This window comes from Campylobacter sp. LMG 17559 (assembly GCF_024723605.1).
Lineage (GTDB): Bacteria > Campylobacterota > Campylobacteria > Campylobacterales > Campylobacteraceae > Campylobacter_D.
In genome coordinates this window covers 57672-113751 of record NZ_JANQCZ010000005.1, presented here as the reverse complement: position 1 = coordinate 113751, position 56080 = coordinate 57672, and the positions used below count along the sequence as shown (strand labels likewise).

Here is a 56080-nt window from a genome sequence, read left to right as displayed (position 1 = left end):
AGATGGTGAAGAGTATAAAAATTTACAAACTATAGAATATATCTTAGATCAAATGTGTGCTTATAAGCTAGATAGAAAAAGCTTGCTTATAAGCTTTGGTGGTGGGGTTATCTCTGATATGGGTGGTTTTGTAGCAAGTATATATCAAAGAGGGATAGAATTTATTAATATTCCCACAACCTTACTAGCTTGTGTGGATGCAAGTGTGGGTGGTAAAACTGGAGTGAATAATAAATTTGGCAAAAACTTAATAGGTACTTTTTATCAGCCAAAAGCGGTGTATTGTGAAAGTAAGTTTTTAAAAACGTTGCCTTCAAGAGAACTAGCTACGGGCATGGCTGAATTTATCAAAATGGCTGTGGTTTTTGATAAGGAAATTTTATCTTTTTTAGAAAATTTGAATGAGGATAAATTTTTAAATGCTAAATTAGATGATATTGCCTTGGCTCAAATCATCCAAAAAAGCATAGAGCTTAAAGCTAGTGTGGTTTCACAAGATGAAAAAGAAAGCGGTTTAAGAATGCTTTTAAACTATGGGCATACTTTTGCTCATGTTATAGAAAATCAAACAGGGTATAAAAAATACTTACATGGTGAAGCTGTGGCTATAGGTATGAATATGGCAAATGTTTTAGCGTTAAATTTAGGATTATTAAGTGAGAAAGAATGCCAAAGAGTGCAAAATTTACTTGTGAAATTTAAATTACCTATATCTTATAAAATTTCAAATACACAAGAGTTTTACAATGCCTTTTTCTTGGATAAAAAGACACATTTTCAAAAGATTAATTTCATTTTAGCTTGTGGTTTGGGAAAAGCTTGTATAAAAAATGATATAAACAAAGAAGATATTTTACGCACTTTAGAGGTGTTTGCATGAAAAAGATTTTTTTACTTTTATTTTTACCTTTTTTGATGCTTTTAGCGCAAGATGATATAGAGCATTTAGAGCAAAAACTCAATGAATTGCATAATAATTTAACATATAATACTTGGGTGATTAAATATAATAATTTTAATATTTACAGAAAAACTCAAAATGAAATTTTAGCTTTAGAAAAAGAAAGCTTAAAGGCTAATGAGCGCAATAAAAGCATTATAGAAAGGCAAATTTTAATCTTAAAAGAAAGATTAGAGCTTTTAAGTGAGTATAAAAGTGCAAATTTTTCCAAGATGGTTTTAGCGCCTGAAGAAGTTGATAAAATAGATAAACTAACTAATCCTTTAGCCATCATTTCAGCATACTCACACATAAAAAAACTAAGACGTGATAAAGAAGAATATGTTAATCTCTTAAATAGTTTTAAGCAAACTTTAGATGAGCTTATAAAAGAAAATGTTTTAGTGGCTGAGATAGCTAAATTGGCCCCTAGTAAAGAACATGATGAGTATTTAAAAATATCCAATCAAATGGTAAGAGATTTTTCGCAAACCTTGCGTTTTGGAGAAATTTCTTATTCTGTTTATGAGAAAAAAATACAAGAAGAAATTGAAAAAACAACAGCTTCTATTAAAATTCAAGGTGTAAGAGCTTTTAATATAGTTTTGGCTATTATTATCGTTATAGCCATAGCATTTTTACTCAAATTTATAGCTAGAAAATACATAGGCGATAATGATCGCTTTTATACAGCAAATAAAATCATTAATTTTATTAATATCAATGTGATTATTTTGATTTTGCTTTTTGGATATATTGAAAATATTAGTTACTTAGTGACTGTGCTTGGTTTTGCTTCTGCTGGTTTAGCTATTGCTATGAAAGATATGTTTATGTCTATGCTTGGTTGGTGTGTGATAGTTTTTGGTGGAAGTTTTAGAGTGGGTGATAGAGTTAGAGTTTTTCAAAACAATACGCATTATATTGGTGATATAATTGATATTTCGTTTTTAAGAATAACCTTATATGAAGATATTTCTTTGCTAACTTATACAGATAATCGAAGAAGTGGTAGGATAATTTTTATACCAAATAATTTTATATTTACTAATCTCATATCAAATTATACCCATCATGGTATGAAGACAGTTTGGGATGGACTTGATATTACTTTGACTTTTGATTCAAATCATCAAAAGGCTTTAGAAATAGTGGAAGAAATCGTTATAAAAGCTTCTAAAGGTTATACAAAAATTGCAAAAGAATCTATGAGTAAATTAAGAAATGAATACAGCATTAGAAATCCTAAAGTAGAGCCTAGGTTTTTTACATTTTTAGAAGGTTATGGCATGAGAATTTCTGCTTGGTATATGACAAATTCTTATGCAGCTTTGATTTTAAGAAGTAATATAAGCAAAGAAATCATTAATGAATTTAATAAGCATGATGATATAAAAATAGCTTATCCATCGCAAAATTTATATATGGCAAAACATGAATTTATAGAAAATAAGGAAGATATTTGAAAAAAAAGGTATATTTTAAAACTTTTGGTTGTAGAACTAATATTTATGATACGCAATTATTAAAAACTTATATTAAAGATCATATTGTTACACAAAATGAGCAAGAAGCTGATGTGATAGTGATAAATTCTTGTACTGTTACAAATGGTGCTGATAGCGGGCTTAGAAGCTATATTAATGGTGTAAAGAAAAATGGAGTTAAGGTTATACTTACAGGCTGTGGCGCTGTGAGCAAGGGAAAGGATTTTTTTGATAAAAAAGAAATTTTTGGAGTTTTAGGGGCTTCTAATAAAGATAAAATCAATGAGCTAATCTCGCAAGATAAAGCCTTTTATGAGCTTGGAAATTTACGCTTTATTGATACAAAAATCGTAAGTAATTATGAAAATCATACTAAAGCTTTTGTAAAAATTCAAGAAGGATGTGACTTTGCTTGTAGCTATTGTATAATCCCAAGTGTTAGGGGTAAATCAAGAAGTATGCCAAGTGAGGAAATAATAAAACAAATCAAACTTCTTGCACAAAATGGTTATAGTGAAGTAGTTTTAACGGGTACGAATATAGGAAGTTATGGTTTAAAAGATAAAACTACACTTGGAAAATTATTGCAAGAAATAGGTAAGGTTAATGGTATAAAAAGAGTAAGACTTGGGAGTTTGGAGCCTGCTCAAATTGATGAGAGTTTTAAAGAAATTTTAGATGAGTCTTGGCTTGAAAAGCATTTACATATTGCCCTGCAACACACTCATGAGAAAATGCTACGTATTATGCGCAGAAGATCACACACGCAAAATGATTTAGCGCTGTTTAATGAGTTAAGTCAAAAAGGTTTTGCTTTAGGAACAGACTTTATTGTAGCGCACCCTGGAGAAAGTGAATTAATATGGCAAGAAGCTTTAGAAAATTTCAAGCAATTTAAACTTACGCATATTCATGCTTTTATTTTCTCACCGCGTGATGGAACGCATTCTGCTTCTATAAGTGAACGAATTAATGGTGAAATAGCCAAAGAAAGATTAAATATTTTAAAAGATATAGTCGCGCAAAATAATTATGAGTTTAGAAAAAATCAAAAAGATACTTTAGAAATTTTAGTTGAGAGTAAAAAAGATGGTTTTTATGAAGGCTATGATCAATTTTTTAATAAAATCAAAATTACAAGCAAAGAAGATATTGCTAAACAATGGATAAATATTGAAAAATATGAATGCAAAGAAGATTGTAACTATGTAAGGCTAGAGGATGAAAAATAAAAAGATTATCTTAGCTTCATTTTTATTGCTTTGTGTTTTTGTAATAGTTGCGTTTATAAAAAATCAACCTGATTATATTAGCAAGGCTGCTTATGAAGAGCTTTTAGAGCAAAATTTGATTCAAAAAGCCATAGTAGAAAATAATGAAATATTATTAAAAAGCAAAGAAGGAAATTTTTTAATTGCTAAAGATGTAGTGGATTTAAATGCTTTGTGGCAAAAAATTCCTTTAGAATATGCTAAGGATTATAATTTAAGTGAGTTTTTTTTGATCTTTATTTTGCTTGCTTTTCTCATAAGTTTTTTACTCTTTCTTAATAAAAAAAATAAAGATAGACAAAATTTACTTTCTTTAGAAAAAAATATTTTAGAAAAAAATGAACAAAATAACACTATACAAGATGTAGTAAGTGAAGTTAAATTTAAAGATGTAGCAGGGGTTGATGAGGCTAAGGTAGAGCTTTTAGAAATCGTTGATTTTTTAAAAAATCCTCAAAAATATAAAGATTTTGGCGTGAAAATACCAAAAGGGGTTTTGCTAGTAGGTCCTCCTGGGGTAGGTAAAACATTGATAGCAAAAGCAGTAGCGGGTGAGGCTGGGGTGCCATTTTTTTATCAAAGTGGGGCTAGTTTTGTAGAAATTTATGTAGGTATGGGCGCAAAAAGAGTTAGAGAGCTTTTTTTAAAAGCTAAATCAAAGGCTCCAAGTATTATTTTTATAGATGAAATTGACGCAGTTGGTAAAAGTAGGGGAGATTTTTCTAATGTAGAAAGAGATAATACTCTAAATCAACTTTTAACTCAAATGGATGGATTTGAAGATAATAGTGGGGTTATAGTAATGGCCGCTACAAATAAAATCGATCTTATGGATAATGCGTTATTAAGATCAGGGCGTTTTGATAGAAGAATTTTTATATCTTTGCCTGATTTTAAAGATAGAATGCATATTTTACAAAATTATATGAAAGAGAAAAAATCTAGTGTAGATTTAGAAAAAATTGCAAAAGCTAGTGTGGGTTTTAGCGGAGCAGCTTTAGAGACTTTAGTTAATGAAGCGGCTATTAATGCTATAAGAAGAAAATCAGATTTAATAGAAGAAAATGATTTTTTTGCAGTGCTTAATAAGGTTTTAATGGGTAAAAAAAAGATTTTCTCTCTAAGTGATAAAGAAAGAAAAATTCAAGCCACATACCAAGCAGCTAAAGCTCTGTGTGCTTTTTATTTTGATGTTAAATTTGAAAAAATTACTTTGATAGAAGATAGATTTAAAGAGTATGAAAATACCATCAAATCAAAATCAGAATTGCTAAATAAAATAAAAGTTTTTCTAGCAGGCTCAGTTGCCATGGAGCTTATTTTTAATGAAAGCTATACTAATTCACAAAGTGATCTTTTGAAGGTTAAAGAATTGCTTACTTTCATGGAAACTTTTGCTATGGCAAATGAGGGTTTATTGCAAGAGCAAAAGCAAGAAGTGAAAGAATTTTTAGAATTAATGAAAGAAAAAGTAGTGAGATTAGCTAACATTCTTTTAGAAAATGAAAAAATAGAAAAACAAGATGTAGAAAAAATCATAATGGAGTAAAAATGGTAAAAATAGGAATTTTAGTACTTTCAGATAGAGCAAGTAGCGGAGTTTATGAAGATAAATCCGGAGTAGAGATAGAAAAAATTTTAGATTCTTATATAAAAAATGAAAAAAGTTTTTATTATGAGCTAATTCCTGATGAGTATGATTTAATCATAGAAAAATTAGCTTATTTGGCTGATGAAGTAAAATGTGATTTGATTTTTACTACAGGGGGTACAGGGCCTGCTTTGCGTGATGTGACACCAGAAGCAACACAAGCAGTGTGTGATAAAATGCTTCCAGGTTTTGGGGAGTTAATGCGTGCAAAAAGCTTAGAATATGTACCAACAGCTATACTTTCAAGACAAAGCGCGGGTATAAAAGGAAAATCATTGATTGTTAACTTACCGGGTAATCCAAAAGCTATAAGAGAATGCATTGAGCCTATATTTCCTGCTATACCTTATTGTGTGGATTTAATAGGTGGAGCTTATATTGAAAATAATGAAGAAGTAATTTCTGTATTTAGACCAAAGAAAAAGTAAGTCTAGCTAGACTTACTTTGAGGTTTTATAACCTTGTGATAAAAGTGCGTTCATACCGCCTTTTAAATTAGTAACTTCTATACCGTTTTGATCTAGTAAAGCAGAAGCTTTAGCGCTTCTTGAACCACTTCTACAAACTATAGCGATAGGTTTACTACTTGAAATCTTTTTAATTTCCTCGATGAAATTTTCATTTAAGCTACCATCTTCATTGTAAAAGCTAATTTTAATGGCATTTTTTATAGTACCAGTTTGCGCCCATTCGCTAGGTTTTCTAACATCAATTACTTGATAATTTTCTAAAATTCCTGCGTTAATATCGATATTTTTAACTTCTGCTAAAACAAAACTAGCACAAAGTGCCAAAGATAAAAATATTTTTTTCATAATCAACCTTCTTTTGTTGCTTCATAACCTTGTGATAAAAGTGCTACCATGCCACCATCTAAATTAGTGCATTCTATACCTAGAGTATCTTCTATCATCATAGCAGTGTGTTTGCTTCTTGAGCCTGTAGCACATACAAAAGCTATGTTTTTATTTTGATAATCTACTTTTTCTTTAAACTCTTGGATGAAATTTTCATTCATAAAGCCATTATCATCGCAAAGTGCGATGAGTACAGCTTCTTTTATAACCCCGCTTTTCCATTCGCTAGGAGTTCTTACATCTATAATGCAAAATTCGTGTAAAATATCTTTAGAAATAACTATGTTTTTCATTTTTCTAAAGCCTTAGAAACGATTTTGCTTAAAGCATTGTTAAATTCACTAGGGTTGTCTATACCCATACCTTCGCTAAGTTTAGCCATATTTAAAAGAATATGTGCCATTTCATTAGCTAAGGTATCATTTTCTTTTAAGGCTTTTAAAATTTCATGATTAGGATTAATTTCAAGTATAGGTTTAACTTGCTGTTCTTGCCCCATTTGTTTAAGAATTTGTTGCATAGCAAAATCAGGTTTATTTTGATCATAAACAATACAACTTGGACTATTTGAAAGTCTTTGGCTAAGTTTTACCTCTTCAACTTCATCTTTTAAAACTTCTTTTATTTTGATGAGTAAGCTTGCAAATTCAGCCTTTTGTTCTTCGCTAGTTTCTTCACTAGCTAGATGGTTAATAGCACTAAATTTTAAGCCTTCAAATTCATTCATCATAGGCATAACTATGGTATCAATTTCCTCATCAAGCAATAAAACATTGATATTTTTTTGTTTATAGCTTTCAAGTAATGGAGAATTTCTTAAAAGTTTTTCATTTTTTCCGCTAATATAAAAAATTTCATTTTGTCCTTCAGCTAAGTTTTGTTTATACTCTTCAAGATCAATTAATTCTTCTTTATTTGAGTTTTTAAAGTATAAAAGCTTAGCTATAGCGTCTTTATTTTCGCCAAAACCATATAAACCTTCTTTTAAAACTTTTCCAAAATTCTCATGGAATTTAAGATAGTTTTCTTTATCTTTTTCTTTGAATTTTTTAAGTTCAGCTAAGATTTTTTTAACACTTGCTTCTTGAACGCTTTTTAAAATTTTATTTTCCTGTAAAATTTCACGACTTACATTAAGCGGTAAATCTTCTACATCAATAATCCCGCGTACAAATCTTAAATAAGTTGGTAATAATTCTTTATCATCATCGCTGATAAAAACTCTTTTAACATAAAGTTTTAAACCACTTTTATAATCTACTCTATATAAATCAAATGGAGCTTGTGCAGGTATAAAGAATAAAGAATTATATTCTATAGAACCTTCAGCTTTTGTGTGGATATAAAGCATAGGTTTGTTTGAGTCATGAAAGTTTTGCTCATAAAATCTTTCATAATCTTCAGCTTTTAAGCTTGCTTTATTTTGTCTCCATAAAGCACTTGCTGTGTTAATTTGAGTGTTTTTTAATTCTTTTTTAGGTTCTTTTTCATCTTCTTCTAATGGCAAATATTCTTCTTTTTCCATAAAAATAGGAAATTGTATGTGGTTTGAGTATTTTTCTACTATACTTTCAATGCGGTATGAGTTTAAAAATTCTTCATCTTTTAAATGTAAGGTTATGCAAGTGCCTTGCTCATCTTTATTTGCATCTTCTATTTCATAACCACTAGCATCAGAAGTCCAAAGATAAGCTTTATCATCTAATGCTTTTTTGCTTAAAACTTCTATTTTAAAAGCCACCATAAAAGCAGAGTAAAAGCCTACACCAAATTGTCCTATAAGTTGAGAGTCTTTTTTGGCATCACCACTTAAGTTTTCTAAAAAGCTTTTTGTACCACTTTTAGCAATGGTTCCAAGATGATTGATCAAATCTTCTTTATTCATACCTATACCATTATCACTTATGGTTAGGGTTTTTGCTTCTTGATTGAAGTTGATTTGAATTTTTGGTTCAAATTTTAAATTTTTATAAGCATCATCACTCACGCTTAGATAACTAAGTTTATCAAGTGCATCGCTTGCGTTAGAAATAAGCTCTCTTAAAAAAATTTCTTTGTTTGAATACAAAGAATGAATCATAAGTTGTAAAAGTTGATTAACTTCAGTTTGAAATTGCATTTATATCTCCTTTATTTAAAAATTAAAAAACCAATCCATACTGCCAAAAGACAAAGGATAACATTTAAAATAATATTTAGAAAAAAGTAAAAATAATCACCACTTTGCAAAAATAGCAAATTTTCATAAGAAAAAGTTGAAAAAGTCGTAAAAGCACTTAAAAAACCTGTGCTAATTAAACTTTTAGTAAAAATATGCACACCTTTAGAGTTTGCATAAGAAAAAAACAAGCCCATTAAAAAAGATCCTATGATATTAACAAGTAAAGTACCATAGGGAAAATCATGTGGAATGATTTTATTAAAAAAGCTACTAGTAAGCATTCTAGATACAGCCCCTAAAAAGCCACCAAAACCTACAGCCAAAACTGTACTAATCAAGTTTTTGACCTTTCATTATCTAAGATTGTTTGCATTTTTTCTCTAGTTTGCTCAAGCCAATCATCTTTACTTATATCAACAAGATCAAGAAATACTACTTTTAAAACGCCACTATTTGCACTAAAGTTTTGTGTGTCTAAAATTTTAGCTGAATCAACAATTACAACAGGTTGGACTTTTAGATTAAGTTTTTCACTTAAAATTTTAGCTCCAACTTTAAATTTTAAAAGTTTTTGTGTTTTAGATCTTGTACCTTCTGGAAAAATAGCCAAAATTCTATCTTCTTTTAGTCTTTCTTTGGCTTCTTTTAAAAGTTTTACTAGACCTTTTGGACTTCTATCTATACAAATAATTTTAGGTTTTTTAATCAAAGTTTTAAAAACAGGGAGTTCACCAAGTTCTTTTTTTGCTATCCAAGATATATTTTTTGGACATAAATCTTCCAAAACAACTATATCTAACAAGCTTTGATGATTGATTAAAAGTAAATTAGCTTGAGGGTGTATAGAACCTTGAGTTTGGATTTTATAATTTATTACATATTTTTGCAATTTTGACCATGCTTTTCTGATTTTCCAAATTTTTTCTTGTGATTGCAATAATAAAAAGGTAATGCATAAAAATATAATAGAAAAAATAAATTCAATCCAAAATACTAAAGCTTTAAATCTTTGATAAATCTTCACTTTTTATCCAGCCTATTTTTCCATTATTAAATAAAATTTTTTTATATTCATCTCTTGAATCTAACACTTCTACTTCTTGGTTATATTTTCCAGAATAAAAATGAGTTGAGTTAAGAGTTGGTAAAATTTGCACTTTACTTTCAGCCTTTAATATGGCTTTGTATATGTTATTTTGGGCTAAAAAACTTGCTATTAGAGCCAAAATTGCTAAGCCTAAAGCTACATAGCTTTTCTTAAATACAAACCATAAAGCAAAAATACCACACAAGCTCCACAAAAATACTTGTTTGTAAAAATTAAAGTCATTAGTTTTTGGATTTAAATCACTTTGCGTGCTTATGCTATCTTCTTTAAGTTCTATTTTTAAAGAAAAATCTTTTAATTCTTTAGAATTTAAATTAAAATAAGAAAAATCAAAACGTGTTTTGCTTTTATCTAAAATAGCATAATAAAACCCACTTTGTTTTTCAAAATCACCTTTAATAGCCTCTACGCCTTGTTTTTGAATATCTTTTATATTAAAACTTGCTAGGTTTGTGTTTTCTCCTGCAAGTTCTATAAATAAAATCATATTATCATTATCAAAATGGCTTGCTTTTACTTGTTTTACTTCTAAATTACTTGCAACTATGTGTGAGTATTTGTTAGAAGGAGCGTCGATTTTTTTAAGTTTAATAGGTTTTATAATTAGTGATGAGCTTTGAAAAATATGATCATTTCTGCTTAAAGAAACGATGATTTTATTTAAATTGGCATTTAAACTTTTTGCTTCAAACCATAATTTTGTATGATATGAATTAGCTTTTTGCTCCCAAATAGGATTAGGATTAATCCAAAGCATATCGTCATTTTTTTCAAAGCTCACATTTAAATCAAAACTTACATTAGTTGTGGTGATAACCTCAAGATCTATAGCAAAAGCTTCATCTATGTAAGCTTCATCAGTGTATTCTTTTGCGTTTAATACTAAAGAACCTTGAGGAATAAAATTTTCATCATTGATTTTACTTTCATAATTACTCTCATCACTTGGAGCGATAGTTTGATAAATTTGCTTAGCTTGATCGTCTAATTGATTGTAATTTTTTTCTAGGGTGTTATAATCTTCAAAAACGCTATTTTCTTGAGCATATAAATTAAACGCTAGTAAAAAAACACAAAAAACTTTGAAGGTTTTTAGCAATTTAAAAATCCTTCAAACATTTTAAGTCCTACTTTTGAGCCAAGTATATCATCACACATTCTTTCAGGGTGTGGCATAAGTCCAAAAACTTTTTTATTCTCATCACAAATTCCAGCTATATCGTTTAAGGAGCCATTTGGATTATTGATATATCTTAATAAAATCATATCTTTATCTTCTAGCATTTTAATACCATCTTCGCTATTAAAATAATTTCCTTCTCCGTGAGCAATAGGCAATTCTATAATGTCATTTTTTTGGAAATTTTTCAAAAAAGCATTATTGTTTGATACTACTTGCAATGCTTGCATTTTAGAAATAAAACTTAAGCTATTATTATGTTTCATAGCTCCCTTTAAAAGACCAAGTTCTAATAAAATTTGAAAACCATTGCAAATACCTAGGACATATCCACCTTTTTGTACATGTTCTTTAAGTGTTTTCATAGCAGGAGCAAGTTTTGCAATGGCTGCACATCTTAAATAATCTCCATAAGAAAATCCACCTGGTAAAACAATTAAATCTGCGCTAAAATCTTGTCTTTCATGCCAAATGATTTCAGTTTTTACACCTAGTTTTTCAAAAGCATAAGCTGTATCAAACTCGCAATTAGTTCCGGGAAAACGAATAATAGCTACTTTCATAATATTATCTCATAATCTTCTATCACAGTATTTGCAAGCAATTCTTTACACATTAAATCAACATGTTTTAAAGCTTCTTCTTTATCCTCACAAGCTATATCAAAACTAATTTGTTTTGAGGTTTTAACATTTGATATGTTATTAAAATCTAAAGAATGCAAAGCCTTTTCTATGGCTTTGCCTTGAGGATCTAAAACCCCGTTTTTTAGTGTGATATTTACAGTTACTTTCATTATTTTTCCTAACTTAAAATTCTTTTTAATACTTCTTCATAGGCCATTTTTACATTACCTAGATCTTGTCTGAAGCGGTCTTTGTCTAATTTTTCATTAGTTTTGCTATCCCAAAATCTACAACTATCAGGGCTAATTTCATCAGCTAGTATCATATTTCCTTCACTATCAATACCAAATTCTAATTTAAAATCAATCAATCTTAAACCTTTAGATTCAAAGAATTTAACCAAGATAGAATTGATTTGTCTTGCAATGTTTTTTATTAATTCTAAATCTTTTTCACTTTTTACTAAATTTAAAATCAAACAATGCTCATCATTGATAATAGGATCGCCTAAATCATCATTTTTATAACAAAACTCAACTACAGCAAAAGGTAAAATCGTACCTTCTTTAATGCCCAATCTTTTTGTTAAAGATCCTGTGGCTACATTTCTAGTAATAACTTCAATAGGTATAATATTGCATTTTTTTACAATTTGTTCTTTATCGCTGATAGTTTCTACTAGGTGTGTTTTAATACCTTCTTTTTCTAAAAGATGAAAAATTTCAGTACTAATTTTACAATTTAACGCACCTTTTCCCGCTTCATTACCTCTTTTTTCTGCATTAAAAGCAGTTAAATCATCTTTAAATTCCGTGATGAGTAAATTCTCATCATCAGTTTTAAACATTTTTTTACCTTTTCCCTCGTATAAAAGATCTAGTTTTTTTGCCATTTTACTCTCCTTTTGTGATGTTTAAAATTTTGATTGTATCTATTGCAGTTTTTAATTGTATATCATTATCAATTTGTTCTTTGGTGATGATATTTTTATCTTCTTTATTATCTTTTTTCTTTTCTTGATGTCCGATTTTATCAAGTTCAGCTTGTAAGTGTTTTTTTAGATCGCTTTCTTTGATTTCAAAGCCATGATTTTCTTCTTTACTTACTTTTCCTGGGAATACTTCTATATCAGGACTAACCCCGACAGCTTGTATGGTTCTACCACTTGGTAAATAATATTTTGCTATAGTAAGTCTTAAGCCTTCTTTGCCTTTTTCATCCATAGGTAATATAAGTTGCACACTACCTTTTCCAAATGTTTTTTCGCCTATGATAATAGCACGTTTGAAATCTTGTAAAGCTCCGCTTACAATCTCACTTGCACTCGCACTACCACCATTTACAAGCACTACCAAAGGTGCGTTGGTGATTTTTTTACTAGGATTTGCTTTAAATTCTACATTCTCATTTTCTATTTTTCCTTTTTGTGAGACAATGACTCCTTTATCTACAAAAAGATTTACTAAGCCTACAGCTTGATTTAAAATACCACCTGGGTTGGTTCTAAGATCTAGTATAATTCCTTTTACATTAGAATGTTTTTTGATAGCTTTACTAGCTTCATCTACGACATTTTTATCAAAATTAGTCACTCTTAAATAAAGCAAGTTTTCATTTTCGATTAATTTTGTATAAACGCTATCTACTTTTATAATATCTCTTTTTAAATTGACATCAAATGGTTTTGCATCGCCTTTTCTATAGATAGTTAGAGTGACCTTTGTCTTAGGTTCTCCGCGCATTTTAGAAACAGCTTCATTTAAAGTCATACCTAAGGTTGATTCGTTATTAATTCTTAAGATAATATCATCAGTTTTAATGCTTGCTTTATCTGCTGGACTTCCTTCTATAGGAGCTACAACGCTAATTGCTCCATCTTTTTGCGTAATAGTAAAGCCAAGTCCACCAAATTCTCCATTAGTTTGCTCTTTAAGTTCTTTATAACCTTTTTCATCTAAGAAAGAAGAATGAGCATCTAAATTTGTTAGTAAGCCTGCTATGGATTTATCAACCAAATCTGTATAATTAACATCATCAACATAGTATTGTTCTATGATGGACATGGTTCTTGTGAGTTTAGATAAAGCTTCTATTTTCTTTTCTGCTTCACTAGGAGCGGGGTTTTTAGCTTGTAAATTAGTAAAAATAAAAGAAGCGGTTACTAAACTACAAATGCTAGCTGCGATAATAAGATTTCTTTTTGTCTTCAAAGGAAAAACTCCAAAATAAATATGAATTCATAAAATAATTATCTAATTTTAGTTATTTTTGCTTAAAAAATCGTAAATAAAGTAAATATTTTTATTATATTAGTGTGTTTATATAAAAAATTATTTATAAATATAACTAAATAAACTTGACAATAATAGACTAAAGTTATATAATACATCTCATATAAAAGTAAAAAAGGAGTAAAAATGGCAAATATACAAGATTTTTTAACAGATTCTATGCTTTCAAATATAGAAAGTGCGATTTCTTTGGCCATTCATTCTAAGAATAGTGAAATAAAACCTTTGCATTTATTATGGGCTTTAAGTGTTGATAGTTCAAGTTTGCTAAATCAAGTTTTTAATAAATTAAATGTTTCTAAAGAGGCATTTGAGTTAGAAGTAAAAAGTAAAATTTCATCTTTTCCTACTAGCTCAAATGTAAATAAAGATAATATTAAATTTTCAAATGAATTTATTAATTCTCTAGAAAAAGCAAAAGGCTTGGCTCTAGAAAACAAAGATAGCTATTTGGCTGTGGATATGTGGCTTGTCTCAGAAAGTACGAGTGGGGTTATTAAAGAACTTTTATCTAAATTTGTAGATTTAAATGAGTTTAAAAAAGAATTAGAATTCATTAGAGCTGGAGCTAAAATAGAAACCAAAACAAGCGATGAAACGCTTGATTCTTTGTCTAAATTTGGTATTGATTTGACTATGAAAGCTAAAAACAATGAACTTGATCCTGTCATAGGCAGGGAAGAAGAAATTCAAAGATTAATGCAAATTTTAATTAGAAAAACTAAAAATAATCCTATTTTATTAGGTGAGCCAGGGGTAGGAAAAACTGCTGTAGTAGAAGCTTTAGCACAAAGAATAGTAAAAAAAGATGTTCCTACTTCATTGCAAAATAAAAAAGTCATAGCCTTGGATATGAGTGCTTTAATAGCAGGAGCAAAATACAGAGGTGAATTTGAAGATAGATTAAAAGCTGTTGTAAATGAAGTAATAAAACACAAAAATATAATTTTATTTATAGATGAAATTCACACCATTGTAGGTGCAGGTGCAAATGAAGGAAGTATGGATGCGGCAAATATTTTAAAACCTGCTTTAGCAAGAGGTGAGCTTCATACTATAGGCGCTACAACCTTAAAAGAATATAGAAAATATTTTGAAAAAGATGCGGCTTTGCAAAGAAGATTTCAACCTGTAAATGTAGCTGAACCTAGCATGAATGAAGCTTTAGCAATGTTAAGAGGTATAAAAGAGAAATTAGAAATTCATCATAATGTAACTATTAATGATAGTGCATTGGTAGCAGCTGCAAAACTATCTAAGCGTTATATAGCTAATAGATTTTTACCTGATAAGGCGATTGATTTAATTGATGAGGCCGCAGCAGAATTAAAAATGCAAATAGAAAGTGAGCCAAATTCTTTAAGAAAGGTTAGAAAACAAATTGAAAGCTTAGAAGTAGAAAATGAAGCTTTAAAAATGGAAGAAAATGAAGCTAATGAAAAAAGATTAGAAGAGATTAAAAAAGAATTAGCAAATTTAAAAGAAGAGCAAATCAAACTTAATGCCAAATTTGAAAATGAAAAAGCAGTATTTAATGGTATAAGTGCAAAGAAAAAAGAAATCGATACTTTAAAAAATGAAGCTATTTTAGCTAAAAATAAAGGAGATTTCCAAAAGGCTGCTGAAATAGAATATGGCAAAATTTTAGAGTGCGAAAAAGAGGTATTAAATTTAGAGGAAAAATGGAAACAAATGACCCAAGAAGGAGTTTTGCTTAAAAACCAAGTAGATGAGGATTTAGTAGCTGGTATTTTAAGTAAATGGACAGGTATTAGCGTGCAAAAAATGCTTACTTCTGAAAAGCAAAAATATTTACACATTCAAGAGTATTTACAAGAAAGCGTCGTAGGACAAGATGAGGCTTTGAGTGCCTTGGCTAGAGCTATTAAACGTAATAAAGCAGGGCTAAATCAAGCAACTAAGCCTATAGGAAGCTTTTTATTTTTAGGGCCAACTGGAGTAGGTAAAACAGAAAGTGCTAAAGCTTTGGCTAAATTTTTATTTGATGATGAAAAAGCTATGGTGCGTTTTGATATGAGTGAATTTATGGAAAAACACAGCATATCAAGACTTTTAGGTGCACCTCCAGGATATATAGGGCATGAAGAAGGAGGGGAACTAACTGAAGCTGTTAGAAGAAAGCCTTATAGTGTGATTTTATTTGATGAAGTAGAAAAAGCCCATAAGGATGTATTTAATATACTTTTGGGAATTTTAGATGATGGTAGAGCTACAGATAGTAAAGGTGTAACGGTTGATTTTACTAATACTATCATTATCTTAACTTCTAATATAGGTGCAAATTTTATCATGGAGCTAAAGGGCGAAGAAAGAGAAAAAGCTATTAAAGAAGCTCTTAGAAGCTTTTTTAGACCTGAGTTTTTAAATCGTTTGGATGATATTATTACTTTTAATCCTTTGGGAGAAAGTGAAGCTGAAAAAATAGTTAAATTGCTTTTTAATACCTTGCAAAAAAGTCTTGAAAATAGAGGTATTAAAGCAAGCTTGAGCGATAATGCTGCTAGGTTAATAGCAAAGGTTGGTTTTGATGTTGATTTTGGTGCAAGACCATTAAAAAGAGCTTTATATGACATGGTAGAAGATAAATTAAGTGATATGATATTATCTGATGAATTAAATGAAAATGATGAGATTATTATAGATTCTAAAGATGATGAGATTGTCATCATTAAACAATAAGCAAGTGCAATACTTGCTTATTTTAGAGTAAAATTATCCTATTAACATTAAATTGTAAATACTTCGTATATTTGTTTAAAAAAATATTATTTTTTATCTATTCTTAACAATAAATGTTTTAAAATCTTTAATGATATTTCTATATTTAAGGAACAACAAATGAGTGATTTAGATATTTTTAATCGCCGTTTAGACGCATTAGAAAAACTTCCTCTTTTGAAAAATGAGATTTCTATCTCTAAAGCCTTAGAACAATCAGGTTTTTCAAGAAGAGATTTTATGAAATGGGCTAGTGCAATGACTGCATTTTTAGCACTACCTGCTAGCTTTACTCCAGTAGTTGCAAGAGCTGCTGAGCTTAGTGATAGACTTCCAGTGATTTGGCTTCATATGGCTGAATGTACAGGATGTTCTGAGAGTTTATTAAGAAGTGATGCTCCTACTATTGATAGTTTAATTTTTGATCATATTTCTTTAGAATATCATGAAACTATAATGGGTGCAGCAGGTTGGCAGGCTGAGCATAATCTTGAAGCTGCTATGGAAAAATATAAAGGTAGATATATTTTAATGGTAGAAGGTGGCATACCAACAGGTGCTACAGAAAACTTTTTAACTATAGGACCGCACGGTAAGACAGGTAAGCAAATAGCACAACAAGCTTGTGATAATGCTTTGGCCATTTTTGCTATAGGTACCTGTTCAGCTTTTGGTGGTATTCAAGCTGCTAGACCTAATCCAAGTAATGCTGTGAGTTTAAGTAAAGTTACAAATAAAACAGTTATTAATGTTCCAGGTTGTCCTCCAAGCGAGAAAAACATTATAGGTAATGTGATTCATTATATATTGTATCAAACATTACCAGCGCTTGATGCTTACAATAGACCAAAATGGGCTTATGCTTTAAGAATTCATGATCTTTGCGAAAGAAGAGGACGCTTTGATGCGGGTGAATTTGTGCAACAATTTGGTGATGAAGGGGCAAAAAAGGGATATTGTCTTTATAAGGTAGGTTGTAAAGGACCTTATACTTTTAATAATTGCTCAAGAGAAAGATTTAATCAACATACTTCATGGCCAATCCAAGCTGGACATGGTTGTATAGGTTGTTCTGAACCAGATTTTTGGGATACTATGGGGCCTTTTGAAGAAGTGATGGCAGGAAGATTATTTGATACTGTTTATGGTTTGGGTGCTGATAGTATTTCAGATAAAATTGGTATAGGTGTGCTTTGTGTAACAGGTGTTGCTGTTGCTGCGCACGCTGTAATTGCTTCATTAGAAAAGAATAAGGATTAAGAATGTCAAAAAGAATTATTATAGATCCACTTACTAGAATAGAAGGACACTTAAGAGTTGAAGTGGTGGTTGATGAAAATAATGTCATTAAAGAAGCATATTCAGGATCAACTCTATGGAGAGGTTTGGAAACTATTGTAAAAGGTCGTGATCCAAGAGATGCAGGCTTTTTAACTCAAAGAATTTGTGGTGTTTGTACTTTTTCACACTATAGAGCAGGGATTATTGCGGTAGAAAATGCTTTAGGTATTACCCCGCCATTAAATGCTGTTTTAACCAGAACTTTAATGAATGCAGCTTTATACATGCATGATCATGTGGTGCATTTTTATCAACTTCATGGGCTTGATTTTGTTGATGTTGTAAGTGCTTTAAGTGCTGATGTAAAAAAAGCAAGTGATGAAGCGTTTAAATACACCGATATGCCTTATGCAACAGGTGCAGATAAACTTTTAGAAGTACAGCAAAGGCTAAAAACCTTTGTAGATAAAGGAAATCTTGGACCATTTGCAAATGCTTATTATGGACACGCAACTTATCGCTTTACTCCTGAGCAAAACCTTATTGCGCTTTCACATTATTTAGAATGTTTAAGAATTCAAAGAACAATAGCTCAAGCTATGGCGATTTTTGGTGCTAAAAATCCTCATCCACAAAGCTTAACAGTAGGTGGTGTGACTTGTGTTATGGATCTTTTAAACCCATCAAGAATGGCTGAATATATGACTAAATTCCAAGAAGTAGCTGATTTTATTAATCGTGCTTATTATCCAGATATCATAATGGCTGCAAAAGCTTATTCTAAAGAAGCAAGTGTATTAAATGATGTAGGAGTAAATAATTTCTACACTGAAAAAGAATTCCAAGTTTCTAGCGATGAGTGGCTGTTTGAAGGTGGTATTATTAGAAATGGTGATTTGAGTAAGGTTGAAGAAGTAGATGAAGCTAAAATCACTGAAGAAGCTACAAGATCATGGTATGCAGACAATGAAGCTTTACATCCTTATGATGGCAAAACTAATCCAAACTATACAGGCTTAATTGATGGTGAAAGCATTGATGATAAAGGCAATATGGTTCATAGTAAGGTATTTGATACTAAAGGTAAATACAGCTGGATTAAAGCTCCAAGATATGAAAATTTACCTATGCAAGTTGGACCATTAGCAAATATTTTAGTAAATTATGCTAAGGGTAATAAAATCGTAGTAGAAGCAGTTGATTCATTCTTAAAAACCACAAATTTACCACTTAAAGCACTTATGAGTACTTTAGGAAGAACAGGTGCTAGAGCGATTGAAGCTAAAATCATTGCTGATCATGGTTTAAAAGCATTTAATTCTTTAGTCGAAAATTTAAAAACAGATGAAAGCACTTGTGCTACTTATGTAATCGATAAAAATAAAGAATACAAAGGTAGATTTATGGGAAGTGCGCCTCGTGGTGCGTTGAGTCATTGGTGTAGAATTAAAAATGGTGTAATTGAAAATTGGCAAGCAGTAGTACCTTCTACTTGGAATGCAAGTCCAAAAGATGCAAATGGAGTAGGCGGTAGCTATGAGCAATGTCTTATCGGTATGAAACTAGCTGATGTTAAACAACCTTTAGAAGTAATAAGAGCTATTCACTCTTATGATCCTTGTATAGCATGTGCTGTACATGTAATGGATACTAAAGGCAATAATCTTAGCGAGTATAAAGTTAATGTAAATTTATAAGGAAAGGACTTTAGTATGGATTCTAAACATTCCTTAAAATCAAATAGAAAGGCTGAATACGAATTTAGTATTGGCCTTCGTTTTACACATTGGTTAAGAGCAGTTGCGATCGTGATTTTAGTAGGGACTGGATATTATATTTCTTATGTATTTCAATCTCCATCTATTTCATCTGAACCAACTTTATTTATGCAGGCAAAATACCGTATGGTACACCAAATTTTTGGATTTATCTTAATAGCTTGTGTGATTTTTAAAACATATTTGTTCTTTTTTGATTCAAAAAGTGATGGTGAGAGAAAAAGCATAAAAGATATTTTTAATGTAAAATTATGGATAGAGCAGATTAAATTTTACATTTTCTTAGGAAAGCACCCGCATTTGCAAGGTGTATATAATCCTTTGCAATTTGTAACTTATTTTTTCTTTTATCTTGTTATGTTTGGACTTATCTTAACAGGATTAATCCTTTATATGCATGTATATCATGAAGGCTTGGGTGGATTTTTATATAACATCTTAAGACCTATTGAAGTAATGTTAGGTGGATTAGCCGATGTTAGAACTTACCATAGAATTTTAATGTGGATTGTGTTGATTTTTGTTCCAGTGCATATTTATATGGCTGTGTTTAACTCAGTTAAAGGCAAAGATGGTGCTTTAGATGCTATCTTTAGTGGTTATAAATTTGTAAGAGAAAATCATTGAAACTTCTAATCTTAGGCATTGGTAATATTATGTTTGCAGATGAGGGCTTAGGCGTTCATCTTTGCAAACTTTTAGAAAAAAATTATAAGTTTTATCACGAAAAAGACTCAGTGAGCTTTGTAGATGGTGGAACTTTGGCTTTACAACTTAGTTATATTATAGCTGAATATGATGAAATGGTTGTGATTGATTGTATTGCAGCAGATGATGCTAAGATCGGAGATATTTTTTTCTTTCCTTATGATGCAATGCCCAAAAAAGTTAATTGGAGTGGTAGTGCACATGAGGTTGAAATGCTTCAAACTTTACAATACATGGAGCTTATGGGAGATTTGCCTAAAACTCAAATTTTAGCCTGTGTGCCAAAGCGCATAGAACCATTGAGTTTTAAACTTTCAAAAGAAGTCTTGAGTGCTTTAGAAAAAATGGAGAAAATTTTACTTGATTTTTTAGAGAAAAAAGGCTTTACTTATGAGAGAGTTGCTAATTATAATATACAAGAGCTTGCTCTAAATTCTTATAAAAGCTAAGCAAAAGCTTAGCTTAATTTTTAATCATCAAATTTTTGTCCTAAGAAATTTCCATTTACATCAGTATAAATTTCCATCATATTATTTAGTTTAAATTTATAACCTTGAATTTCTTTTTCAACTTTAATTATACTTGCATTTGGGTGCATTTTCTTAATCGTTGTTAAAACATTTGGACTTAAAAAAGAAGTATCAATCGGTCTGTATTTTGCATCAATTTCTTTCCAATCTCCATTGATGAAAAACTCAAGTTCAGTTCCATTGTCTAAATAAACATCAAAACTATCAATATCTTGTTTAACTAAAGCTATGTTTGAGCCTGTAAAATGTTTTTGTATAAAATTTTTAGAATTTGCCGGTAAAGCATTTACACCTACAACCATATCTCTTGCAAAAACACAACTTGCTAGAGTTAATGCCACTAAAGCTATTTTTAATTTCATTTTTTATCCTTTAAATTGAATTATTTGTGAAATCATATAAATATTGAGTGAATTTTGTGTGAACTTTGTTTTTTTAAAATAAATAGCAAGTATTTAATTGTATAATGATAAAAAAGTTTTAAAAGGATAAATAATGTATAGGTTTGCACCATCGCCTACTGGAGATATGCATATTGGAAATTTAAGAGCAGCTTTGTTTAATTATATTAAAGCAAGACAAGAAAATACAGATTTTATTTTGCGTATTGAAGATACGGATAATGCTAGAAATATTGCTGGAAAAGAAGAGGAAATAAAAGCTATTTTAAAAGAATTTGGTATAACTTGGCAGCATTATTATATACAAAGTGAGAATTTGAAATTTCACCGTCAAATGGCTTTAAAGCTAGTAAGTGAAAAAAAAGCTTTTGCTTGTTTTTGTACTGAGGATGAGTTAGCTCATAAAAAAGAATTAGCTAAAAGCAAAAATCAAGCATATAGATATGATGGCACTTGTGAAAAATTAGCAGATATTGATGTGTTAAATTGTGAAAAACCTTTCGTAATTCGTCTTAAAAAACCTCAATCTCAAATGAAATTTACTGATTATATTAAAGGCGAGATTAGTTTTAATCCTGAGGATATTGATAGTTTTGTGATTATGAGAGCAGATAAAACCCCAACTTATAATTTTGCTTGTGCGGTTGATGATATGCTAGAAGGCGTTACTTGTATTATAAGGGGGGAAGATCATGTTTCAAATACTCCTAAGCAAGAGCATATTAGAGCTAGTTTAGGTTATGATAAAAGCATGACTTATGCACATTTGCCTATCATTTTAAATGAAGAAGGTGTTAAAATGAGTAAAAGAGAGGCTCATTCTAGTGTAAAATGGATGCTTGATAATGGATATTTAGCAAGTGCTATTGCAAATTATTTAATCCTTTTAGGCAATAAAACTCCAAAAGAGATTTTTACTTTAGAAGAAGCTATAGAATGGTTTGATTTGAAAAAAGTTTCAAAATCTCCTGCTAGATTTGACACTAAGCGCTTGATGCAAATCAACCGTGAGCATATAAAAATGCTTGATAATGATAAATTAAATTCTTTGTTAAATTTAGGCAAAGATGTAGCAGAGTTTGCAAAATTTTATACTCAAGAAGCTAGCACGCTAAATGAAATCAAAGAAAAAATACAAGCCATTTTTGCAGTTAAAAATTATAATGAATTTGAAAGTGAATGTAGGTTAATTAAAGAGGTTTTAAAAGATTTAGATTTGCCTCAAGAATACGATGAGTTTAAAAAGATTTTGATGGAAAAAACAAATTTAAAAGGTAAAAATTTCTTTATGCCTTTGCGTTTAGTATTAACAGGGGTTACTCACGGACCTGAAATGAGTGAAATTTATACTTTAATCAAGCCTTTTATTAAAGAAATTATAAAGGAGTAAAATGGGAGTTGGAACAAGTTTGATTGTGTCTTTGGTGCAAATTTTTTCTTTAGTGATTGAAATTTATGTATGGATTATAATTATTGCTGCTTTAATTTCTTGGGTAAGGCCTGATCCATATAATCCTATAGTACAAATTTTATATCGTTTAACTAATCCTGCTTATGCTTTTGTAAGAAGATTTATCCCTACTACTATAGGAAGTATTGATTTAGCACCTTTGATTATTATTTTAGGATTAAAATTTATCCAAATATTTTTATCAAATTTAATTTTAGGAAGTTTATAAGTGTTGAAAAAAAGTGTGGTATTACTCTTAGTTGGAGTAGTTTTTGCAAATAGTGCGATGTATTCTTACAAAGAATTAGAGCAAAAATCAAATTCTTTGGCTAAGGATTATTATTTATATCGTTTATTAGAAAAAAATGAATTTAAAAAAGAAGAAGTTGAAGGTTTAAAAGAGCATATTTATCGTTATGCAGGGCGTATTAAAAATGCTATTGAAACGATTATTCCACCTTTGGGATATAATAAAGAATATGAAGCTTGTTATAAATTTAATACGCAAAATATCTTAGATGCTAATGCTACTTGTCAGCTTATAAGATTAAACAGTTTAACTTTTATACAAGATCTTAATACTACAACGCGTAATGAAATGAAAAAAAATATCTCACAAGATAATCCAAATTTAGTAAAACTCTTAGAAGCTTTTAATGCTAAAGATCCTCTAAGTTATGCGGTTTTAAATTATGATAGTGCAAATTTTTATAAAATTTATGGCTTTTTAAAAGATAAAAAGGATTTTTTCTTAGAAAAAGATTTTGTAAATGAATTAGCAAAAGAAAAAGAATTTACAAATTTTGTAAAAGAAATTATCATTAAGAAAAAAAGTCCATTGATAAGAAAATCTTTGGTTAATGTAGATGCAAATTTAACTTTTCAAGATAATGCATTTTACTTAGGTGTGAATGCTATTTTAGAAAATGATGATAAAAAAGCACTGGAATTTTTCCAAGTAGCAAAAGATACTTTTAAAAGTAAGCCTTTAGTAGATAATGCAAATTTTTGGATTTATTTAATCACTCAAGATAAAAAGTATCTTGATGAGCTTGCTCAAAGTGATTCTTTAAATATTTATAGTCTTTATGCAAGGGAGTTAAAGGGCTTGCCTTTGCCTAAAATAGAAGAATTAAGTCCAAAAAAACAAAAAAATGATTTTGATATGAAAGATCCTTTTGCTTGGCAAAAACTTGCAAAAGAAATTGCAAAAGGTACTCCTAATGAGTTAGAAAAGCTTGCAAAAGATTTTTATACTAAAGAAAATATCGCTATTTATGCTTATATTAAAGAAAGAGCTGAGGGTTTTAAAAAACATTATTTCATTATGCCTTATTTTGAGTATTTAAAAGATTATTCTACACAAAGAAAGGCTATGATTTTAGCTTTAGCTAGACAAGAAAGCCGTTTTATCCCAACAGCCATTTCAACCTCTTATGCTTTAGGTATTATGCAATTTATTCCATTTTTAGCTAATCATATAGGCAATAAAGAATTGCAAATTCCAAATTTTGACCAAGATATGCTTTTTGACCCAAAAACAGCTTATACTTTTGCAAATCATCATTTAGATTATTTAGAATCTAAACTTAATTCTCCGGTATTTGTGGCATATGCTTATAATGGAGGTATAGGATTTACTACTAGAATGCTCAAGAGAGAAGATATGTTTAGAGCGGGAAAGTACGAGCCATTTTTATCTATGGAACTAGTTCCTTATGCAGAAAGTAGGGTGTATGCTAAAAAAGTTTTAGCTAATTATATTGTGTATTTGCATCTTCTGAACGATAATACACCGATTTCGAAATTTTTTGAAACTTTAACTCAAAACACTGATTCTCAAAACACAAATCAAGTTTTAAAATAGGTTTTTGTACCAACTCATCAAGGGTGATTTTGTAATAACTTGCATAATCACTTTTGATGATATACTTAAACAATTCATCATTTTTATCTAAGGCTTTTAAGTTAGTTTTTTCTCCATCTATGAGTATTGAAATTTGTTCTTGTTTGATATTGATATTTGGTAAAAAACTAAGTACAAAAACTTCTTTTTGACTTTTTTCATCTAATACAGGATTTAGATAACTTAACAAAGCTACTACTCTATTATCTTTATAATTAAAATTGATTTTTTGTGCATACATAAGAGTTTGACTTTTTAAATCGATTTCACTTTGCTCTTGGGTTTTATTTGAACATGCAGTAAAAATAAGTGTTAAAAAAATAATCATATAAATTTTTTTCATATTTTATTCCTAATTTTTTTATAATTATAAGCTTTTAACTTTTAAAAAGATATAATTTTGTTTATTTTCTTTGATTTAAGGAAGTTATGAAAAGATTAGCAATGGCTTTTAGTGGGCCTTCCAATTCAGGTAAAACAACTTTAATAACTCAAGTTGCTAAATATTTTATGGAACAAAATTATAAAGTATGTATTATAAAACATGATCCAAAAGATAAAGCAAGTTTTGATATAGCAAAAAAAGATAGTTTTAAATTTTTTCAAAGTGGTGCTGATGTAATGGTTTTAAGCCCTACAAGGACAACTTTATTTACACATTCTCCAAGTACTTTAGATGAAGCTATTTCCAAACTAGGGGAATTTGATTTTTTATTTATAGAGGGCTTAAAAACCTTAGATATGCCAAGAATTAGTGTTTTTTGCAAAGAAGTAGATGAGAGCTATTTTGCTTATTCTAAGGCTATTGCAAGCTATGAAAAAATCGAAAATAAAAATTTAACTTGGCTTTATTTGGATGATTTAGAAAGTATTTGTGATTTTATATTAAAAAATTCAAAAAAAGTATAGGGGTAAAATATGCAAGAATTAATTAGCGATATACAAAAAGCAGTGATTGAAATTTCAAAAGAACTTAGATATTTAAAAGATTTTGATTATACTACTTCTCAAAATGCCACTGGAGATAATCAATTAAAACTTGATGTAAAAAGCGATGAGATCATTACTAGAATTTTAAAGCAAAGCAAAGGTATAAAAAGCTTAATTAGTGAGGAAAAACAAGAGCAATTATTAATTAATAAAAATGAAAAATATGTTGTTGCTTATGATCCTTTAGATGGCTCATCTTTGGTAGATGTGAATTTTGCTATAGGTTCTATTTTTGCTATTTATGAGCAAAAGGCTAGTGCAAAAAATCTAAAAGCGGCAGTTTATGCTATTTATGGTGTGCGTTTAGAGCTTATAGTATGCATAGATACTCCTAAGCTTTATAGGTTAAATGAAAATGATAAATTTATTTTTGTTAAGGATTTAAAATTAAACGAAAAAGGCAAATTAAATGCAAGTGGTGGGACACAAAAAAATTGGTCAAATACTCATAGAGTTTTTATAAAAGCTTTATTTGATGAAGGATATCGCTTAAGATATTCAGGTGCTATGGTGAGTGATTTACACCAAATTTTACTCAAAGGTGGAGGATTATTTTCATATCCTGCAACAAGTGATGCACCAAATGGAAAATTAAGAGCATATTTTGAGGTATTTCCTTTTGCTTTTATTTTTGAAAAAGCAGGAGGGCTTTCTACTAATGGAGAAAATGATTCTTTGCTTGATTTAGAATTTGAAAAAATCCATGCAAGTACGCCATGCTTTTTGGGTTCAAAATATGAAATTGAAAAACTAAAACAAGCTTATAAAGGGCTTTAATGGCTGAAGTTAAAGATGAATTTGAACTAGCTTTAGAAGCTAAAAAAAATGAACTTCAAGCTTGTCAAAATGATAAAAACTTAAAATCTTGTTTACCTTGCTCTATGATTTTTGAGTGCTCTTTAAGAAAAGAGTATATTGATGCAGTTTATAAGAGTATGTCTAAAGGTAAAGAAGGTGGATTTGATTTTTAATTAAAGGTTGAAAATGCGTTATATTACTACTCCGATATATTATGTAAATGATGTAGCTCACATTGGTCATGCTTACACTACGATTATAGCAGATACTTTGGCTAGATTTTATCGCTTGCAAGGAGAAAAAACATTCTTTTTAACAGGTACAGATGAACATGGTCAAAAGATAGAGCAAGCTGCTAGCGCTAGAAATTTTACCCCTAAAGAATATGCAGACGAAATTAGTGCTAAATTTAAAAAACTTTGGGATGAGTTTGAGATTTCTTATGATTATTTCATTAGAACTACAGATGAAAATCACAAATTAAGTGTGCAAAAAGCATTTAAAAAAATGTTTGATAAAGGTGATATTTATAAAGGAACTTATGAAGGCTTTTATTGTGTTTCTTGTGAGAGTTATTTTACCCAAACTCAGCTTGTAAATGAGTGTCATTGTCCAGATTGTGGTAAAAAAACACAGCTTTTAAAAGAAGAAAGTTATTTTTTCAAGCTTTCTAAATATCAAGATCAAATTCTTAAATGGTATAAAGAAAAAGAGCCGATTTTACCTAAAAATAAGGCTAATGAATTAATCCACTTTGTAGAAAGTGGTTTAAAAGATCTTTCTATTACAAGAACGAGTTTTGAATGGGGTATAAAGCTTCCAAAAGAACTAAATGATGAAAAACATGTGGTATATGTTTGGCTTGATGCTTTGATGAATTATGTGAGTGCTTTGGGTTATGGACTTGATGATAAAAATATGGATCTATGGCCTGCTCATATTCATTTTGTAGGTAAGGATATCTTGCGTTTTCATGCAGTGTATTGGCCTGCGTTTTTGATGAGTTTAGAACTCCCTTTGCCTAAATTTGTAGCAGCGCATGGCTGGTGGACCAAAGATGGTGAAAAAATGAGCAAATCTAAAGGCAATGTAGTAGCACCTAAAGAAGTAGCAGATACTTTTGGTTTAGAAGCTTTTAGATATTTTTTACTCAGAGAAGTTCCTTTTGGCAATGATGGGGATTTTTCACAAAAAGCATTAATTACGAGAATAAATGCAGAATTAAGCAATGAGCTTGGAAATTTATTAAATAGAATTATCGGTATGAGTGCTAAGTATTCTCAAAATATTATTGATTGCAAAGATGTGAATTTGTATTTTAATCAAGAATTAAATGAATGTAAAGAGTATTTAGATAATGCAATCAATGCTTTAGAAAATATCCAGCCAAATCGCTATTTAGAAGAGCTTTTTAAGGCTTTATCTTTAGCAAATTTAAGTATTAGTAAGTATGAGCCTTGGAATTTAATTAAAAATGATCAAATGCAAAAAGCTAATGCCTTAGTGGCTTTATGTGCTAATATTTTAACAAAAGTTACTATTTTACTTTCAGCTGCTATGCCAAAAACAGCTTTAAAAATTGCCAAAGCTTTAAATTTTGAAATTTCAAACGAAAACTATCAAAAACTAATTTTAAATAATCAATTATGCAATTTAAAATCAAGTGCATGTGAAGCTTTATTTCCAAAAGTTGAATTAACACAAGAAAACAAAAAAGAAGAAAAAGTAGAAGAGAAGCCAAGTTTAGCTCAAATTAAAATTGATGATTTTAAAAAAATTGAAATTAAAGTAGCATTAGTAAAAGATTGTCAAAATATAGAGGGCAGTGAAAAGCTTTTAAAATTTCAACTTGAACTTGAAAATGGCGAACTAAGACAAGTGCTTTCGGGTATTGCTAAATTTTATAAAGCTAGTGAGTTAATAGGTAAGCAAGTTTGTGTCATTACCAATCTAAAAAAAGCTAAAATTTTTGGCCATGAAAGCCAAGGTATGATTTTAAGTGCAGAAAAAAATGGTAAATTAGTTTTAATTAGCCCACAAAGTTTTATAGAAAATGGAGCTTTAATAGGCTAGATGAATATTTCTAATTTTATTGAGCTTGTTAATGCCCAAGTTTTAAACTATGGAGCAACTTCTAGTGTTTATGATTTTAGTATAGATTTAAACAAAGTCAAACAAGCAAGTGTATTTTTTGCTAAGAATAATGAACAAGCTAGTTTTGCTATAAAACTTGGAGCTTATGTTATAGTAAGCGAGGAGAAATTAAATCTTGAAGATAAAGATGTGTTTTATCTTCAAGTTGATGATCTTGAAGAAGCTATTTTCAGGCTTTTTAGATTTTTATGCGAAGAAAAATCTTATGAATTTATATGTTGTAATCATATAGAATTAAAATTTGCAAAAGCCTTTAATTTTAAAGCCTTAAATTCAAATATTTTATTAGATTTTGATCTTTTAAAAAATTCTAAAGAAAAAACTTTCTTTTGCTCTGATGATGAAAAATTTATTTTAAAATTAAAATCAAATTTTCATACCTTAAAAGCTTGTAAATATGAAATTTTAGGCTCAAAATCTTTATTTCAAACGAGTTTGCTTTGTAAAAATTTATATTTTAAGGATTTAAAATTTGCATTTTTTTATGCAGATATTTTTGCTAGTTTTATTGAATTTATAGAAAGTCAAAAATTACCCTTTAGTTTTAATGATAAAAAATTAGAACTTTTTAAAGCCTATTTTTTAAACTCAAAAAATGAAATTTGTGCTTTTGGAGGTAGCTCTAGGGTGATTTTACTCGTGGAAAATGATGAGGATTTTGACTTTATAGCACAAAAACTTCAAGACACTAAGGGTTTTAAAACCGCATTAAAAAATTCTTTATTTTGTGATTTTTCTTATACAAATTTAAAAGAATTAAAAAATTTTCTTGACTTTAGATATTGCTTGATAAAAGAAAACATAGAAGACTTTTTAGAATGTTTTTTTGTCTATGAAAAAAATATTAATTTATTTGATTAAAAAAATATATACTCTAAAAAGCTATATTTCTAATTTTATTTTATTAATTTAAAGGAAAAAATATGAAAAAATTTTTATTTTTAAGTTTATTTGCTGCAGCTGCATTGAATGCTGAAATTTTAGTTTATGGCCCAGGCGGTCCAGCTCCTGTTTTAAAAGAACTTGCTAAACAATTTGAAGCAAAAAGCGGAGAAAAAGTTATCGTTAATGCAGGGCCAACACCTAAATGGATCAAACAAGCTAAAATGGATGCTGATATCATTTATTCTGGTAACACATCTATGATGGATGGATTTGTTAAAGCTATGTCAAAACAAATCAAAATACAAGATGTTCAAGTTTTAAATGCTAGAGGTTCAGGTATGATAGTAAGAGCTAATAACCCTAAAAAAATTAAAAAATTTGAAGACCTTTTAAAAGATGGTGTTAATGTTATGGTAGTTGATGGAGCAGGGCAGGTTGGCTTGTATGAAGATATGGCTTTAAAAACAGGAAAAATCGAAAACCTAGAAAAACTTAGAAAAAACATCAAAGTGTATGCTAAGAATTCAAAAGCAGCAGTAGATGAGTGGAAAAACAATCCAAATATCGATGCTTTAATCATTTGGACACATTGGATTAAAGCAGTTGGTGAGAAAGAAAATAAATTTATAAAAGCAGATAAAAACTCAATTATTTATAGAGCTGCTGAAATAGCACCAACACAAAAAGGTTTAAAAAATCCAAAAGTAACTGAATTTATAGAATTTACACAAAGCAAAGAAGCGCAAAAAGTATGGGAAAAAGAAGGTTGGTTAGCTAAATAAATTAAGTTAAAGCATTTTACTTTATTGTAAAATGCTTTTTAAATTATTTTTCGTTAATTTCTGCTTCTATATTAATTTGCACTTCATCACTAAGTGTCAAACTAGAAGTATCTGGAGCAAATTTAAAATCACTTCTTTTAATTTGTCCTTGTAAAGTAAATCCCGCCTTTTCTTTACCACTATCTGTTTTAATAACCCCACCAATTTCAGTATCTAAAACAATATCTTTACTTACACCAGCAATATTTAAAGAGCCATACATCTTACCTTTTTCATTAGAAATTTTTTCATATTTGCTCATAGTAAAAGTGATGTTTGGATGAGTTTTTGCTTTGAAAAAATCATCTTGTTGTAAATGGGCATCTCTTGCTTTATTTTCAGTATTTATAGAAGCAACTTTTACATTTGCTTGAAGTTTATTAAATTCAAATTTAGTACTATCAAAATCAACCACTGCATCATAGTCTTTAAAATTTCCATTTACATTACTAATTTGTAAATGCTTGATTTTAAAAGCTACATTTGTATGAGCTTTATCTAGAATAAATTCTTTACTCAAAGCATTGCTTGCTAAAATTGAAGCAGCTAAAAATGAACCAAGTAGTATTTTTTTCATTAATTCTCCTTTTTTAATTTGTAAAATCTATTATACAAACAAAAATAAAATGAAAGTAAATTTTAAATGTACTCTATAAAATCTTTCACATTGGCTTCTTTAAAGCCTTTTAATCTTAATAAACAACTATCACATTTACCACAAGCTTTATCTTCTCTTTCATAGCAAGACCAAGTGTATTCTAAGGCTACCTTTTCTTTTAAGGCTAATTCAACTATTTGTCCTTTGCTTAGATGAACTAATGGGGTTTTAATTGTAACATTACAAGTTTTTGTTGTGCCTTCATTGATAAACTCACTTGCTTTTTGTATGAAATTTGCACTACAATCAGGATAACCACTGCTATCTTCTTGCACTACTCCTATGAAAATACTTTCGCATTTTTCTTTTTCAGCTATGGCTCCTGCAATAGATAAAAAAATGCCATTTCTAAAAGGAACATAAGTATTTGGAACTTTTTTTTCGTGTAGCTTTTCTTTAGGAATTTCTAAATTTAAATCCGTTAAAGAATTACCACCAATATTTGCTATAAATGAAACATCTAAAATATATTTTGTTTTTATGTTAAGTTTTTCACAAATTTTATTAAAACATTCTCTTTCTTTAAGCATGGTGCGTTGATTGTAATCAAAATGCAAAGCAATGATTTCATATCCTTCTTTTTTGGCTAAATATGCACATAAAGTACTATCCATACCACCACTTATAATACAAAGAGCTTTTTTCATACTTTTCCTTAATTTTGATATAATTTGAAATTATAAAATCAAAAGGATAATAATGATTTTTTGCGAAGAAGAAATGGATATTTCTTTTCTTGAAAAAATTGCTCAAAAAATGAGTGATCAAAATATAGAACTTGTTTTGGTAGATGAAAAAACCATGCATGAAATTAATCTTAACCAAAGAGGAGTAGATAAAACTACAGATGTTTTGTCTTTTCCTTTAGTGCAAAATTGTGAAAATTTGCTTGGTAGTATTGTGATAAATTTAGATGAAGTAAGTAAAAAAGCAATGGAATATAAACACAGCAATGAAGAAGAGATGGCATTGCTTTTTATACATGCTATGCTTCATTTGCAAGGTTATGATCATGAGGTAGATCAAGGACAAATGAGACAAAAAGAACAAGAATGGATTGAGTATTTTAAACTACCAAAAAGTTTAATTATAAGAACACAAGAAGGGGATTGAATGATTAAAAAAATAATATTAAATTTAGGTTTATGTGCGAGTTTATATGCATATAATGAAAATACATTTACATTAAATATTTTAGAAGGAAAGGAATTTGATATTCACTTATATAGTTCCATTAAAAGTAACACTAGTTATGGTTTTGTCCAAACAAAACAAAAACAATATAGTTTTTGGGGTAGTGCTAAGAATGATGAATATTATATAGATATAGCAGATTTTGGAACTTGCGTTTTAAAAGATATGCATAAAAATAAATTTGATGCTTTATGTAAAATAGATGAAGTAAAAAAAGAATTTAGTTTTTTAGCCAGCAAGACAAATACGATGATTAATCAGCTATCACTTAAAGAACAAAAACAACTAGATGCTAATAAAACTATAGAATTTGACTTTAGTGAAGATATTTTAAAATCAACAAGTAAAAATGAAAAATTAAATAAAATTATTGATGATTTTAATGAGAATTTAGATAAAAATTCATTAAAACAAAAAGCAAAAGAAAGCTTTGAAAAATGGAGTAAAGAAAACATTTCTAGTAATGAGTTTTTTTCTCAAGCTTATATGTTTTACCAAGATGAGCATATTATCTCTTTAGGAAAAAATATTTATGAATATAAAGGTGGTGCTCATGGTATGACTAATTTTTTAAGAAAAACTTATAGTATTGATGATATGAAACTTATAAATATAAAAAATGAGTTAAAAATAGAAAGTGAAGATTTTCAGAATATGATTAAGCAAAAGATTTTAAGTTTATACAGTGAAAATGAATTATTTGATATTAAAGAACTTAAAATGAGTGAAATTTTCGAAGTAAGAAAAGATGGATTAAATTTTATATGGGAACCTTATGAGATAGCTCCATATTCAACAGGAGCAGTTGAAGTTTTTATAAGTTTTGATGAATTAAAACCTTTTTGGAAGAAAAATTCAAAACTTGCTTATTTGAGTAAAATCAAATAAGCATTTAATCATCAAATTTTTGTCTTAAAATTGTTCCATTATCGTCTATGTAAAGCTTCATTTGATTGTTTAGTTTGATTTTATAATAAGAAATTTTTCTTTCTATTTCTATGATTGCTGTATTAGGGTAGATATTTTTGATGGTATTTTGTATTGTTAAAGGTAAAATCGCATAATTTAACGAGCTAAAATTTTCAGCCTCTTTAAATTCTCCATTAAGCGAAAACTCAATCTCACTTCCATCACTTAAATAAATCTCATAAGAATAACCATCTTGTTCTACTAGGCCTATTTCTGCATTAAAATAATCTTTGATAAATTGTTTGATATTTACCGGTAAAGAATCAGGTGCTATAACTATACCTGCATTAAGGGTATTTAGAGTGATCAAAAAAGCAAAAGCTAGTTTTTTCATTTTTAACCTTATTTTATTTTTTGACGATATTGTATCTTATTAGTGTGAATTTTATGTGTAAGCTAGAATTTAAATAGCTTTTTGTTATAATTATTAAAAATACAAAGTAGGGTAATGATAGCTTCTTTTCTAATTGCTTTAAATATTGTGATATTTGTCTTTGTGAATTATCTTTATTTTGGATCCTTAAATTTAGATGCTATTTTGGGTTTAAATTTATTTTTCTTTCAAGGATTTTACTGGCAAATTCTAAGCTCAATGTTTATGCATGGAAATTGGCCTCATTTGATTTTAAATATGATAGTGCTTTTTCAATTTGGCTCTATGCTGGAAAAATACTTAAAAAGCTTTAAATTTGCTTTGCTTTATTTAATTGGCGGAATTCTTTGCTCTTTGCTTAGTGTTTTTTATGTGTATTTAAGTTTTGATGGTAGTTTTGTAAACGTAGTGGGCGCAAGTGGTGCCATATGTGTTTTAATGGGATATTATGCATATTTAGATAAAACTGCTACTAAAGGACTTATCGTAGCTATATTGTTAATGAGTTTTGTGCCTATTTTTATGGGTGTAAATATAGCTTGGTATGCACATATTTTTGGCTTTATATGTGGATATGTTTTGGGTAAATTTAAGGTTATAAAATGAAATATATCTATTTTATCCGTCATGCTAAGGCTCAAAAAGAAAACTACGAACAAGATTTACAACGAGAGCTTAGTTCTAGCGGAAAAGATGATTTAAAAACTATGATTTATAGGATTAAAGATTTAGAATTTAAGGCTCAAAGTATTATCTCAAGTCCTGCTAGGCGTTGTATAAAAACAGCGCAAAAACTCTGCAAAAGCTTTTCTTTAAAAGAAAAAGATATCAAGATAGAAAAAAACTTTTATGATGGTAATTTAGAGGATGTATTAAATTTTATAAAAGAATTAAAAGAGAGTAGGGTAGTGCTAATTATGCACAATCCTTTATTGCAAGAACTTTGTGAATATTTAGCCCATATAGATTTAGAAAATTTTCCAACTTCTGCTATTTTATGTATGCAATTTGATATAAAAGAATTTAAAGATATAAAAGAACACAGTGGGGAAGTTGTGTTTTTTGATTATCCTAAAAGTCAAGAAAATAACTAATCTACATTTTTAAACTTCAATTTTATTTAAGCAAAAATATAAACTAAAATTTAGTTGAAATAAAAAATATATATTTTAATCTTTCATAGCTACATAAAATAACTTATAATATTTTTCAAAAAATTATACTTATTTTTTTATGGATAAATTATTTTCACTCAAAAATTAAAATGTTTTAAAATACTATATTATAGGTATTTTAAAATACATTTTACTTATGAAAGTGCAGATAAATATAAAAGTTTGAAAATTATAGTTTTCAATACAAAATATATATAATTTCAAGATTTTACTATTTATCATATAATTTTACATATATATTAAGTTTAAGTTAAAATATTTTTATAGACTAAAAAAGCTAAAATGATGAGTAAAAAGGAAAATAAATATAAAAGTTTAGCTTGTATGGAATTTTTGGTTTTATTTGGATTTTTGGATTAATCTTGAAAGTTGTCTTGCTAAAAGTTTGGCACTATTTTCATCTTTGCTAAGTTTTTTCATATTTTCTCTAAATTCATAAAGTCTTTTTTCTTGTGCAAAGTCATTTGAAATATTATTTTGTTTTGAGATATTGCTTTGGTTTGCTTGCTTTTGCGCGGTTTTTTTCTTAAAAAACATATTATCACCCTATTTTGTTTTTATAATTATAGCTTGATATTTTTTAAGTAAGATTTTTTTATAATTTTTTATATTAATTTTAAAGGAAAAAAGTTTGAAAATCATAGGTTTGATAGGTGGAATGAGTTATGAAAGCACACTTAGTTATTATGAAATAATCAATAAATTAACAAATGAAAAATTGGGAAAATTACACAGCGCTAAGATAGTTTTAACGAGCGTTGATTTTGAAGAAATAGAAGAATGTCAACGCAAGAATGATTGGCAAAAAGCAAGTGAAATTTTAACCCAACATGCCCTACTTTTGCAAAAATGCGGAGTTGATTTTATATTAATTTGTACTAATACTATGCATAAATGTTATAAAAATATACAAAAAAACATTCAAATTCCTATCTTACATATAGCTAAAGCTATGCTTTTAGAGCTTCAAGAGCAAAATATAAATAAAGTATTGTTGTTAGGGACAAAATACACTATGCAAGAAGATTTTTATAAACAACTTTTAATTAACTCAAAGATCGAAGTTTTTATTCCCAAAAATGATGATATTTTAAAGCTTAATGATATTATTTTTAATGAGCTTTGCAAAGGTATTATAAATAAAGACTCAAAAAAATATCTAAATGATTTGATTGCTCAATTTCCGGAGGTTCAAGGAGTAATTTTGGGTTGTACTGAACTTGGTTTAATTGCAAAAGAAAGCTCTAAAAAGCTATTTGATAGCGCATATATTCATGCAAAAATGGCTACTTTGAAAGCCTTGGAGAATGAGTGATGAAATATGCTCTAGATTGTGAAGAAAATTTTGAAAGGTCATTTTTATTTTGGCTTTGTAGATATGTGAAATTTAAGCTTAATTCTTTATCAAATAAGGAATTAAAAGACCCTCAAGCTTTGGCTGTAGTAAATTTAGCCTTAAGCAAGGGTGTTAAAAATATACAAGAGCTTGATGCTTATGTAAAAAAAGCAAGAAATGCAGGACTTAGCGGCGTAAATACGTATTTTAATCCTTTGAAAAAACTTTATGAGTATTTGTTATTTTATAAGCTTTATTCACTAAAACAAATCGATGAAGAGCTTTTAGTCGAAATTTTAGCAAGTATTAGTGCTTCTTTATCTGATGCGAGTAAGAAAAATTATCGCATAGCTGTGATTAATTTTTTTGCATTTTTAGATAAACAAAATGAAGAAGATCAAAAAGCGCATATTTTTGATATTAATCTTAAAAATTGGGCAGGTATAAGTGGTTCTAAAGGAGTTAAACTGCCTGAATATATGAACGAAGATGAAGTGAGTAAATTTTTAGATGCTATTGATAATACAGATTTTAAAAGCAACACTATACGCAATCGTTTGATTATTAAAATCATCATTTTTACAGGAATTAGGGTTAGCGAGGCTATTAATATAAAATTAAAAGACATTAGCGAAGAAAATGATCTTTATATCATACGTATTAGAGCTAAAGGCAATAAATACCGCGTTGTGATGATTAAAAAAGAGCTTATAGAACATCTTTTAAAAGATGTAAGGGTAAATTATCTTTCTTGTGATGGACTTTTATTTGTCAATCGCAATGGCAAAGCCTTAACCCAAGCTTATGTTTCGCGTATAGTAGAACAAATTTTATTTAAAGCAGGAATTCGCAAGCAAAAAAACGGAGCACATATGCTAAGACACACTTTTGCTACCCTACTTTATAAAAAACAAAAAGACTTAGTTTTAGTCCAAGAAGCACTAGGCCATGCAAGTTTAAATACTTCAAGAATTTACACACACTTTGACAATGAAAAGTTAAAATTGGCTGCAGAAGTAGCTAAAAAACTTCACGATAGAACTTAAATTTTTATAAAAAAATCCGATATATCCTTAAAGAAAGGATATATCATGCAAATAAATGATTATGCTAGTAAAATTAATCCTTATATTTTAAACACTCAAAAAGAAGAAAAAGAAAGTAAAGAGAATAAGAATTTTATAGAATTTAAGTTTACACAAGGTGTGAAAGAGCTTGAAAAAAGTGTTAAAGATAATCAAAATAACAGTGAATCTGAAGATCAATTAAGCAAGCTTTATAGTGAGTTAGCTAAGATACAAGCTAAAATTGCAGAATTAAATGCAAAATTACAATCAAGTCAAGATCCGCAAAAAGCTCAAATGATTAATTCTCAAATTCAAAGTTTAAATGCACAAATGCAAAGTATATATGGCCAAATCATGCAAATACTTTCTCAAGCTATGCAAAGTATGCAATGATTTTAATGTTTTTTAGCATTTAAAAACACACTAAGAATGATCAAAGCAAAAGCAAAAAGATCAATCACACTATAAATAGTTCCTAAAAATAAAAAACTCATAAAAGCAGCAGCCACAGGTTCTATACAAGCTATCATACTAGCTTTAAAAGCTCCTATTAATTCAACTCCTTTTAAGTATAAACAAAAAGCCCCTATTGTGCCTATAAATACAATCGCGCTCATAGCCAAAAAGGAATTTAAAGAAAAATCATGTTTTGGGATATTTCCTTGTAATAATACAAAAAGCAAAAAAGAAGCAAATAAACTAGCCAAACCCATGATTAAAAATAAGCCATATTTTGCTATGATAAGTCTAGCACTCAAAGAATAAAATGCCACTCCAAGAGCTCCAAAAAAAGCCCAAATAACACCTCTTATATCAAGTTTTAAGTTGTTAATATCTCCATTTGTTATAAGTAAAAATAAGGCAAAAAGTATTAAAAGCAAAGCGATTAGCTCTATTTTTTTAGGTAAAATTTTATTTTTAAAACACATAAAAAGCATTATGATTAATGGTGCATTGTATTGTATCATCGTGGCAGTTCCTGCATCGGTATAATAAATGGCTTTAAAATAACCATATTGAGTTATTAATAAACCAAAGATAGAAAAAATCAAAAGAGAGCTAAGTTCTTGTTTTTGCTTTAGTAGTTTTAATTTGAAATTTTTTGCACCCAAAATTATTAAAATAATGCCTGTAAAAAGCAAACGATAAAAACTCACCCATTCAGCAGAATAATGATTTTTAAACAAATACTCAGCCAAAACTCCACTTACAGCCCAAAATATCCCACCAAGTATGACTAGAAAAACTCCCAAAAAATACCTTTAATCTTATTAATTTATATAATATTTGTAGTAAAATATTATTATATCATTAAATGTATGTATTTTAAGGAAAATTAATGACTTATTTAGAGATTGATGGTGTTGAAAAATTAAACGGAGAAGTGATAATAAGCGGTGCAAAAAATGCAGCACTTCCTTTGATAGCTTCAAGTATTTTAGCTAAAAATGAAGTTCAAATTTCAAATTTACCAAATGTAGCAGATATTTGCACCCTACTTTCTTTGCTTGAAAATTTAGGAGCAAATTATACTTTTAAAGACAATTTTGCAAAAATAAATACAAAACATTTAAATAAAACCATAGCAAAATATGACATCGTGCGTAAAATGCGTGCTTCTATACTTACCTTAGGGCCTTTACTAGCTAGATTTGGAAATTGCGAAGTTTCTTTACCGGGAGGTTGTGCTATAGGCCAACGCCCTATTGATTTACACCTTTTAGCTTTAGAAAAAATGGGGGCTAATATTGAGATCAAGCAAGGTTATGTGGTAGCTAGCGGAAAGCTTAAGGGTGCTGATGTGATGTTTGATAAAATCACTGTTACAGGTAGTGAAAATATCATCATGGCAGCAGCCTTAGCTCATGGTAAAACTAGACTTTTAAATGTTGCTAAAGAGCCTGAAGTGGTACAACTTTGTGAGGTTTTAGCTAGGGCTGGGCTTGATATACAAGGCATAGGATCTTCTGAGCTTGAAATTTATGGCACAAGTGGAGAACTTTTAGAATTTAAACCTTTTGAAATCATTCCTGATCGTATTGAAGCAGGAACTTATCTGTGTGCAGGAGCTATCACTAACTCAAAAATCACTCTAAAAAAAGTCAATGCAAGCCATCTTAGTGCAGTTTTAGCAAAGCTAGAGCAAATGGGTTTTAGCTTTGATATTAATGAAGATAGTATTAGTATAAATCCTGCCAAAGAAATCAAACCAGTTGAAATTTTAACTAGCGAATATCCAGGTTTTCCAACGGATATGCAAGCACAATTTATGGCTTTAGCTTTAAAAGCAAATGGTACAAGTATTATTGATGAGAGATTATTTGAAAATCGTTTTATGCATGTAAGTGAGCTTTTAAGAATGGGAGCTGATATAAGATTAAACGGGCATATTGCTACTATAAATGGCACTAAAGAGCTTTTGGGAGCTGATGTTATGGCTACTGATTTGCGTGCATCTTCTGCTTTGATTTTAGCGGCTTTAGCAGCTAAAGGAACTAGTAAAATTCATAGAATTTATCATCTTGATAGAGGGTATGAAAATTTAGAAGAAAAATTTAAAAAACTAGGTGCAAGTATAAGAAGGCTAGAAGAATGAGAGATATTTTTACAACTTTAGATTTTTTAAAAGAACAAATCAAAGCAAAAAATGAATTTCAAAGAGTAAATTTGACGCAAGCTTTGGGGTGTATTTTATATGAAGATGTTTTTGTGAAAAAAAACCTACCTGCTTTTGATAATTCCGCCCTAGATGGTTATGCATTAAATTATACACATAAAAATGAATTGCTAGAAATAAAAGGAAACATTTTAGCAGGCGATAAAAATGATTATATTATAGAAAAAAATGAATGCTATAAGATTATGACAGGAGCTAAAATTCCTCAAAATGCAAATACCATTTTAATGTTTGAAGAAGCTTTGCTTGAAGATGAAAAACTCAACGCTAAAAACGCTAAAGAAAACAATGCCATCCGTTTTAAAGGTGAGGAAGCAAAGCTTGGAGAGCTTTTGTTTAAAAAGGGGCAAAAAATCACTTCAGGTATGGTAGCTATGCTTGCTGCTCAAGGAATTTATGAGCTAAAAGTCATTAAAAAATTACGTGTTGGGATTTTTTCAAGTGGAGATGAGCTTGTAGAGCCTTGGGAAAATGCTGATGAATACAGCATATATAATGCAAATGCTTTTGGAATTTATGCTATTTTGCAAGATTATGCTGATGTTGAGTATTTAGGACTTATAAAAGATGATTTAAATGCATATAAAAAGCTTTTAGAAAATAAAGAATTTGATATGCTTATAAGCAGTGGTGGAGCTAGCGTGGGTGAGGCTGATTTTATCAAACAAGCTTTGCTTGAGTGTGATTTTAGCCCTATTTTTGAAAAAGTAAATGCTAAACTTTGCAAGCATGTAAAACTTTTTAGCAAAAGCGATACGCTTTTTCTAGCCCTACCAGGAAATCCTTTAGCTTCTTTAGTTTCAACGCATATTTTTGCAAAAAATATACTCAATTTACTTTATGGTAAAGAACTTTTGGAATTTGATAAAGCAAGATTGACTAAAGATTTAAATTTCAAAGGTCAAAGAAATGATTTTGCTTTTGGAAAATTAGTCGATGGATATTTTAAACCAAGCGAAACTAAATTTGGCTCAGGTATGCTAAAACCTTTATGTGAAAACACGCATATTTTAATCACGCAAATTGATGACATAAAATTAGCAAAAGATCAAGAAGTTAAAGTTTTAAAAATTTAATAGGGTATTACACTACCCTATTTTGAATGATTAACTTCTTGCTTTATCTAAGGTTTTAAAAAGATTATTTAAGATATTTTCTTCATTTTTTTGGTATTTACTTTGGCGTAATTTCTCCCAAGCATATACGCTATAATCTTTAGAAATCGAACCTATATTTAAATCTGTATTACTAAAAGCATTGTTGCTATCTTTTTTATACTCTTTTTCTTCTTTGTCTTTAAGTGCATTAAGTGTAGCTTGAAATTCATCTGAAGATGTGTTTTTTTCTTTGATTTTTGTCATATTATTTAGGGCTAGTGGACTATTTTTATCATTTACTTGCATGAGAACTCCTTTTTTAAAATTTAATAACTATAAGCAAAAAACATTCCTTAATTTTAAAAACTTGACAATAAAATAAAGTTTTGATAAAATCACACTCTACTTTCAAAATGCGGGAATAGCTCAGGGGTAGAGCACAACCTTGCCAAGGTTGGGGTCGCGAGTTCGAATCTCGTTTCCCGCTCCACTTCTTTTAACTAAAATCAAACTTTTTTAATGTATTATACGATTAATATATTTTTATAAAAGGTCGCTGTATTGTTTTTTAAGCAAATCATTCTAGTTTTATTTTTCTATACTTTAAGCTTTGCTTCGAATTTTGATGAAGTAAAATTAGCTTTGATTAAAGAATTTAAGACAAATTATCCGCAACTAGAAATCATTTCTTTAGATCTTAACACTCAATCAAGTTTGCCTGTTGATTTTAATCAATATATTTTTTTAAAGCTGGGTAATCATAATTTTGATAGAGCAGATGGTTTTGTAAAGGCTGAATTTAAAACTCCAGAGCAGTTTAAAAAAAATATATTTTTTAAGTATTTTTTAAAGGCAAAATTAGAAGTTTTACAAACTACGCGTCCTATTGTGCGTAATGAAAATTTAAGTCCTGCTAGTTTTAAAATTTTAAAAATTCCTTTTGATAAAGCTCCTCAAGGTGTATTAAAAAAAGATGAAATCGCAAATTTAATAGCCAAAAGCAATATAAGAGAAAATATGATTTTAAAATATAATATGTTTAAAACCAAAACCCTTATACAAAGAAATGATTCTGTTTATGGGGTTATCAAAGATGGGGATTTAAGCATGATAATAGAATTAAAAGCCTTGCAAAGTGGAAATTTAAACCAAAGAATTCGCCTTAAAAACAAAGATGGAAAAGTCGTGCATGGTAAAGTCATTAGTAAAAATTATGTGGAGCTAAAATGAAAAAAATTTTAGTAGGTATTAGCGGGGCTAGTTCTTGTGAACTTGGCTTTTTATTATTAAAACATTTAAAAGAAAAAGGGCAAATTTATGCCATTATAAGTAAAAATGCAAAAATAAGCTTTACAAAAGAAAATTCTCTTTTAGAAAATATAGACTTTTTGCAACACATAAAAGATAAATTTGAACTTGAACATGTAAATTTTTTAGATAATGAAGATATTAGTCAATGCGTTGCAAGTGGATCTTTTGGTATAGAAACGACTTTTATCACGCCTTGCTCGATTAACACTTTGGCAAAAATTGCTTGTGGTATAAATGATACTTTACTTACAAGAGCTGCAGGAGTGGCTTTAAAAGAACGCAAAAAACTCATACTTGGGGTAAGGGAAATGCCCTATTCTACTTTAAATTTAGAACAAATGGCTAAACTTTCTAGTTATGGAGCTATCATCGCTCCTCCTGTAATAGCAAGTTATGCTAAGGTTGATAATTTAGAAAAGTTATATGAATTTATCATAGGAAAATGGCTTGATCTAGCAAATATTGAGCATAATTTATATCAAAGGTGGCAATAATGGCTAGTTGTATATACCCAGGGACATTTGATCCTATCACTAATGGACATTTAGATGTGATCGTTCGAGCTAGCAAGATGTTTGAAGAAGTAGTTGTTGCCATAGCTAAAAGTGAGAGTAAAAAGCCTATGTTTAGCTTAGAGCATAGAGAAAAAATGGTAAAAATTGCTACAAAAGACTTAAAAAATGTTAAAATTACAACTTTTGATAACTTACTAGTAGATCTTGCTAAAAATTTGCAAATAAATATCATTATAAGAGGCTTAAGAGCAGTGAGTGATTTTGAGTATGAATTACAACTTGGTTATGCAAATCACATGCTTTGGGAAGATTTTGAAACTATATATCTTATGCCAAATTTAAAAAATTCTTTTATTTCAAGCTCCATAGTAAGATCAATTTGTATGCATAATGGCGATGTGAGTAAGCTTGTGCCAAAAGAAATTATACCTTTATTAAAGGAGAGAGATTGTATATAGCTTTTGAAGGGGTTGATTGTGTGGGTAAAAGCACGCAAATAGAGCTTTTGAAAAAATATTTTCATAATGCATTTTTTACTAAAGAACCAGGTGGAAGTGAGCTTGGGGTGCATTTGAGAAAAATTTTATTAGAAAGTAAAATGCAATTTTCTAAAAAGGCTGAGCTTTTGCTTTTTTTAGCAGATAGAGCAAATTTAATCGACATGTATTTAGCGCATAATAAAAACAAACTTATCATTTCAGATCGTAGTTTTATTTCTAATATGGCTTATGCAAGATGTGATTTTGATCAAAATATTTTATTTGAGTTAAATTCTTTTGCCACAGGTGGAGTTTTTCCACAAAAGGTTGTGTTTTTGCATGGTTCTAAAGAGCTTATTGAACAAAGACTTTCTAAAAAAGATTTAGATAGTATTGAAAAAAGAGGGATTGAGTATTTTTTAAATATACAAAATGCCTTAGAAGAAACTTTAGAGTTTTTAAAAACCAAGATAGATATAAAAATTTTAAAATTAGATGCTTCTTTGAGTATTGAAATTTTACATGAAAAAATTAAGGAATTTATAGATGATTAATGCTTTAAAAGGAATGAAAGATTTACAAGATGATCAAGCTGCTCTTTATGAAAGAGTAGTTAAAACTTGTGAAGAAGTGGCTAAAAACTATGGTTTTACTTTTATTAATTGTCCGCATTTAGAACTTACTAAGCTTTTTAAAAGAAGCGTTGGGGAAAGCTCTGATATAGTTGGCAAGGAAATGTATGAATTTGTTGATAAAGCAGGTAATGAAGTGTGTTTAAGACCTGAAGGGACAGCTGGGGTGGTAAGATCATATATAGAAGCTAAAATGGATAAGGCTCAAAGTGTTAAAAGATGGTTTTACCATGGCTCTATGTTTCGCTATGAAAGGCCACAAAAAGGAAGATTGCGTGAATTTCATCAATTTGGTGTAGAAAGCTTTGGTGTGGCAAGTGTATATGAGGATGCGAGCATTATTTTAATGCTAAATGAAATTTTTAAACGCTTAGAAATTCATACAAGTTTAAAAATTAATTCTTTAGGCTGTAAAGAATGTATGGGTGTATATAAAGAAAAGCTCATAGCTTTTTTAAATTCTAAAGAAGGTTTTTGTGAGGATTGTTTAAGAAGAAAAGATTTAAACCCTATTAGAGTGCTTGATTGTAAAAATGATCATTGTCAAAGTTTAATCGAAAATGCGCCAAAACTAAGTGAAAATTTATGTCCATGTTGTAAGAAAGATTATGAAAAATTGCAAAAACTTTTAAAAGAAAATGATGTTGAATTTGAATGTGATGAGAAATTAGTGCGTGGGCTTGATTATTATTCTAAAAGTGCATTTGAGTTTGTTAGCGATGAAATCGGTGCTAAAGCTGCTGTAGCAGGTGGCGGAAGATATGATAGATTGATTGAGTATTTAGATGGTAAAAGTGGCTATGGTGTGGGTTATGCTATGGGTATAGAAAGGATTATGGCTATTTTAGAGCAAAAACAAAGCGTAAAATCAAGAGAAGGAATTTATCTTTGTGCTATGGATGAAGCTTATATAGATACTATTTTTAAATTAGCAAATACTTTAAGAAAAAAACATAAAGTATATTTAAGCTACGAAGCAAAAAAACTTGCAAAGCATTTAAACCAAGCAGATAATGCTAATGCTGAAATCTTTTTGTGTATAGGTGAAGATGAAATGCAAAAAGAAGAGATTTTTTATAAAAATTTAGAAAATAAAGATACTAAAAATATAAAATTAGCAAATTTGGAGAATGAGTTATGATTGATTATGGTATTAATATTTGGGGTGCAAATAATTTTATCATCGAAAATGGCAAAGTATGTGTAAATCATGGTAAAAAACCTGCCATTATAGATATAGTAAATACTTTGCGTGATGATGGCTATAAGGGGCCATTATTGCTTCGTTTTCCCCATTTAATCCATAAGCAAATCGAGCAAATTTATAATAAATTTGCCAAAGCAAAAAAAGAATTTAACTATAAAGGTTCTTTTAATGCTGTGTATCCTTTAAAAGTCAATCAATACCCAGGTTTTGTAAAAAATTTAGTTAATCTAGGTAAAGAATATAACTATGGTTTAGAAGCAGGAAGTAAGGCTGAGCTTTTACTAGCTATGGCTTATAATAATGAAGGCGCTCCTATAACAGTCAATGGTTTTAAAGATAAAGAACTCATAAATATGGGCTTTATAGCGTGTGAAATGGGTCATAATATCACTTTAACTATGGAAGGGCTTAATGAGCTTGAAGCAATGATTGAAATTGCTAAAAATCGTTTTAAGCCAAAGCCAAATATAGGCTTAAGGGTGCGTTTGCATTCGGCTGGAGTAGGAATTTGGGCAAAAAGTGGAGGTATAAATTCAAAATTTGGTTTAACTTCTACTGAGCTTATTGAAGCGGTAAATCTTTTAAAAGCTAATAAGCTTTTAGATCAATTTACTATGATACATTTTCATTTAGGCTCACAAATTACTGAAATTCATCCTTTGAAAAAAGCTTTAAATGAAGCGGGCAATATCTACACTGAGCTTAGAAAAATGGGGGCAAAAAATTTAAAAGCTATTAATCTTGGCGGGGGTTTAGCAGTAGAATACTCTCAGTTTAAAAATGAAACAAGCAGAAATTACACCTTAAGTGAGTATGCAAACGATGTTGTGTTTATTTTAAAAAGCATAGCAGAACAAAAAAAAGATTTAGAACCTGATATTTTTATAGAAAGCGGGCGTTTTGTAGCAGCTAATCATGCTGTTTTAGTAGCGCCTGTTTTAGAGCTTTTTTCCCAAGAATACACAGAAAGTAAGCTTTTATTAAAAGATAAAAATCCAAAACTTATCGATGAGCTTTATGATTTGTATAAAAACATTAAAGCTTTTAATGCGCTTGAGTATTTACATGATAGCATTGATCATATGGAGAGTATTTTAACCTTGTTTGATTTGGGTTATGTGGATTTACAAGATCGCTCAAATAGTGAAATTTTAGTGCATTTGATTATGAGAAAAGCTATTTCTTTAGTGGGTGATCAAGCTGATTTGTCGAGTTTGCAAAATGAAGTACAAGAAAAATATTTAGTGAATTTTTCAGTATTTCAGTCTTTACCTGATTTTTGGGGTTTGGAGCAAAATTTCCCTATCATGCCACTTGATAGACTCAATAAAAAACCTACAAGAAGCGCAAGTATATGGGATATAACTTGTGATAGTGATGGAGAAATTTCTTATTCTAAAGATAATCCTTTGTTTTTACATGATATTGATGTAGAAGCTGAAGATTATTTTTTAGGATTTTTCCTAGTGGGAGCTTATCAAGAAGTCCTTGGTATGAAGCATAATCTTTTTACACATCCAACCGAAGCTTGTATAAGTATTAATGAAAAGGGTTTTGAAGTAGAAAGCGTACTAGAGGCTCAATCTATTTTAGATACCTTAGAAGATCTTGATTATGATATTCATGCAATTATGGATAATATTAATGAAAAAATTTATGCTTCAAAACTTGTTAATGAAAATCAAAAAAAGCATATTTTGGGTGAAATTTATTTATTCTTAAACGATAATGGATATTTAAAAAGCATAGGTTCTAAATGAGTGTTTTTAAACTAATCAAAGAAGATTTTTCTATGCCAAAACAAAAAGATCCTGCATATAGATCTTGGGTGGAATTAGTTTTTAACTATCCTGGTGTTTGGGCTGTGGTAAATTATCGTTTTGCGCATTTTTTTTATCAAAATGGTTTTAAAAAAATAGCAAGGATTATTAGTGGAATTTCACAGTTTCTTACTGGAGTTGATTTGCATCCTGGAGCTACGCTAGGTAGAAGGATATTTATAGATCATGCAAGTGGGGTTGTGATTGGTGAGACTTCTATTATAGGTGATGATGTTTTGATTTATCAAGGTGTTACTTTAGGTGGAACGAATTTAGATAAAAATACCAAAAGACACCCTACTATAGAAGATGGCGTGATTATAGGTTCTGGTGCTAAAATTTTAGGTAATATTACTATAGGTAAAAATGCAAAAATAGGCTCAAATGCAGTTGTATTAAAAGATGTTGGGTCAAATTTAACAGCTATTGGCATACCTGCTTATATTAAAGAACATGGTAAGATTGATTATGAAGAAAAAATCGTTAAATTAGAAGCAAGACTTGCTATTTTGGAAGAAAAGCTAAATAAAGAGGATAAATGATAGCAATTACAGGTGGAGGTACAGGAGGACATTTAGCTATAGCTAGATGTTTATTGCAAAGTGCAAGAAAACAAGGCATAGAATGTATTTACATAGGAAGTGAAAATGGCCAAGATAGACTTTGGTTTGAAAATGAAGATAGTTTTTATAAAAAATACTTTCTAAGTTCTCAAGGCGTTGTTAATAAAAAAGGCTTGGCTAAGGTTCAATCGTTTTTGCATATTGTAAAACTTGCAAGAAAAACAAAACAAATTTTAAAAGAACATAATATTAAAGTAGTTTTTAGTGTGGGTGGATATAGCAGTGCTCCAGGCGCTTTTGGTGCTTTAATGGCAAATATCCCACTTTTAATCCATGAGCAAAATTCAAAAATGGGAAGTTTAAATTCACTTTTAAAGCCTTTTTCTAAAGCTTTTTTTACCGCTTTTGATGATCAAATTAATAAAACAAATACTTTCTTTTGTCCTTATCCTATTAGTGATATTTTTTCACAAAAAGCAAGAGTGAGAAAAGAATTAAAAAATATTATTTTTCTTGGTGGATCTCAAGGGGCTAAATTTATTAACGATCTTGCCTTAGAAAATGCTTTATACTTTAAAGAAAAAGGCATAAATATCATTCACCAATGTGGTAAGAATGATTATGAAAGATGTAAAAAAGCTTATGAGGATTTAAATGTCAATGTAGAGCTTTTTGACTTTGATAAAAACATTATAGATAAAATTTCTAAAGCAGATTTAGCCATATCAAGATCAGGTGCAAGTAGTCTTTTTGAGCTTAGCGCAAATTTACTTCCTTGTATTTTTATTCCTTATCCATATGCGGCTAAAAATCATCAGTATTTTAATGCATTGTATTTAAAAGAGCGTAATTTATGTGAAATTTTAACCCAAGAAGAAAAACATCAATTTTTAAATTTGGTAGAAAATTTCTCACTAGAAGAAAAATCTTTAGCCTTGCAAGAGTTAAAAAGTGAAAATGGTGCAGATTTTATGATAGAAAAAGCAAAACAAATGGGGTTTATTTAAATAAAATACTCCCCAAACGCACCATATTTGAACCACATTTTATAGCTAGTTCAAAATCCCCACTCATACCCATAGAGCAAATTTTTGCCCCGTGTTTTTGTAAATTTTCATAGATTTTAAAAGTTTGCTCAAAACTTTCTTGAACTTTTTCCTCATCCATAGAACCTATACACATAATACCTATAAGGTTTAAATTTTTACACTCTTCTTGTATTTGCAAATACTCTTCTATGGCCTTATTTTGCTCTATGCCACTTTTAGAACTTTCATTGGCAGTATTTATTTCTAATAAAGTATCTAATTTATAATCAAGTCTTTTATCTACAGCTTTAGCGCTTTTTAAGCCATTACAAGATTGCCAAAGTAATGGGTTTTGTTTGATTAAAAGGTTGATTTTATTACTTTGAAGATTGCCTATAAAATGCCACTTGATTTCTAAATCTTGAAGTTTTTCTTTTTTTAAAGCTAAAGCCTGGACTTGATTTTCTCCAAACTCTACAACACCTTGCTTAAAAAGCTCTCGAATTTGTTCATCTTGAACATACTTGCTAGCTGCTACTAAACGTACATTTTGTTTTATGGTTTTTTCAAAAATACTTTCTAAATTCATCTTTTCCTACATTAATTCATATAATTTTTTACGCTCACTTGAGCTTCCTATGCCAAGTTGCATACGATATTTAGTGATAGTCCTACGCCCTAGTTGCACACTTGGGAATTCTTTTTGAGTGAGTTCAAGAATTTTCAAATCACTCAAAGGCTTTTTAGGATTTTCCTTTTTAATTAAATTACTAAGAAAATCTTTAATAGTTGCATTAGAAGTTTCACCATCATCAACTGCGGTGGTAAAGAAAGATTTTAAGGGTATTAAGCCTCTATCGCAACTTAAGTATTTATTTGCAATTGCCCTTGAGATGGTAGAAGCATTTCTTTCAAGATCTTGTGCTAAGTCTTTAAGCTGCATAGGTTTAATATCCCCGCCCATGAAAAAATCATATTGATATTCTATAATCATAAGCCCTAGTTTATAAAGGGTAGCTTTACGCATAGCTAATGCATCGATTAAATTTTTAGCATCTTTTAAATAAGCACTTAAAAACTCATGATCTAAGCCATCTGCTTCAAAAGCAATTTCAGGGTAATAATCATCATTGATTTTAATTTTAATTTCACCATTTTCTTGATAAATAAATATATCAGGAATGATTTCCATGCTCTCTTCAAAATACTCTAAAAAAGGCGGAATAGAGATTTTTTTAATTATCGCTATAGCCTTTTTATACAAAGGATCTTTGATAAAATCTTTTGCATTTTCTAAATTTAAAATTAGCATTTTGCAAAACTCATAAAGCTCATCATCTAAGTCAAAATGCTCTAATGCAAAAATAAAAGCCTCTTGATTATCTTTTGCCCCTACTCCAACGGGATCAAGGTATTTAAATCTTTGCCTGATTTTTTCTACTTCTAAAGGATCAAATTCACCTAAAATTTCCTCATCATACTCAAAATAACCTTCATGATTTAAACATTCTATGATTTTTTCAGCAATGGTTTGGGATTTTTTAGTAGGAAAAAATGGTGGTATGATTTGCTCGCTTAAAAGTTCATACACATTTTTTACTTCCAAGCTTTTTGCGTCAATCATTTGCGTGGTGGTATTTTTACTAAAATATTCTTGATAATACTTGTTTTGATTGTTTGTAATACTTGAGTTTTCTTTGATCTCTATAAAAGGATTTTCTTTAGCAAATTCATCTAAGCTTTCTTTTAGATCTTCAATGTTAGCTTGCAATATAGGAAGCCAAGATCTTAAGGTTTGTGATAGTTTTGCTTTTTGTGTTATAGAGGTTTTTTGCTTAAGCATTATTCAAGTCTAAACTCACTTCCAAGATAGTATTTTTTAACATCTTCATTATGCGCAATTTCATTAGCATTGCCACTAGCTAGCAACCTTCCACTTCTAATCACATAAGCTCTATCGCAAATTGCTAGAGTTTCTCTTACATTATGATCGGTGATTAAAACACCTATATTCATAGCTTTTAAGTCATTAATCAAGCTTTGAATTTCACTCACTGCGATAGGATCAACCCCAGCAAATGGTTCATCAAGAAGTAAAAATTTAGGATCACACATAAGCGATCTTGCGATTTCACAACGCCTTCTTTCACCCCCACTTAAACTCATACCTTTTCTGTGTCTAATAGGCTCTATGCTAAGTAATTCTAACATTTGCTCTATCTTTTGTTCTAATAAATTTTTATCCTTATATATTACTTGGGCAGCTAAAAGTAAATTTTCTTCTACGCTTAAGTCTTTAAAAACACTACTTTCTTGAGGTAAATACCCAATGCCAAGTTTTGCTCTTTTATTAAGCGGTTCTTTTGTGATATCTTGTGAGTCTAAAAACACCTGTCCACTTGTTGGCAAAATAAGCCCACATATCATATAAAAACTCGTAGTTTTTCCTGCTCCATTAGGCCCTAAAAGCCCCACAACTTCCCCACTTTGTACTTCTAGTGAAACATCGTGTATGATTTTTGTTTTTTTAATGATTTTTTCTAAATTTCTAGCTTCTAGCTTACTCATGTATTATATACTTTCTTTTATTTTCATAAGGAATGATTTGTAAAATTATATTAAAAATTTGATATTTATCTAAGTATTTTTTTAATTTTTCATCACCCCACTCTACCAAATGCAAACCCTCTTCAAAAAAATTTTCAATCAAGCCATTTTTTAAAAGTCCATCAAAACCTTCTTGATAAATATCATAATGATATATTTTACCTTGTTGAAAATCATACTCTTGCATGATAGAAAATGTAGGAGAATTAAGCGTTTTTTCTACTCCAAGAAATTGAGCATAATTTTGCACCAAAGTAGTTTTACCGCTTGCTAAATCCCCTTGAAGTAAAATAACTCCATTTTTAGGTAAAATTTCACAAAGCTTATAAAGCTCATTTTGACTTAAAATCATTTCTTTCATTGAATTTTTACCACATATTTTTCTTGCATAGCTTTTGGTATGCTTTTGGTTGTTGGTATGTCTAAAACTTTATAAATATTGGTATATTCTATAAATTTAATGCTTATTTCATCGCCAATTTTTACTTCTTTACTAGCTTTAACCACTTGATTGTTTATACTTACTACACCACTTTTACACATATCTTCTGAAATAGCACGACGCTTAGTAATGTTAACTACATTTAAAAACTTATCTATTCTCATAAAAATATTTTATCAAAAAATACAAGAAAATGTTATAAAATGTCTAAATATTTTACATTATATTAAGCTAAATTCGTTAAATTTTAAAATTATTTTTACAAAGAGGAAAGACAATGAAAAAAGATATCAAAAAAGTGGTTTTAGCATATTCTGGTGGACTTGATACAAGTATAATTTTAAAATGGTTACAAGATGAGTATAAATGTGAAGTGGTAACTTTTACAGCAGATATTGGACAAGGTGAAGAGCTTGAGCCTGCTAGAAAAAAAGCACTTTCTTTGGGTGTAAAAGAAGAAAATATTTTTATTCAAGATTTAAAAGATGAATTTGTAAAAGATTATGTATTTCCTATGTTTAGAGCAAATGCTATTTATGAGGGAGAATATTTACTAGGTACAAGTATAGCAAGACCTTTGATAGCAAAAGCTTTAGTAGAAATAGCAAATAAAACAAAAGCAGATGCTATTAGTCATGGGGCAACAGGTAAAGGAAATGATCAAGTGCGTTTTGAATTAGGTGCTTTGGCGCTAAATCCAAATTTAGCTATCATTGCTCCTTGGAGAGAATGGGATTTAAATAGCCGTGAAAAACTCTTAGCTTATGCGCAAAAACATGGTATTGATATAGCTAAAAAATCAGGTAAATCACCTTATTCTATGGATGCAAATTTATTGCATATTTCTTATGAGGGTTTAGTGCTTGAAGATCCTGCGGCTAAACCCGAAGCAGATATGTGGCGTTGGGTGAAAGATTTAAAAGAAACTCCAAATGAGAGCGAAGTGATAGAGCTTGAGTTTAGTAAAGGTGATTTGTGTGCTATTAATGGAGAAAAAATGACTCCTGCGCAGCTTTTAGCAAAACTTAACGAGCTTGGTGCAAAACATGGTATAGGTCGTCTTGATATTGTCGAAAATCGCTATGTGGGTATGAAAAGTAGAGGTTGCTATGAAACTCCAGGTGGAAGCATACTTTTAAAAGCACACCGAGCTATTGAAAGTATCACACTTGATAGAGAAGCAGCACATTTAAAAGATGAATTAATGCCAAAATATGCAAGTTTAATTTACAATGGCTATTGGTTCTCACCTGAAAGATTAATGCTTCAAGCCTTAATTGATGAGTCACAAAAATACGTTAATGGTAAAGTTAAACTTGAATTATACAAAGGTAATGTAATGGTAATAGGCAGAGACAGTGCGAATGATAGTTTATTTAGCGAGGCTTATTGTACTTTTGAAGAAGATGCTGTGTATGATCAAAAAGATGCAGCAGGTTTTATAAGATTAAATGCTTTAAGATTTATCATCGCAGGTAAAAATGGAAGAAAATTTTAAAAAAGGAAAACAATGAAAGTATTATTGATTAAAGATGTAAAAAGCTTAGGAAAAGCAGGAGAAGTTAAAGAAGTAAAAGATGGATATGGACAAAATTTTTTAATTGCCAAAGGTTTTGCTAAGGCTGCTACATATGAAGTTTTAAAACAATATGAAGCAGAGCAAAAGAAAAAGGCAGAAAATTTAAGATTTGAGCTTGCAAATTTGGAAAAATTAAAAGAAGAATTATCTAAAATCACTATTTGTATAGCTAAGCCTGTGGGAGCTAATGGAAGCTTGTTTGGTGGGGTTACTAAAGATGAAATCGCTCATGCATTAAAAGATCAAAAAGGCATAGAGCTTGATAAAAAAAGTCTAGAATGTGATACTATAAAAGAACTTGGCATGCATGAAATTTCAGCAAAATTAGGCCATGCGATTCATGCTGTATTTAAGCTAGAAGTTAAAGGAGAATAATGTTTCACGCAACTACAATTTTAGCTTATAAAGGTAAAAATAAGTCTGTAATTGGCGGAGATGGACAAGTAAGTTTTGGAAATACTGTTTTAAAAAATAATGCAGTTAAAATTAGAAAATTAAACAATGGAAAAGTATTAGCAGGCTTTGCAGGAAGCACTGCTGATGCTTTTAATCTTTTTGATATGTTTGAGAAGTTACTTTCTAGTTCTAAAGGTGATTTATTAAAAGCTGCAATAGATTTTTCAAAAGAATGGCGTAAGGATAAATACCTAAGAAAACTTGAAGCAATGATGTTGGTATTAGATAGAGATCATATATTTTTACTTTCAGGAACTGGAGATGTAGTTGAGCCTGAAGATGGTGCTATAGCCGCTATTGGTAGTGGGGGTAATTATGCACTTTCTGCTGCAAGAGCTTTAGCCAAACATTCAAGTTTAGATGAAGAAGAATTAGTCAAAGAAAGCTTGCAAATAGCTGGTGAAATTTGCATTTATACTAATACAAATATTAAAACTTATGTAATTGAGGATGATAAATGAATTTAACTCCAAAAGAGATTGTGAAATTTTTAGATGATTATGTAATTGGACAAAAAAATGCTAAAAAAATCATAGCAATTGCTTTAAGAAATCGTTATAGAAGAATGCAGCTTAGCCCTGAACTTCAAGATGATATCATGCCAAAAAATATTTTAATGATAGGATCAACTGGGGTTGGTAAAACAGAGATTGCAAGACGCCTTGCTAAGATGATGGGACTTCCTTTTGTAAAAGTTGAGGCAAGTAAATATACTGAAGTTGGTTTTGTTGGGCGTGATGTAGAAAGTATGGTTAGAGATTTAGCTAATGCTGCTTTAAATTTAGTAAAAAATGAAGAAAAAGAAAAAAACAAAGAAAAGATTAATGAATTTATAGAAAATAAGATTTTAGAAAAACTTTTACCGCCTTTACCAAAGGGTGTTAGTGAAGAAAAACAAGAAGAATATCAAAATTCTTTAGAAAAAATGCGCGTGAAATTAAAAGCTGGTGATTTAGATGATAGTACAATAGAAGTTGAAATTTCACAAAGCGTGTTTGATACTAATCCAAATTTACCACCTGAAATGGGTGCTATGCAAGATATAGTAAAAGTTATTGGTGTGGGTAATAAAAAAGTTAAAAAAGAAATGAAGGTAAAAGATGCAAGAATAGCTCTAGCTCAAGAAGCAAGTGAGAAAATTCTTGATATGGAAAGTATTAAAGGCGAGGCTTTAAGAAGAGCAGAAAACGAAGGGATTATTTTTATCGATGAGATAGATAAAGTAGCAGTTTCAAGCTCCAATTCAAACCGCCAAGATCCAAGCAAAGAAGGGGTGCAAAGAGATTTGCTTCCTATAGTTGAAGGTAGTACTATACAAACTAAATTTGGACCTTTAAAAACTGATCATATTTTATTTATCGCTGCAGGTGCTTTTCATCTAAGTAAGCCAAGTGATTTAATCCCTGAACTTCAAGGGCGTTTTCCTTTAAGAGTTGAGCTTGATTCATTAGATGAGGATGCTTTATATGCTATTTTAACAAGACCTAAAAATTCATTACTAACACAATACATTGAGCTTTTAAAAACTGAAAATGTAGAGCTTGTTTTTGAAGATGAGGCTATTAGAGAAATAGCAAAAATAGCAAGCAAGGCTAATGAAGAAATGCAAGATATTGGTGCAAGACGTTTACATACAGTAGTGGAAAAACTTTTAGAAGATATTAGTTTTGAAGCAGATGAATACGCAGGTAAGGTATATAAAATAGACGATTTTAAAGTGCAAGTTAAGCTTGGAGATATCATAGAAAATAAAGATTTAGCTAGGTATATCTTGTGAAAAGTGGCTTTATAAGCATAGTGGGTAGAACTAATGCGGGAAAAAGTTCTATCCTAAATTCTTTATTAGAAGAAAAAGTTGCTATGGTTTCTCATAAGCAAAACGCTACAAGAAGAAAGATTAATGCGATCATAATGCATGAAAATCATCAGCTTATTTTTATAGATACACCAGGTTTGCATGCAAGCTCTAAGGCTATGAATCAGCTTATGATTGATTTAGCGATTAAAAGCATTGCTGATTGTGATGTGATTTTATTTGTAGCTAGTATTTACGATGATATTAAAGATTATGAAAATTTTTTAAGTTTAAATCCTAAAGTACCACATATTGTGTTAATTAATAAGGTTGATTTAGTAAAAAAAGAAGTTTTGCTTAAAAAATTAAGCGAGTATTCTCAGTTTAGTTCACATTTTAGCGCTATTATCCCCTATTCTGCAAAGCAAAAATTTTATAAAAAAATTCTTTTAGATGAGATGGTTAAGTATTTGCCTGAACACCCGTATTATTTTGATCCTGAGTTTATTACTACAACAAACGAAAAGGACATATATAGAGATTTTATCTTAGAAGCTATATATGAAAATTTAAGTGATGAAATTCCTTATAGCACTGAAGTAAAAATAGAAAAAATTAAAGAACTAGAGCAAATTTATTATATCAATGCCACTATCATTACAGATAGCAATTCTCACAAAGGAATGATATTAGGTAAAGATGGTGCTACAATTAAGCGTATAGGTAAAGAAGCTAGAGTGAAAATAGAAAAATTGGCACAAAAAAAGGTAATGCTAAAATTATTCGTTCAACTTGAGAAAAATTGGCACAAAAACGAGCAAAACCTTAAGAAAATACTTTATGATGAGTAAGAAAACTATTCTAAAAGATTTTCTTGCTTATGAAAAGCTTTTATATATTAAATTTGCAAATCCTATTAGTGAAGATGGAATTTTAAAAAAGAGCTTTGAGGAGCTTGGTCTTAAAGATGATTTTTCTTATAAGTTAAAGTATTTTCAAGATAAATCTTTTACTCATGTATTCTTGTGCAAGTACGAAGATATTTTAGATATTGATTATATAATACCAGAACCCCTGCTTTTTGAAG

At 29.4% G+C, this 56080-nt stretch carries 65 protein-coding genes and 1 tRNA gene (2 of these 66 only partly in view); 43 read left to right on the top strand and 23 right to left on the bottom strand.

Going from position 1 to position 56080, the window contains the following annotated elements; genetic code table 11:
• The 5 genes in view from aroB to mog are tightly spaced (at most 2 nt apart) and all read left to right on the top strand, a layout consistent with a single transcriptional unit that may run on beyond the window.
• Window positions 1-880 carry the 3' portion of a 3-dehydroquinate synthase gene (aroB, locus tag CAMP5082_RS04080; RefSeq protein WP_337205982.1) on the top strand. The gene continues 179 nt to the left of window position 1, outside the view, so 880 of the gene's 1059 nt are visible here — the last part of the coding sequence; the start codon falls outside the window, past its left edge; the stop codon is at window positions 878-880.
• Entirely contained in the window at window positions 877-2406 is a 1530-nt protein-coding gene (locus CAMP5082_RS04075; protein ID WP_337205981.1) for a mechanosensitive ion channel family protein, read from the top strand. Before aroB ends, CAMP5082_RS04075 begins: the two co-directional genes overlap by 4 nt.
• Window positions 2403-3659, top strand: a complete 1257-nt coding sequence (gene mtaB, locus CAMP5082_RS04070; RefSeq protein ID WP_337205980.1) for a tRNA (N(6)-L-threonylcarbamoyladenosine(37)-C(2))-methylthiotransferase MtaB — start codon at window positions 2403-2405, stop codon at window positions 3657-3659. Before CAMP5082_RS04075 ends, mtaB begins: the two co-directional genes overlap by 4 nt.
• Window positions 3649-5247: an AAA family ATPase gene (locus CAMP5082_RS04065; RefSeq protein ID WP_337205979.1), complete on the top strand. Its 1599-nt coding sequence runs from the start codon at window positions 3649-3651 to the stop codon at window positions 5245-5247. Before mtaB ends, CAMP5082_RS04065 begins: the two co-directional genes overlap by 11 nt.
• Before the next feature lie 2 nt (window positions 5248-5249).
• Window positions 5250-5777 carry a molybdopterin adenylyltransferase gene (gene mog / locus CAMP5082_RS04060; RefSeq protein WP_047208243.1) on the top strand — a complete coding sequence of 176 codons (528 nt, stop codon included), beginning with the start codon at window positions 5250-5252 and terminating at the stop codon, window positions 5775-5777.
• Between the two features lie 12 nt (window positions 5778-5789).
• Here mog and CAMP5082_RS04055 read toward each other — a convergent pair whose 3' ends face one another.
• The 10 genes from CAMP5082_RS04055 to CAMP5082_RS04010 are packed head-to-tail and all read right to left on the bottom strand — an operon-like array spanning window position 5790 to window position 13491.
• Window positions 5790-6164 carry a rhodanese-like domain-containing protein gene (locus CAMP5082_RS04055; RefSeq protein ID WP_214119157.1) on the bottom strand — a complete coding sequence of 125 codons (375 nt, stop codon included), beginning with the start codon at window positions 6162-6164 and terminating at the stop codon, window positions 5790-5792.
• A 2-nt stretch (window positions 6165-6166) separates the two neighbouring features.
• Window positions 6167-6499: a rhodanese-like domain-containing protein gene (locus CAMP5082_RS04050; protein ID WP_337205978.1), complete on the bottom strand. Its 333-nt coding sequence runs from the start codon at window positions 6497-6499 to the stop codon at window positions 6167-6169.
• Entirely contained in the window at window positions 6496-8325 is a 1830-nt protein-coding gene (htpG, locus tag CAMP5082_RS04045) for a molecular chaperone HtpG (RefSeq protein ID WP_337205977.1), read from the bottom strand. Before htpG ends, CAMP5082_RS04050 begins: the two co-directional genes overlap by 4 nt.
• An 11-nt stretch (window positions 8326-8336) precedes the next feature.
• Window positions 8337-8705 (bottom strand): fluoride efflux transporter CrcB, encoded by a 369-nt coding sequence (crcB, locus tag CAMP5082_RS04040; protein WP_263727898.1) that lies wholly within the window; start codon window positions 8703-8705, stop codon window positions 8337-8339.
• A complete protein-coding gene (locus CAMP5082_RS04035; protein ID WP_337205976.1) occupies window positions 8702-9391 on the bottom strand; it encodes a lysophospholipid acyltransferase family protein in 690 nt (229 codons plus the stop codon). Before CAMP5082_RS04035 ends, crcB begins: the two co-directional genes overlap by 4 nt.
• Window positions 9369-10574: a hypothetical protein gene (locus tag CAMP5082_RS04030; RefSeq protein ID WP_337205975.1), complete on the bottom strand. Its 1206-nt coding sequence runs from the start codon at window positions 10572-10574 to the stop codon at window positions 9369-9371. The genes CAMP5082_RS04035 and CAMP5082_RS04030 overlap by 23 nt, the downstream gene beginning before the upstream one ends.
• Window positions 10568-11218, bottom strand: a complete 651-nt coding sequence (purQ, locus tag CAMP5082_RS04025) for a phosphoribosylformylglycinamidine synthase subunit PurQ (protein WP_257396888.1) — start codon at window positions 11216-11218, stop codon at window positions 10568-10570. The genes CAMP5082_RS04030 and purQ overlap by 7 nt, the downstream gene beginning before the upstream one ends.
• Window positions 11215-11451: a phosphoribosylformylglycinamidine synthase subunit PurS gene (gene purS, locus CAMP5082_RS04020; RefSeq protein ID WP_263679376.1), complete on the bottom strand. Its 237-nt coding sequence runs from the start codon at window positions 11449-11451 to the stop codon at window positions 11215-11217. Before purS ends, purQ begins: the two co-directional genes overlap by 4 nt.
• Before the next feature lie 8 nt (window positions 11452-11459).
• Window positions 11460-12173, bottom strand: a complete 714-nt coding sequence (gene purC, locus CAMP5082_RS04015; protein WP_263702578.1) for a phosphoribosylaminoimidazolesuccinocarboxamide synthase — start codon at window positions 12171-12173, stop codon at window positions 11460-11462.
• Window position 12174: 1 nt separating this feature from the next.
• The gene (locus CAMP5082_RS04010) at window positions 12175-13491 is read right to left on the bottom strand and encodes a S41 family peptidase (protein WP_337205974.1); all 1317 of its coding nucleotides are present in this window, start codon (window positions 13489-13491) and stop codon (window positions 12175-12177) included.
• Between the two features lie 207 nt (window positions 13492-13698).
• On the opposite strand from CAMP5082_RS04010, the gene CAMP5082_RS04005 reads away from it, so the two are divergent.
• The 5 genes from CAMP5082_RS04005 (at window position 13699) to CAMP5082_RS03985 (ending at window position 20527) form a co-directional block, all read left to right on the top strand.
• Window positions 13699-16272: an ATP-dependent Clp protease ATP-binding subunit gene (locus tag CAMP5082_RS04005; protein ID WP_337205973.1), complete on the top strand. Its 2574-nt coding sequence runs from the start codon at window positions 13699-13701 to the stop codon at window positions 16270-16272.
• A gap of 159 nt (window positions 16273-16431) precedes the next feature.
• Window positions 16432-17571, top strand: coding sequence for a hydrogenase small subunit (locus CAMP5082_RS04000; RefSeq protein ID WP_337205972.1), 1140 nt, complete (start codon window positions 16432-16434; stop codon window positions 17569-17571).
• A gap of 2 nt (window positions 17572-17573) precedes the next feature.
• Window positions 17574-19289: a nickel-dependent hydrogenase large subunit gene (locus CAMP5082_RS03995; protein WP_257404504.1), complete on the top strand. Its 1716-nt coding sequence runs from the start codon at window positions 17574-17576 to the stop codon at window positions 19287-19289.
• A 15-nt stretch (window positions 19290-19304) separates the two neighbouring features.
• On the top strand, window positions 19305-19997 hold the full coding sequence (cybH, locus tag CAMP5082_RS03990) for a Ni/Fe-hydrogenase, b-type cytochrome subunit (protein WP_263663354.1): 693 nt from the start codon (window positions 19305-19307) through the stop codon (window positions 19995-19997).
• Entirely contained in the window at window positions 19994-20527 is a 534-nt protein-coding gene (locus CAMP5082_RS03985; RefSeq protein WP_263663353.1) for a HyaD/HybD family hydrogenase maturation endopeptidase, read from the top strand. The genes cybH and CAMP5082_RS03985 overlap by 4 nt, the downstream gene beginning before the upstream one ends.
• 20 nt (window positions 20528-20547) lie before the next feature.
• On the opposite strand, the gene CAMP5082_RS03980 is transcribed toward CAMP5082_RS03985, so the two are convergent.
• Complete coding sequence (locus tag CAMP5082_RS03980) at window positions 20548-20970, bottom strand: PepSY-like domain-containing protein (protein ID WP_263708355.1); 423 nt, start codon at window positions 20968-20970, stop codon at window positions 20548-20550.
• Window positions 20971-21103: 133 nt separating this feature from the next.
• Here CAMP5082_RS03980 and gltX point away from each other — a divergent pair, with 133 nt between their 5' ends.
• From gltX to CAMP5082_RS03965, 3 genes are read left to right on the top strand one after another with little or no spacing between them, the layout of a single operon-like run.
• The gene (gene gltX, locus CAMP5082_RS03975) at window positions 21104-22399 is read left to right on the top strand and encodes a glutamate--tRNA ligase (RefSeq protein ID WP_337205971.1); all 1296 of its coding nucleotides are present in this window, start codon (window positions 21104-21106) and stop codon (window positions 22397-22399) included.
• 1 nt (window position 22400) lies between these two features.
• Window positions 22401-22688, top strand: coding sequence for a YggT family protein (locus tag CAMP5082_RS03970; RefSeq protein WP_012661430.1), 288 nt, complete (start codon window positions 22401-22403; stop codon window positions 22686-22688).
• Window positions 22689-24326 carry a lytic transglycosylase domain-containing protein gene (locus tag CAMP5082_RS03965; protein WP_337205970.1) on the top strand — a complete coding sequence of 546 codons (1638 nt, stop codon included), beginning with the start codon at window positions 22689-22691 and terminating at the stop codon, window positions 24324-24326.
• Here CAMP5082_RS03965 and CAMP5082_RS03960 read toward each other — a convergent pair.
• Complete coding sequence (locus tag CAMP5082_RS03960; RefSeq protein ID WP_263727904.1) at window positions 24214-24708, bottom strand: hypothetical protein; 495 nt, start codon at window positions 24706-24708, stop codon at window positions 24214-24216. The two genes, CAMP5082_RS03965 and CAMP5082_RS03960, sit on opposite strands and share 113 nt — an antisense overlap.
• An 86-nt stretch (window positions 24709-24794) precedes the next feature.
• Here CAMP5082_RS03960 and mobB point away from each other — a divergent pair, with 86 nt between their 5' ends.
• From mobB to CAMP5082_RS03930, 6 genes are all read left to right on the top strand, one after another.
• Window positions 24795-25274 (top strand): molybdopterin-guanine dinucleotide biosynthesis protein B, encoded by a 480-nt coding sequence (gene mobB / locus CAMP5082_RS03955; protein WP_220566249.1) that lies wholly within the window; start codon window positions 24795-24797, stop codon window positions 25272-25274.
• A gap of 9 nt (window positions 25275-25283) precedes the next feature.
• The gene (locus tag CAMP5082_RS03950; RefSeq protein ID WP_337205969.1) at window positions 25284-26132 is read left to right on the top strand and encodes a class 1 fructose-bisphosphatase; all 849 of its coding nucleotides are present in this window, start codon (window positions 25284-25286) and stop codon (window positions 26130-26132) included.
• Window positions 26132-26326, top strand: a complete 195-nt coding sequence (locus CAMP5082_RS03945; protein WP_263663348.1) for a hypothetical protein — start codon at window positions 26132-26134, stop codon at window positions 26324-26326. Before CAMP5082_RS03950 ends, CAMP5082_RS03945 begins: the two co-directional genes overlap by 1 nt.
• Window positions 26327-26339: 13 nt before the next feature.
• Entirely contained in the window at window positions 26340-28226 is a 1887-nt protein-coding gene (gene metG / locus CAMP5082_RS03940) for a methionine--tRNA ligase (protein WP_337205968.1), read from the top strand.
• Window positions 28227-29168, top strand: coding sequence for a hypothetical protein (locus CAMP5082_RS03935; protein WP_337205967.1), 942 nt, complete (start codon window positions 28227-28229; stop codon window positions 29166-29168). It abuts the gene before it with no gap.
• Between the two features lie 62 nt (window positions 29169-29230).
• A complete protein-coding gene (locus CAMP5082_RS03930; protein ID WP_263679387.1) occupies window positions 29231-29974 on the top strand; it encodes a substrate-binding domain-containing protein in 744 nt (247 codons plus the stop codon).
• A 43-nt stretch (window positions 29975-30017) separates the two neighbouring features.
• Here CAMP5082_RS03930 and CAMP5082_RS03925 read toward each other — a convergent pair whose 3' ends face one another.
• Entirely contained in the window at window positions 30018-30590 is a 573-nt protein-coding gene (locus tag CAMP5082_RS03925; protein WP_263663344.1) for a YceI family protein, read from the bottom strand.
• A gap of 62 nt (window positions 30591-30652) precedes the next feature.
• Window positions 30653-31318 carry a 7-cyano-7-deazaguanine synthase QueC gene (gene queC, locus CAMP5082_RS03920; protein ID WP_337205966.1) on the bottom strand — a complete coding sequence of 222 codons (666 nt, stop codon included), beginning with the start codon at window positions 31316-31318 and terminating at the stop codon, window positions 30653-30655.
• Between the two features lie 52 nt (window positions 31319-31370).
• On the opposite strand from queC, the gene ybeY reads away from it, so the two are divergent.
• Both ybeY and CAMP5082_RS03910 read left to right on the top strand, forming a co-directional pair.
• Complete coding sequence (gene ybeY / locus CAMP5082_RS03915) at window positions 31371-31784, top strand: rRNA maturation RNase YbeY (RefSeq protein WP_257404513.1); 414 nt, start codon at window positions 31371-31373, stop codon at window positions 31782-31784.
• Window positions 31785-32753: a DUF3298 and DUF4163 domain-containing protein gene (locus CAMP5082_RS03910; protein ID WP_337205965.1), complete on the top strand. Its 969-nt coding sequence runs from the start codon at window positions 31785-31787 to the stop codon at window positions 32751-32753. It abuts the gene before it with no gap.
• 4 nt (window positions 32754-32757) lie between these two features.
• Here CAMP5082_RS03910 and CAMP5082_RS03905 read toward each other — a convergent pair whose 3' ends face one another.
• Window positions 32758-33168 carry a PepSY-like domain-containing protein gene (locus CAMP5082_RS03905; protein WP_263663340.1) on the bottom strand — a complete coding sequence of 137 codons (411 nt, stop codon included), beginning with the start codon at window positions 33166-33168 and terminating at the stop codon, window positions 32758-32760.
• A gap of 114 nt (window positions 33169-33282) precedes the next feature.
• On the opposite strand from CAMP5082_RS03905, the gene CAMP5082_RS03900 reads away from it, so the two are divergent.
• Both CAMP5082_RS03900 and CAMP5082_RS03895 read left to right on the top strand, forming a co-directional pair.
• Window positions 33283-33813, top strand: a complete 531-nt coding sequence (locus tag CAMP5082_RS03900; RefSeq protein ID WP_337205964.1) for a rhomboid family intramembrane serine protease — start codon at window positions 33283-33285, stop codon at window positions 33811-33813.
• Window positions 33810-34301 carry a SixA phosphatase family protein gene (locus tag CAMP5082_RS03895; RefSeq protein ID WP_214098671.1) on the top strand — a complete coding sequence of 164 codons (492 nt, stop codon included), beginning with the start codon at window positions 33810-33812 and terminating at the stop codon, window positions 34299-34301. The genes CAMP5082_RS03900 and CAMP5082_RS03895 overlap by 4 nt, the downstream gene beginning before the upstream one ends.
• Window positions 34302-34721: 420 nt before the next feature.
• Here CAMP5082_RS03895 and CAMP5082_RS03890 read toward each other — a convergent pair whose 3' ends face one another.
• On the bottom strand, window positions 34722-34919 hold the full coding sequence (locus CAMP5082_RS03890; protein WP_337205963.1) for a molybdenum cofactor biosynthesis protein: 198 nt from the start codon (window positions 34917-34919) through the stop codon (window positions 34722-34724).
• Window positions 34920-35013: 94 nt separating this feature from the next.
• Here CAMP5082_RS03890 and CAMP5082_RS03885 point away from each other — a divergent pair, with 94 nt between their 5' ends.
• The 3 genes from CAMP5082_RS03885 to CAMP5082_RS03875 are packed head-to-tail and all read left to right on the top strand — an operon-like array spanning window position 35014 to window position 37178.
• Window positions 35014-35697 (top strand): aspartate/glutamate racemase family protein, encoded by a 684-nt coding sequence (locus CAMP5082_RS03885; protein WP_337205962.1) that lies wholly within the window; start codon window positions 35014-35016, stop codon window positions 35695-35697.
• Window positions 35697-36764: a tyrosine-type recombinase/integrase gene (locus CAMP5082_RS03880; protein ID WP_337205961.1), complete on the top strand. Its 1068-nt coding sequence runs from the start codon at window positions 35697-35699 to the stop codon at window positions 36762-36764. Before CAMP5082_RS03885 ends, CAMP5082_RS03880 begins: the two co-directional genes overlap by 1 nt.
• 45 nt (window positions 36765-36809) lie before the next feature.
• Entirely contained in the window at window positions 36810-37178 is a 369-nt protein-coding gene (locus CAMP5082_RS03875) for a hypothetical protein (RefSeq protein WP_257928187.1), read from the top strand.
• 2 nt (window positions 37179-37180) lie between these two features.
• On the opposite strand, the gene CAMP5082_RS03870 is transcribed toward CAMP5082_RS03875, so the two are convergent.
• On the bottom strand, window positions 37181-38038 hold the full coding sequence (locus CAMP5082_RS03870) for a DMT family transporter (protein ID WP_263682285.1): 858 nt from the start codon (window positions 38036-38038) through the stop codon (window positions 37181-37183).
• An 86-nt stretch (window positions 38039-38124) separates the two neighbouring features.
• Between CAMP5082_RS03870 and murA the strand changes: the two genes are divergently transcribed.
• Together murA and CAMP5082_RS03860 are read left to right on the top strand one after the other, a co-directional pair.
• The gene (murA, locus tag CAMP5082_RS03865) at window positions 38125-39381 is read left to right on the top strand and encodes a UDP-N-acetylglucosamine 1-carboxyvinyltransferase (RefSeq protein WP_087700602.1); all 1257 of its coding nucleotides are present in this window, start codon (window positions 38125-38127) and stop codon (window positions 39379-39381) included.
• The gene (locus tag CAMP5082_RS03860) at window positions 39378-40538 is read left to right on the top strand and encodes a molybdopterin molybdotransferase MoeA (protein WP_337205960.1); all 1161 of its coding nucleotides are present in this window, start codon (window positions 39378-39380) and stop codon (window positions 40536-40538) included. Before murA ends, CAMP5082_RS03860 begins: the two co-directional genes overlap by 4 nt.
• A gap of 30 nt (window positions 40539-40568) precedes the next feature.
• Here the strand turns inward: CAMP5082_RS03860 and CAMP5082_RS03855 are convergent, their stop codons facing one another.
• The gene (locus CAMP5082_RS03855) at window positions 40569-40865 is read right to left on the bottom strand and encodes an invasion antigen C (RefSeq protein WP_039668370.1); all 297 of its coding nucleotides are present in this window, start codon (window positions 40863-40865) and stop codon (window positions 40569-40571) included.
• 109 nt (window positions 40866-40974) lie between these two features.
• Here CAMP5082_RS03855 and CAMP5082_RS03850 point away from each other — a divergent pair.
• The 9 genes from CAMP5082_RS03850 (at window position 40975) to murG (ending at window position 48093) form a co-directional block, all read left to right on the top strand.
• Window positions 40975-41049 (top strand) — tRNA-Gly (locus tag CAMP5082_RS03850).
• A 71-nt stretch (window positions 41050-41120) separates the two neighbouring features.
• Window positions 41121-41789 (top strand): flagellar basal body P-ring formation chaperone FlgA, encoded by a 669-nt coding sequence (gene flgA / locus CAMP5082_RS03845; protein ID WP_337205959.1) that lies wholly within the window; start codon window positions 41121-41123, stop codon window positions 41787-41789.
• Window positions 41786-42364, top strand: a complete 579-nt coding sequence (locus tag CAMP5082_RS03840) for a UbiX family flavin prenyltransferase (protein WP_337205958.1) — start codon at window positions 41786-41788, stop codon at window positions 42362-42364. The genes flgA and CAMP5082_RS03840 overlap by 4 nt, the downstream gene beginning before the upstream one ends.
• On the top strand, window positions 42364-42843 hold the full coding sequence (gene coaD / locus CAMP5082_RS03835; protein WP_039628309.1) for a pantetheine-phosphate adenylyltransferase: 480 nt from the start codon (window positions 42364-42366) through the stop codon (window positions 42841-42843). The genes CAMP5082_RS03840 and coaD overlap by 1 nt, the downstream gene beginning before the upstream one ends.
• Entirely contained in the window at window positions 42834-43418 is a 585-nt protein-coding gene (gene tmk, locus CAMP5082_RS03830) for a dTMP kinase (RefSeq protein WP_337205957.1), read from the top strand. The genes coaD and tmk overlap by 10 nt, the downstream gene beginning before the upstream one ends.
• The gene (hisS, locus tag CAMP5082_RS03825) at window positions 43411-44637 is read left to right on the top strand and encodes a histidine--tRNA ligase (protein WP_337205956.1); all 1227 of its coding nucleotides are present in this window, start codon (window positions 43411-43413) and stop codon (window positions 44635-44637) included. The genes tmk and hisS overlap by 8 nt, the downstream gene beginning before the upstream one ends.
• Window positions 44634-46463 (top strand): biosynthetic arginine decarboxylase, encoded by a 1830-nt coding sequence (gene speA, locus CAMP5082_RS03820; RefSeq protein WP_337205955.1) that lies wholly within the window; start codon window positions 44634-44636, stop codon window positions 46461-46463. Before hisS ends, speA begins: the two co-directional genes overlap by 4 nt.
• Window positions 46460-47065, top strand: a complete 606-nt coding sequence (cysE, locus tag CAMP5082_RS03815; RefSeq protein ID WP_337205954.1) for a serine O-acetyltransferase — start codon at window positions 46460-46462, stop codon at window positions 47063-47065. The genes speA and cysE overlap by 4 nt, the downstream gene beginning before the upstream one ends.
• Window positions 47062-48093, top strand: coding sequence for an undecaprenyldiphospho-muramoylpentapeptide beta-N-acetylglucosaminyltransferase (murG, locus tag CAMP5082_RS03810; RefSeq protein WP_337205953.1), 1032 nt, complete (start codon window positions 47062-47064; stop codon window positions 48091-48093). Before cysE ends, murG begins: the two co-directional genes overlap by 4 nt.
• Here murG and CAMP5082_RS03805 read toward each other — a convergent pair.
• The 5 genes from CAMP5082_RS03805 to CAMP5082_RS03785 are packed head-to-tail and all read right to left on the bottom strand — an operon-like array spanning window position 48086 to window position 51327.
• On the bottom strand, window positions 48086-48703 hold the full coding sequence (locus tag CAMP5082_RS03805; RefSeq protein ID WP_263675273.1) for a YggS family pyridoxal phosphate-dependent enzyme: 618 nt from the start codon (window positions 48701-48703) through the stop codon (window positions 48086-48088). The two genes, murG and CAMP5082_RS03805, sit on opposite strands and share 8 nt — an antisense overlap.
• 6 nt (window positions 48704-48709) lie before the next feature.
• Window positions 48710-49957, bottom strand: coding sequence for an RNA polymerase factor sigma-54 (locus CAMP5082_RS03800; RefSeq protein WP_039641436.1), 1248 nt, complete (start codon window positions 49955-49957; stop codon window positions 48710-48712).
• A complete protein-coding gene (gene lptB, locus CAMP5082_RS03795) occupies window positions 49957-50682 on the bottom strand; it encodes an LPS export ABC transporter ATP-binding protein (protein ID WP_039618272.1) in 726 nt (241 codons plus the stop codon). The genes CAMP5082_RS03800 and lptB overlap by 1 nt, the downstream gene beginning before the upstream one ends.
• Window positions 50675-51082: a tRNA (adenosine(37)-N6)-threonylcarbamoyltransferase complex ATPase subunit type 1 TsaE gene (gene tsaE, locus CAMP5082_RS03790; RefSeq protein ID WP_263675275.1), complete on the bottom strand. Its 408-nt coding sequence runs from the start codon at window positions 51080-51082 to the stop codon at window positions 50675-50677. Before tsaE ends, lptB begins: the two co-directional genes overlap by 8 nt.
• Complete coding sequence (locus CAMP5082_RS03785; protein WP_039618276.1) at window positions 51079-51327, bottom strand: RNA-binding S4 domain-containing protein; 249 nt, start codon at window positions 51325-51327, stop codon at window positions 51079-51081. The genes tsaE and CAMP5082_RS03785 overlap by 4 nt, the downstream gene beginning before the upstream one ends.
• A 113-nt stretch (window positions 51328-51440) precedes the next feature.
• Here CAMP5082_RS03785 and CAMP5082_RS03780 point away from each other — a divergent pair, with 113 nt between their 5' ends.
• The 6 genes in view from CAMP5082_RS03780 to CAMP5082_RS03755 are tightly spaced (at most 12 nt apart) and all read left to right on the top strand, a layout consistent with a single transcriptional unit that may run on beyond the window.
• Window positions 51441-52661 carry an argininosuccinate synthase gene (locus CAMP5082_RS03780; protein ID WP_337205952.1) on the top strand — a complete coding sequence of 407 codons (1221 nt, stop codon included), beginning with the start codon at window positions 51441-51443 and terminating at the stop codon, window positions 52659-52661.
• 12 nt (window positions 52662-52673) lie between these two features.
• Window positions 52674-53117 carry a 50S ribosomal protein L9 gene (gene rplI / locus CAMP5082_RS03775; RefSeq protein WP_337205951.1) on the top strand — a complete coding sequence of 148 codons (444 nt, stop codon included), beginning with the start codon at window positions 52674-52676 and terminating at the stop codon, window positions 53115-53117.
• Window positions 53117-53659 (top strand): ATP-dependent protease subunit HslV, encoded by a 543-nt coding sequence (gene hslV, locus CAMP5082_RS03770; RefSeq protein ID WP_120759032.1) that lies wholly within the window; start codon window positions 53117-53119, stop codon window positions 53657-53659. Before rplI ends, hslV begins: the two co-directional genes overlap by 1 nt.
• A complete protein-coding gene (gene hslU / locus CAMP5082_RS03765; RefSeq protein WP_039618284.1) occupies window positions 53656-54975 on the top strand; it encodes an ATP-dependent protease ATPase subunit HslU in 1320 nt (439 codons plus the stop codon). The genes hslV and hslU overlap by 4 nt, the downstream gene beginning before the upstream one ends.
• Complete coding sequence (era, locus tag CAMP5082_RS03760) at window positions 54972-55844, top strand: GTPase Era (RefSeq protein ID WP_263725125.1); 873 nt, start codon at window positions 54972-54974, stop codon at window positions 55842-55844. The genes hslU and era overlap by 4 nt, the downstream gene beginning before the upstream one ends.
• Window positions 55834-56080, top strand: partial view of a hypothetical protein gene (locus CAMP5082_RS03755; RefSeq protein WP_337205950.1) — the 5' end (the start) only. Its footprint extends 764 nt past the window's final position; the window shows 247 of its 1011 coding nt (coding positions 1-247); the start codon lies at window positions 55834-55836; the stop codon falls past the right edge of the window. The genes era and CAMP5082_RS03755 overlap by 11 nt, the downstream gene beginning before the upstream one ends.

Bases quoted from the DNA above. Each gene is read 5' to 3' on its own strand.
- CAMP5082_RS04075 (WP_337205981.1), top strand. From the start codon at position 877: ATGAAAAAGATTTTTTTACTTTTATTTTTACCTTTTTTGATGCTTTTA.
- CAMP5082_RS04065 (WP_337205979.1), top strand. From the start codon at position 3,649: ATGAAAAATAAAAAGATTATCTTAGCTTCATTTTTATTGCTTTGTGTT.
- mog (WP_047208243.1), top strand. From the start codon at position 5,250: ATGGTAAAAATAGGAATTTTAGTACTTTCAGATAGAGCAAGTAGCGGA.
- CAMP5082_RS04055 (WP_214119157.1), bottom strand. From the start codon at position 6,164: ATGAAAAAAATATTTTTATCTTTGGCACTTTGTGCTAGTTTTGTTTTA.
- CAMP5082_RS04050 (WP_337205978.1), bottom strand. From the start codon at position 6,499: ATGAAAAACATAGTTATTTCTAAAGATATTTTACACGAATTTTGCATT.
- htpG (WP_337205977.1), bottom strand. From the start codon at position 8,325: ATGCAATTTCAAACTGAAGTTAATCAACTTTTACAACTTATGATTCAT.
- purQ (WP_257396888.1), bottom strand. From the start codon at position 11,218: ATGAAAGTAGCTATTATTCGTTTTCCCGGAACTAATTGCGAGTTTGAT.
- purS (WP_263679376.1), bottom strand. From the start codon at position 11,451: ATGAAAGTAACTGTAAATATCACACTAAAAAACGGGGTTTTAGATCCT.
- purC (WP_263702578.1), bottom strand. From the start codon at position 12,173: ATGGCAAAAAAACTAGATCTTTTATACGAGGGAAAAGGTAAAAAAATG.
- CAMP5082_RS04005 (WP_337205973.1), top strand. From the start codon at position 13,699: ATGGCAAATATACAAGATTTTTTAACAGATTCTATGCTTTCAAATATA.
- CAMP5082_RS04000 (WP_337205972.1), top strand. From the start codon at position 16,432: ATGAGTGATTTAGATATTTTTAATCGCCGTTTAGACGCATTAGAAAAA.
- CAMP5082_RS03995 (WP_257404504.1), top strand. From the start codon at position 17,574: ATGTCAAAAAGAATTATTATAGATCCACTTACTAGAATAGAAGGACAC.
- cybH (WP_263663354.1), top strand. From the start codon at position 19,305: ATGGATTCTAAACATTCCTTAAAATCAAATAGAAAGGCTGAATACGAA.
- CAMP5082_RS03980 (WP_263708355.1), bottom strand. From the start codon at position 20,970: ATGAAATTAAAAATAGCTTTAGTGGCATTAACTCTAGCAAGTTGTGTT.
- gltX (WP_337205971.1), top strand. From the start codon at position 21,104: ATGTATAGGTTTGCACCATCGCCTACTGGAGATATGCATATTGGAAAT.
- CAMP5082_RS03970 (WP_012661430.1), top strand. From the start codon at position 22,401: ATGGGAGTTGGAACAAGTTTGATTGTGTCTTTGGTGCAAATTTTTTCT.
- CAMP5082_RS03960 (WP_263727904.1), bottom strand. From the start codon at position 24,708: ATGAAAAAAATTTATATGATTATTTTTTTAACACTTATTTTTACTGCA.
- mobB (WP_220566249.1), top strand. From the start codon at position 24,795: ATGAAAAGATTAGCAATGGCTTTTAGTGGGCCTTCCAATTCAGGTAAA.
- CAMP5082_RS03950 (WP_337205969.1), top strand. From the start codon at position 25,284: ATGCAAGAATTAATTAGCGATATACAAAAAGCAGTGATTGAAATTTCA.
- CAMP5082_RS03945 (WP_263663348.1), top strand. From the start codon at position 26,132: ATGGCTGAAGTTAAAGATGAATTTGAACTAGCTTTAGAAGCTAAAAAA.
- metG (WP_337205968.1), top strand. From the start codon at position 26,340: ATGCGTTATATTACTACTCCGATATATTATGTAAATGATGTAGCTCAC.
- CAMP5082_RS03935 (WP_337205967.1), top strand. From the start codon at position 28,227: ATGAATATTTCTAATTTTATTGAGCTTGTTAATGCCCAAGTTTTAAAC.
- CAMP5082_RS03930 (WP_263679387.1), top strand. From the start codon at position 29,231: ATGAAAAAATTTTTATTTTTAAGTTTATTTGCTGCAGCTGCATTGAAT.
- CAMP5082_RS03925 (WP_263663344.1), bottom strand. From the start codon at position 30,590: ATGAAAAAAATACTACTTGGTTCATTTTTAGCTGCTTCAATTTTAGCA.
- queC (WP_337205966.1), bottom strand. From the start codon at position 31,318: ATGAAAAAAGCTCTTTGTATTATAAGTGGTGGTATGGATAGTACTTTA.
- ybeY (WP_257404513.1), top strand. From the start codon at position 31,371: ATGATTTTTTGCGAAGAAGAAATGGATATTTCTTTTCTTGAAAAAATT.
- CAMP5082_RS03910 (WP_337205965.1), top strand. From the start codon at position 31,785: ATGATTAAAAAAATAATATTAAATTTAGGTTTATGTGCGAGTTTATAT.
- CAMP5082_RS03905 (WP_263663340.1), bottom strand. From the start codon at position 33,168: ATGAAAAAACTAGCTTTTGCTTTTTTGATCACTCTAAATACCCTTAAT.
- CAMP5082_RS03900 (WP_337205964.1), top strand. From the start codon at position 33,283: ATGATAGCTTCTTTTCTAATTGCTTTAAATATTGTGATATTTGTCTTT.
- CAMP5082_RS03895 (WP_214098671.1), top strand. From the start codon at position 33,810: ATGAAATATATCTATTTTATCCGTCATGCTAAGGCTCAAAAAGAAAAC.
- CAMP5082_RS03890 (WP_337205963.1), bottom strand. From the start codon at position 34,919: ATGTTTTTTAAGAAAAAAACCGCGCAAAAGCAAGCAAACCAAAGCAAT.
- CAMP5082_RS03880 (WP_337205961.1), top strand. From the start codon at position 35,697: ATGAAATATGCTCTAGATTGTGAAGAAAATTTTGAAAGGTCATTTTTA.
- CAMP5082_RS03875 (WP_257928187.1), top strand. From the start codon at position 36,810: ATGCAAATAAATGATTATGCTAGTAAAATTAATCCTTATATTTTAAAC.
- murA (WP_087700602.1), top strand. From the start codon at position 38,125: ATGACTTATTTAGAGATTGATGGTGTTGAAAAATTAAACGGAGAAGTG.
- CAMP5082_RS03860 (WP_337205960.1), top strand. From the start codon at position 39,378: ATGAGAGATATTTTTACAACTTTAGATTTTTTAAAAGAACAAATCAAA.
- CAMP5082_RS03855 (WP_039668370.1), bottom strand. From the start codon at position 40,865: ATGCAAGTAAATGATAAAAATAGTCCACTAGCCCTAAATAATATGACA.
- CAMP5082_RS03840 (WP_337205958.1), top strand. From the start codon at position 41,786: ATGAAAAAAATTTTAGTAGGTATTAGCGGGGCTAGTTCTTGTGAACTT.
- coaD (WP_039628309.1), top strand. From the start codon at position 42,364: ATGGCTAGTTGTATATACCCAGGGACATTTGATCCTATCACTAATGGA.
- hisS (WP_337205956.1), top strand. From the start codon at position 43,411: ATGATTAATGCTTTAAAAGGAATGAAAGATTTACAAGATGATCAAGCT.
- speA (WP_337205955.1), top strand. From the start codon at position 44,634: ATGATTGATTATGGTATTAATATTTGGGGTGCAAATAATTTTATCATC.
- cysE (WP_337205954.1), top strand. From the start codon at position 46,460: ATGAGTGTTTTTAAACTAATCAAAGAAGATTTTTCTATGCCAAAACAA.
- murG (WP_337205953.1), top strand. From the start codon at position 47,062: ATGATAGCAATTACAGGTGGAGGTACAGGAGGACATTTAGCTATAGCT.
- CAMP5082_RS03805 (WP_263675273.1), bottom strand. From the start codon at position 48,703: ATGAATTTAGAAAGTATTTTTGAAAAAACCATAAAACAAAATGTACGT.
- CAMP5082_RS03800 (WP_039641436.1), bottom strand. From the start codon at position 49,957: ATGCTTAAGCAAAAAACCTCTATAACACAAAAAGCAAAACTATCACAA.
- lptB (WP_039618272.1), bottom strand. From the start codon at position 50,682: ATGAGTAAGCTAGAAGCTAGAAATTTAGAAAAAATCATTAAAAAAACA.
- tsaE (WP_263675275.1), bottom strand. From the start codon at position 51,082: ATGAAAGAAATGATTTTAAGTCAAAATGAGCTTTATAAGCTTTGTGAA.
- CAMP5082_RS03785 (WP_039618276.1), bottom strand. From the start codon at position 51,327: ATGAGAATAGATAAGTTTTTAAATGTAGTTAACATTACTAAGCGTCGT.
- CAMP5082_RS03780 (WP_337205952.1), top strand. From the start codon at position 51,441: ATGAAAAAAGATATCAAAAAAGTGGTTTTAGCATATTCTGGTGGACTT.
- rplI (WP_337205951.1), top strand. From the start codon at position 52,674: ATGAAAGTATTATTGATTAAAGATGTAAAAAGCTTAGGAAAAGCAGGA.
- hslV (WP_120759032.1), top strand. From the start codon at position 53,117: ATGTTTCACGCAACTACAATTTTAGCTTATAAAGGTAAAAATAAGTCT.
- hslU (WP_039618284.1), top strand. From the start codon at position 53,656: ATGAATTTAACTCCAAAAGAGATTGTGAAATTTTTAGATGATTATGTA.